Annotated in this window: 46 protein-coding genes and 2 pseudogenes (1 of these 48 running past the window's edge); 25 read left to right on the top strand and 23 right to left on the bottom strand. The window is 68.2% G+C overall.

Going from position 1 to position 57,671, the window contains the following annotated elements; genetic code table 11:
- The 5 genes from ACZY0Y_RS07530 to ACZY0Y_RS07510 form a co-directional block, all read left to right on the top strand.
- Nucleotides 1-180: the 3' portion of a PhoX family protein gene (locus tag ACZY0Y_RS07530; protein WP_463957278.1), read on the top strand. It extends 1,902 nt beyond the left edge of the window; the window shows 180 of its 2,082 coding nt (coding positions 1,903-2,082); its start codon lies beyond the left edge, outside the window; it ends in the stop codon at nt 178-180.
- A 311-nt stretch (nt 181-491) separates the two neighbouring features.
- A complete protein-coding gene (locus ACZY0Y_RS07525; protein WP_463957277.1) occupies nt 492-2,846 on the top strand; it encodes a heavy metal translocating P-type ATPase in 2,355 nt (784 codons plus the stop codon).
- A 143-nt stretch (nt 2,847-2,989) separates the two neighbouring features.
- A complete protein-coding gene (argS, locus tag ACZY0Y_RS07520) occupies nt 2,990-4,807 on the top strand; it encodes an arginine--tRNA ligase (RefSeq protein WP_463957276.1) in 1,818 nt (605 codons plus the stop codon).
- A complete protein-coding gene (menD, locus tag ACZY0Y_RS07515; RefSeq protein WP_463957275.1) occupies nt 4,804-6,522 on the top strand; it encodes a 2-succinyl-5-enolpyruvyl-6-hydroxy-3-cyclohexene-1-carboxylic-acid synthase in 1,719 nt (572 codons plus the stop codon). The genes argS and menD overlap by 4 nt, the downstream gene beginning before the upstream one ends.
- Before the next feature lie 151 nt (nt 6,523-6,673).
- Nucleotides 6,674-7,651 carry a type IV toxin-antitoxin system AbiEi family antitoxin domain-containing protein gene (locus ACZY0Y_RS07510; RefSeq protein ID WP_463957274.1) on the top strand — a complete coding sequence of 326 codons (978 nt, stop codon included), beginning with the start codon at nt 6,674-6,676 and terminating at the stop codon, nt 7,649-7,651.
- A gap of 32 nt (nt 7,652-7,683) precedes the next feature.
- Here ACZY0Y_RS07510 and ACZY0Y_RS07505 read toward each other — a convergent pair whose 3' ends face one another.
- The 4 genes from ACZY0Y_RS07505 to ACZY0Y_RS07490 form a co-directional block, all read right to left on the bottom strand.
- Nucleotides 7,684-8,460, bottom strand: coding sequence for an amino acid ABC transporter ATP-binding protein (locus tag ACZY0Y_RS07505; protein WP_463884879.1), 777 nt, complete (start codon nt 8,458-8,460; stop codon nt 7,684-7,686).
- Complete coding sequence (locus tag ACZY0Y_RS07500) at nt 8,457-9,422, bottom strand: amino acid ABC transporter permease (RefSeq protein ID WP_463957273.1); 966 nt, start codon at nt 9,420-9,422, stop codon at nt 8,457-8,459. Before ACZY0Y_RS07500 ends, ACZY0Y_RS07505 begins: the two co-directional genes overlap by 4 nt.
- 35 nt (nt 9,423-9,457) lie before the next feature.
- On the bottom strand, nt 9,458-10,414 hold the full coding sequence (locus ACZY0Y_RS07495; RefSeq protein ID WP_463957272.1) for an ABC transporter substrate-binding protein: 957 nt from the start codon (nt 10,412-10,414) through the stop codon (nt 9,458-9,460).
- A gap of 203 nt (nt 10,415-10,617) precedes the next feature.
- Nucleotides 10,618-11,940, bottom strand: coding sequence for an isochorismate synthase (locus ACZY0Y_RS07490; RefSeq protein ID WP_463884873.1), 1,323 nt, complete (start codon nt 11,938-11,940; stop codon nt 10,618-10,620).
- Nucleotides 11,941-12,038: 98 nt separating this feature from the next.
- Here ACZY0Y_RS07490 and ACZY0Y_RS07485 point away from each other — a divergent pair, with 98 nt between their 5' ends.
- The 4 genes from ACZY0Y_RS07485 (at nt 12,039) to ACZY0Y_RS07470 (ending at nt 16,542) form a co-directional block, all read left to right on the top strand.
- Nucleotides 12,039-12,836, top strand: a complete 798-nt coding sequence (locus ACZY0Y_RS07485; protein WP_463957271.1) for a demethylmenaquinone methyltransferase — start codon at nt 12,039-12,041, stop codon at nt 12,834-12,836.
- A 12-nt stretch (nt 12,837-12,848) separates the two neighbouring features.
- Nucleotides 12,849-14,213 carry a geranylgeranyl reductase family protein gene (locus ACZY0Y_RS07480; RefSeq protein WP_463957270.1) on the top strand — a complete coding sequence of 455 codons (1,365 nt, stop codon included), beginning with the start codon at nt 12,849-12,851 and terminating at the stop codon, nt 14,211-14,213.
- Entirely contained in the window at nt 14,210-15,310 is a 1,101-nt protein-coding gene (locus ACZY0Y_RS07475; protein WP_160664021.1) for a polyprenyl synthetase family protein, read from the top strand. Before ACZY0Y_RS07480 ends, ACZY0Y_RS07475 begins: the two co-directional genes overlap by 4 nt.
- A gap of 395 nt (nt 15,311-15,705) precedes the next feature.
- Complete coding sequence (locus ACZY0Y_RS07470; protein WP_463957269.1) at nt 15,706-16,542, top strand: DUF559 domain-containing protein; 837 nt, start codon at nt 15,706-15,708, stop codon at nt 16,540-16,542.
- Nucleotides 16,543-16,705: 163 nt separating this feature from the next.
- Here ACZY0Y_RS07470 and ACZY0Y_RS07465 read toward each other — a convergent pair whose 3' ends face one another.
- Nucleotides 16,706-17,134, bottom strand: coding sequence for a hypothetical protein (locus ACZY0Y_RS07465; RefSeq protein WP_024366280.1), 429 nt, complete (start codon nt 17,132-17,134; stop codon nt 16,706-16,708).
- Between the two features lie 14 nt (nt 17,135-17,148).
- Nucleotides 17,149-17,820: a trimeric intracellular cation channel family protein gene (locus ACZY0Y_RS07460; RefSeq protein WP_463884863.1), complete on the bottom strand. Its 672-nt coding sequence runs from the start codon at nt 17,818-17,820 to the stop codon at nt 17,149-17,151.
- 63 nt (nt 17,821-17,883) lie between these two features.
- Here ACZY0Y_RS07460 and ACZY0Y_RS07455 point away from each other — a divergent pair, with 63 nt between their 5' ends.
- The 12 genes and pseudogenes from ACZY0Y_RS07455 (at nt 17,884) to ACZY0Y_RS07400 (ending at nt 32,646) form a co-directional block, all read left to right on the top strand.
- Entirely contained in the window at nt 17,884-18,594 is a 711-nt protein-coding gene (locus ACZY0Y_RS07455) for a sirohydrochlorin chelatase (RefSeq protein ID WP_463884861.1), read from the top strand.
- 132 nt (nt 18,595-18,726) lie between these two features.
- A complete protein-coding gene (locus tag ACZY0Y_RS07450; protein WP_463957268.1) occupies nt 18,727-20,475 on the top strand; it encodes a nitrite/sulfite reductase in 1,749 nt (582 codons plus the stop codon).
- Complete coding sequence (locus tag ACZY0Y_RS07445) at nt 20,472-21,182, top strand: phosphoadenylyl-sulfate reductase (RefSeq protein ID WP_463957267.1); 711 nt, start codon at nt 20,472-20,474, stop codon at nt 21,180-21,182. The genes ACZY0Y_RS07450 and ACZY0Y_RS07445 overlap by 4 nt, the downstream gene beginning before the upstream one ends.
- Nucleotides 21,179-22,249, top strand: a complete 1,071-nt coding sequence (cysD, locus tag ACZY0Y_RS07440; protein ID WP_463957266.1) for a sulfate adenylyltransferase subunit CysD — start codon at nt 21,179-21,181, stop codon at nt 22,247-22,249. Before ACZY0Y_RS07445 ends, cysD begins: the two co-directional genes overlap by 4 nt.
- Entirely contained in the window at nt 22,249-23,721 is a 1,473-nt protein-coding gene (locus tag ACZY0Y_RS07435; protein WP_463957265.1) for a sulfate adenylyltransferase subunit 1, read from the top strand. Before cysD ends, ACZY0Y_RS07435 begins: the two co-directional genes overlap by 1 nt.
- A 53-nt stretch (nt 23,722-23,774) precedes the next feature.
- Nucleotides 23,775-24,812: pseudogene (locus tag ACZY0Y_RS07430) on the top strand (RtcB family protein).
- Between the two features lie 224 nt (nt 24,813-25,036).
- Nucleotides 25,037-26,230 carry an ABC transporter substrate-binding protein gene (locus ACZY0Y_RS07425; RefSeq protein ID WP_463957264.1) on the top strand — a complete coding sequence of 398 codons (1,194 nt, stop codon included), beginning with the start codon at nt 25,037-25,039 and terminating at the stop codon, nt 26,228-26,230.
- Between the two features lie 45 nt (nt 26,231-26,275).
- A complete protein-coding gene (locus tag ACZY0Y_RS07420; protein ID WP_160664035.1) occupies nt 26,276-27,001 on the top strand; it encodes an ABC transporter ATP-binding protein in 726 nt (241 codons plus the stop codon).
- Entirely contained in the window at nt 26,991-27,926 is a 936-nt protein-coding gene (locus tag ACZY0Y_RS07415) for an ABC transporter permease (protein WP_463957263.1), read from the top strand. The genes ACZY0Y_RS07420 and ACZY0Y_RS07415 overlap by 11 nt, the downstream gene beginning before the upstream one ends.
- A gap of 712 nt (nt 27,927-28,638) precedes the next feature.
- Entirely contained in the window at nt 28,639-29,928 is a 1,290-nt protein-coding gene (gene cobA / locus ACZY0Y_RS07410; RefSeq protein ID WP_463957262.1) for a uroporphyrinogen-III C-methyltransferase, read from the top strand.
- Nucleotides 29,929-30,017: 89 nt separating this feature from the next.
- The gene (locus tag ACZY0Y_RS07405; protein WP_463957261.1) at nt 30,018-31,481 is read left to right on the top strand and encodes an FAD-dependent oxidoreductase; all 1,464 of its coding nucleotides are present in this window, start codon (nt 30,018-30,020) and stop codon (nt 31,479-31,481) included.
- A 175-nt stretch (nt 31,482-31,656) separates the two neighbouring features.
- Nucleotides 31,657-32,646: a DNA topoisomerase IB gene (locus tag ACZY0Y_RS07400; RefSeq protein WP_463957310.1), complete on the top strand. Its 990-nt coding sequence runs from the start codon at nt 31,657-31,659 to the stop codon at nt 32,644-32,646.
- 14 nt (nt 32,647-32,660) lie between these two features.
- Here ACZY0Y_RS07400 and ACZY0Y_RS07395 read toward each other — a convergent pair whose 3' ends face one another.
- Nucleotides 32,661-33,539, bottom strand: a complete 879-nt coding sequence (locus ACZY0Y_RS07395) for a DUF1206 domain-containing protein (RefSeq protein WP_463957260.1) — start codon at nt 33,537-33,539, stop codon at nt 32,661-32,663.
- Nucleotides 33,540-33,678: 139 nt separating this feature from the next.
- Between ACZY0Y_RS07395 and ACZY0Y_RS07390 the strand changes: the two genes are divergently transcribed.
- Nucleotides 33,679-34,215 (top strand): hypothetical protein, encoded by a 537-nt coding sequence (locus ACZY0Y_RS07390; RefSeq protein ID WP_463885735.1) that lies wholly within the window; start codon nt 33,679-33,681, stop codon nt 34,213-34,215.
- Nucleotides 34,216-34,300: 85 nt separating this feature from the next.
- On the opposite strand, the gene ACZY0Y_RS07385 is transcribed toward ACZY0Y_RS07390, so the two are convergent.
- The 6 genes and pseudogenes from ACZY0Y_RS07385 to ACZY0Y_RS07360 all read right to left on the bottom strand — a co-directional run bounded on the left by ACZY0Y_RS07385 (nt 34,301) and on the right by ACZY0Y_RS07360 (nt 41,462).
- Nucleotides 34,301-34,981 (bottom strand): FadR/GntR family transcriptional regulator, encoded by a 681-nt coding sequence (locus tag ACZY0Y_RS07385; RefSeq protein WP_463957259.1) that lies wholly within the window; start codon nt 34,979-34,981, stop codon nt 34,301-34,303.
- A complete protein-coding gene (locus ACZY0Y_RS07380) occupies nt 34,978-36,294 on the bottom strand; it encodes an MFS transporter (RefSeq protein WP_463957258.1) in 1,317 nt (438 codons plus the stop codon). The genes ACZY0Y_RS07385 and ACZY0Y_RS07380 overlap by 4 nt, the downstream gene beginning before the upstream one ends.
- Before the next feature lie 99 nt (nt 36,295-36,393).
- On the bottom strand, nt 36,394-37,314 hold the full coding sequence (locus tag ACZY0Y_RS07375) for an HAD-IC family P-type ATPase (RefSeq protein WP_463957257.1): 921 nt from the start codon (nt 37,312-37,314) through the stop codon (nt 36,394-36,396).
- Nucleotides 37,315-37,411: 97 nt separating this feature from the next.
- Nucleotides 37,412-38,794 (bottom strand): annotated as a pseudogene (locus ACZY0Y_RS07370) (cation-translocating P-type ATPase); the annotation flags it as partial.
- A gap of 120 nt (nt 38,795-38,914) precedes the next feature.
- Nucleotides 38,915-39,736 carry a polyphosphate kinase 2 gene (ppk2, locus tag ACZY0Y_RS07365; protein WP_463957256.1) on the bottom strand — a complete coding sequence of 274 codons (822 nt, stop codon included), beginning with the start codon at nt 39,734-39,736 and terminating at the stop codon, nt 38,915-38,917.
- Nucleotides 39,737-40,019: 283 nt separating this feature from the next.
- A complete protein-coding gene (locus tag ACZY0Y_RS07360) occupies nt 40,020-41,462 on the bottom strand; it encodes a PucR family transcriptional regulator (RefSeq protein ID WP_463883973.1) in 1,443 nt (480 codons plus the stop codon).
- 145 nt (nt 41,463-41,607) lie between these two features.
- Here ACZY0Y_RS07360 and ACZY0Y_RS07355 point away from each other — a divergent pair, with 145 nt between their 5' ends.
- Together ACZY0Y_RS07355 and gabT are read left to right on the top strand one after the other, a co-directional pair.
- The gene (locus tag ACZY0Y_RS07355) at nt 41,608-43,038 is read left to right on the top strand and encodes a gamma-aminobutyraldehyde dehydrogenase (protein ID WP_463957255.1); all 1,431 of its coding nucleotides are present in this window, start codon (nt 41,608-41,610) and stop codon (nt 43,036-43,038) included.
- A 95-nt stretch (nt 43,039-43,133) separates the two neighbouring features.
- Nucleotides 43,134-44,489, top strand: coding sequence for a 4-aminobutyrate--2-oxoglutarate transaminase (gabT, locus tag ACZY0Y_RS07350; protein ID WP_463957254.1), 1,356 nt, complete (start codon nt 43,134-43,136; stop codon nt 44,487-44,489).
- Nucleotides 44,490-44,595: 106 nt separating this feature from the next.
- Here the strand turns inward: gabT and ACZY0Y_RS07345 are convergent, their stop codons facing one another.
- The gene (locus tag ACZY0Y_RS07345) at nt 44,596-45,399 is read right to left on the bottom strand and encodes an AMIN-like domain-containing (lipo)protein (protein WP_463957253.1); all 804 of its coding nucleotides are present in this window, start codon (nt 45,397-45,399) and stop codon (nt 44,596-44,598) included.
- Nucleotides 45,400-45,600: 201 nt separating this feature from the next.
- On the opposite strand from ACZY0Y_RS07345, the gene ACZY0Y_RS07340 reads away from it, so the two are divergent.
- Nucleotides 45,601-46,473 carry a universal stress protein gene (locus ACZY0Y_RS07340; RefSeq protein WP_463883965.1) on the top strand — a complete coding sequence of 291 codons (873 nt, stop codon included), beginning with the start codon at nt 45,601-45,603 and terminating at the stop codon, nt 46,471-46,473.
- Between the two features lie 34 nt (nt 46,474-46,507).
- Here the strand turns inward: ACZY0Y_RS07340 and rarD are convergent, their stop codons facing one another.
- The 9 genes from rarD to ACZY0Y_RS07295 form a co-directional block, all read right to left on the bottom strand.
- Nucleotides 46,508-47,545, bottom strand: coding sequence for an EamA family transporter RarD (gene rarD, locus ACZY0Y_RS07335; RefSeq protein WP_463957252.1), 1,038 nt, complete (start codon nt 47,543-47,545; stop codon nt 46,508-46,510).
- Between the two features lie 59 nt (nt 47,546-47,604).
- Nucleotides 47,605-48,405, bottom strand: coding sequence for a class F sortase (locus ACZY0Y_RS07330; RefSeq protein WP_463957251.1), 801 nt, complete (start codon nt 48,403-48,405; stop codon nt 47,605-47,607).
- On the bottom strand, nt 48,406-49,269 hold the full coding sequence (locus ACZY0Y_RS07325) for a phosphate ABC transporter ATP-binding protein (RefSeq protein ID WP_463957250.1): 864 nt from the start codon (nt 49,267-49,269) through the stop codon (nt 48,406-48,408). It lies immediately after the preceding gene.
- 28 nt (nt 49,270-49,297) lie between these two features.
- The gene (locus ACZY0Y_RS07320; protein WP_463957249.1) at nt 49,298-50,266 is read right to left on the bottom strand and encodes a sortase; all 969 of its coding nucleotides are present in this window, start codon (nt 50,264-50,266) and stop codon (nt 49,298-49,300) included.
- Entirely contained in the window at nt 50,263-51,957 is a 1,695-nt protein-coding gene (locus ACZY0Y_RS07315) for a substrate-binding domain-containing protein (RefSeq protein WP_463957248.1), read from the bottom strand. Before ACZY0Y_RS07315 ends, ACZY0Y_RS07320 begins: the two co-directional genes overlap by 4 nt.
- Nucleotides 51,954-53,234 carry a PstA family ABC transporter permease gene (locus tag ACZY0Y_RS07310; RefSeq protein WP_463957247.1) on the bottom strand — a complete coding sequence of 427 codons (1,281 nt, stop codon included), beginning with the start codon at nt 53,232-53,234 and terminating at the stop codon, nt 51,954-51,956. The genes ACZY0Y_RS07315 and ACZY0Y_RS07310 overlap by 4 nt, the downstream gene beginning before the upstream one ends.
- A gap of 2 nt (nt 53,235-53,236) precedes the next feature.
- The gene (gene pstC, locus ACZY0Y_RS07305; RefSeq protein ID WP_463957246.1) at nt 53,237-54,256 is read right to left on the bottom strand and encodes a phosphate ABC transporter permease subunit PstC; all 1,020 of its coding nucleotides are present in this window, start codon (nt 54,254-54,256) and stop codon (nt 53,237-53,239) included.
- Nucleotides 54,253-57,030, bottom strand: coding sequence for a hypothetical protein (locus tag ACZY0Y_RS07300; protein WP_463957245.1), 2,778 nt, complete (start codon nt 57,028-57,030; stop codon nt 54,253-54,255). Before ACZY0Y_RS07300 ends, pstC begins: the two co-directional genes overlap by 4 nt.
- A 237-nt stretch (nt 57,031-57,267) precedes the next feature.
- Entirely contained in the window at nt 57,268-57,525 is a 258-nt protein-coding gene (locus tag ACZY0Y_RS07295) for a hypothetical protein (protein WP_463957244.1), read from the bottom strand.
- Nucleotides 57,526-57,671 lie beyond the last annotated feature (146 nt).

Here is a 57,671-nt window from a genome sequence, read left to right as displayed (position 1 = left end):
ATCATCCACGACGAGGAACGCACTGTGTTCGTCGCCGTGCAGCACCCGGGCGAGGACGGCACCTTCGATGCGCAGCTGTCCTTCTTCCCGGATTACGTCCCGGCCGGGTCGACGCCGGCCCGCGGCCAGGTGCGCGCCCCGCGTCCGTCAGTGGTCCAGGTCTTCCGCACCGACGCCTAACCCACCACCACAGCAACGCGGGGTCAGATCCGGCCCATGTTGGGGCCCGGGACGGGCGATACCTGACCCCGCGTTGCTTCTGGGAGCGTTGGCTGGGGCGTATGACCGCACAAGTCGGCCGGGCTTGACTGATACCCCCTAGGGGTATAGCTTCAGGTTTACCGGAAAAGTCGTCACGGCCCCCATCCCAGGGCAGGCCCGAACGCATTGAAGGTCTTCCTCCGCGGTTCAGCGGAGCGCCATCTCAAGTGACTTGACGCTTCCGGACTCCACGGAAAACCGCAATCCGTGTTGAGGAGACCAGCGTAATCATGACCGAGCATGCACACCACGACCACAACCACGACCACGGTGCCGTAACGGCCGAGCAGGTCAAGGATCCCGTCTGCGGGATGACCGTCGACCCGAACACCACCGAACACCACGCCGAACACCAGGGACAGCAGTACTACTTTTGTTCGGCCGGATGCCAAGGCAAGTTCGTGGCGGATCCGGCCCGCTATCTCCCTGGCGCCGGTGAGTCAGACGCCGTCGCGCCGGCGGAGGGCGGGGAGCTCGAGTTCACCTGCCCGATGCACCCGGAGATCCGGCAGGCGGGGCCAGGTTCGTGCCCGATCTGCGGGATGGCACTGGAGCCGGTGCTCATCACGGCCGACAGCGGACCCAACCCCGAACTGGCCTACATGAGCCGGCGCTTCTGGGTCGGCCTGGCCCTGACCATCCCGGTCTTCATCCTCGAAATGGGCGTCCACCTTTTCCCCGCGCTGCACGAAGTGGTACCGCCGCGGGTCTCCGCCTGGATCCAGTTCTTCCTGGCCACTCCGGTGGTCCTGTGGGCCGGCTGGCCCTTCTTCGTCCGGGGCTGGGCCTCGCTCCGGACCATGCAACTGAACATGTTCACGCTGATCGCGATCGGCACCGGCGTCGCCTGGCTCTACAGTGTGGCCGCCGTCTTCGTGCCCAACGCGTTTCCCGAGGCGTTCCGGGGCATGGACGGCAGTGTCGATGTCTACTTCGAGGCCGCTGCGGTCATTGTGGTCCTGGTCCTGCTCGGCCAGGTGCTCGAGCTGCGCGCCCGGGAGCAGACCTCCGGTGCCATCAAGGCCCTGCTGGATCTGACGCCCAAGACCGCGCGGCGGATCGGGAGCGACGGCGTCGAGCTGGAAGTCCCGCTCGGCGAGCTGCAGGTGGGCGACCGGGTCCGGGTCCGGCCCGGGGAGAAGGTCCCGGTCGACGGCGAAGTCGTGGACGGGCGCTCCACGCTCGATGAATCCCTCGTCACCGGCGAATCGATGCCCGTGACCAAACAAGCCGGGGACCACGTCGTCGGCGGCACGCTCAACCAGACCGGGGCGCTCGTCATCAGCGCACAGAAGCTGGGCAGCGACTCCATGCTGGCCCGCATCGTCGCCATGGTCGCCGCCGCCCAGCGCTCCCGGGCCCCGATCCAGGGCCTGGCCGACAAGGTGGCCTCCTGGTTCGTTCCCATCGTCATCGCCATCGCCGTGGCCGCCTTCATCATCTGGGCGCTCGTGGGACCCGAACCCCGGATGGCGCACGGCCTGATCGTGGCCGTTTCCGTGCTGATCATTGCCTGCCCGTGTGCCCTCGGCCTGGCCACACCGATGTCCATCATGGTCGGCGTCGGGCGCGGCGCAGGACTGGGCGTGCTCATCAAGAATGCCGAAGCCCTCGAACGGATGGAAAAGGTCGACACGCTCGTCGTCGACAAGACCGGGACCCTGACCGAGGGACGTCCCTCCGTCACCGGGATCGTCACGGCCGACGGCTTCGCGGAACAGGACGTGCTTCGCCTGGCCGCCGCCGTCGAGCAGGCCTCCGAGCACCCGCTCGGCCTGGCCATCATCGAAGCCGCCCAGGGCGCCGGCATCACCATTCCGCCGGTGGAGGACTTCGACTCACCGCTGGGCAAGGGTGTCTCCGGAACAGTTGAGGGACGGCGCGTGCTGCTGGGCAGTGCGAAATTCCTGGCCTCCGAGGGCGTGCGGACCGATGCCCTCGCCGCGCGTGCCGAGGAGCTGCGGGCCGACGGCGCGACCGCCATCTTCGCCGCCATCGACGGACTCCCGGCCGCGGTTCTCGCCATCGCGGACCCGATCAAGGAAAGCACACCCGCCGCGCTGGCCGCCCTGCGGCAGGAAGGCGTCCGCGTCGTTATGCTCACGGGCGACAACCGCACCACCGCCGAAGCGGTCGCCCGGCGGCTGGGGATCACCGAGATCGAGGCGGAGGTGCTGCCCGATCACAAGAGCGCCGTCGTCGAGCGGCTGCGCGCAGAAGGCCGGATTGTGGCCATGGCCGGCGACGGCGTCAACGATGCCCCCGCCCTGGCCGCGGCCGACGTCGGCATCGCCATGGGTTCCGGGACCGACGTGGCGATCGAAAGCGCCGGCATCACGCTCCTGAAGGGTGACCTGAACGGAATCGTGAAGGCCCGGAAACTCTCCGAAGCCACCATGGCCAACATCCGGCAGAACCTCGTGTTCGCGTTCATCTACAACGCCGCCGGGATCCCGCTCGCCGCAGGCATTCTCTACCCCGCCTTCGGCCTGCTGCTCTCGCCCATCATCGCGGCCGCCGCGATGGCACTGTCCTCCGTCAGCGTCATCAGCAACGCCCTGCGCCTGCGGGCCACGAAGATCTGACCGCACCGGACACCAACGCGGGGTCAGATCCGGCCCATGTTGGGGCCCGGGACCGGCGATATCTGACCCCGCGTTGCTTCTGCGGGCGGGCGCCGGGGTGTGGCGGAACTGATAATTTGAACAGTGTGAATAATCCGGCCGAAATGGTTGTCCCCAGAGTCCAGGCAGCAATTGCCAGCGCGTTCGGCGAAGAGTACCGCGGCACGGATCCCGTGGTGCGGCCCTCGCAGTTCGCGGACATCCAGATCAACGCCGCCATGGCGCTGGCCAAAAAGGTCGGAATGCCGCCGCGGGACGCCGCCGCCAGGATCGTCGACGCCCTCGACCTGGACGGGATCTGCACCGCGGTCGAGATCTCCGGCCCCGGCTTCATCAACCTCACCTTCGACGGGACCTGGATCGAGGAGCTGCTCAACGCCGAGTCTCCCGGCGCCCCGGCCGTGCCGGCAGCGGAAGCCCAGCGCGTCGTCGTCGACTACTCCTCCCCGAACGTCGCGAAGGAAATGCACGTCGGCCACCTGCGCACCACGGTGGTGGGGGACAGCCTCGTGAAGGTCTTCGAGGCACTCGGGGACACCGTCATCCGGCAGAACCACATCGGCGACTGGGGCACCCCGTTCGGCATGCTGATTGAGCACTGGCTGGAGATCGGCGAGGACTCCCCGGAGGCGGCGCTGCTGGTGGATGACCCCAGCGCCTTCTACCAGGCCGCCCGCGCCAAGTTCGACGCCTCCGCCACCGGGGACGACGGCTTCGCCACCCGCGCGCGCCTCCGGGTAGTGGCGCTGCAGGGCGGCGACGAGGAAACCTTCGCCGTCTGGCAGCGCCTCGTGGCCCAGTCCAAGCGCTACTTCAACGCCATCTACTCGGTGCTGGGCATCAGCCTCACCGACGCCCACATCGCGGGCGAAAGCTCCTACGACGCCCATTTGGCACAGCTGTGCCAGGAACTCGAGGACCGCGGCCTCGCCCGGATCAGCGACGGCGCCCTGTGCACCTTCCCGGCCGGCTTCACCGGCCGTGACGGCGAGCCCATGCCGCTGATCATCCGCAAGTCCGACGGTGGCTACGGTTACGGCACCACGGACCTCGCCACCATCCGGTACCGGGTCCGCGAGCTCGAGGCCAACCGCGTCCTCTACGTTGTGGGCGCGCCGCAGAACATGCACCTGCGCATGGTCATGGCCACGGCCCGCGACGCCGGCTGGCTGCCGGACACGGTCGAGGCCGTGCACGTGCAGATCGGCAACGTGCTGGGGGAGGACGGGAAGATCCTGAAGTCCCGCTCCGGCGCCCCGGTCAAGCTGATGGCCCTGCTGGAGGAAGCCGTGGACCGCGCCCGCGCCGTCATCGACGCCAGCCGGCCCGAGCTCACCGAGGCCGAACGCGCCGTGACCGCCCGGCAGGTGGGCATCGGCGCGGTCAAGTACGCGGACCTCTCCGTGGGGCACGACACCGAATACGTCTTCGACTTCGACCGGATGCTGGCCCTGAGCGGCAACACCGGACCCTACGTGCAGTACGCCGCCGCCCGGATCCGTTCGATCCTGCGGAAGGCCGGTGTGCTCGAGCGGTACACCGCGCTGGAGGCTGCCGTCGCCGCTGCTCCCGGAACCGACACAGCCGGCAGCGCCGGTACCGATGCTGCCGCAACCGACAGCGACGGCGGCACCCCGGCGACGCCGATCGCCGTCGTCGAACCCGCCGAACGCGCGCTGGCCCTGCACCTCCTCGAATACGGCGCCACCCTGCACAAGGTGCGCGAGGTGCTGGAACCGCACCGGCTGTGCACGTACCTGTTCGAACTCGCCCAGCTCTTCACGTCCTTCTATGACCAGTGCCCCGTGCTGAAGTCCGAGGACTCGGTGCGGGAGTCGCGGTTTGTCCTGTGCGCGCTGGTCCTGCGCCGGCTGTCCGAGGGCCTGGACCTGCTCGGCATCGAGACCCCGGAGAACATGTGAGCTCGGAGGAGCTGAGCGCGCTGGATGCCGCGCGGATCGCCGTCGCGGCCCTGCTGCTCGAAGGGGTCCGCTACGTGGTGGTGGCACCGGGTTCGCGTTCCGCGCCGATGGCCTACGCCCTGGCCGAGGCTGACGCCATGGGACGGGTCGAGCTGCTGGTGCGGATCGATGAGCGCGACGCCGGATTCACCGCCCTGGGCCTGGCCCTCGCCACAGGGGCGCCCGCGGCCGTCCTCACCACCTCCGGGACCGCCGTCGGAAACCTCCTGCCGGCGGTGATGGAGGCCAACCATGCCGCCGTCCCCCTCGTGGTGATCTCGGCCGACCGCCCTGTGGAACTCCGGGGGACCGGCGCCAACCAGACCACGGCGCAGCTGGACTTGTTCGGTGAGCATGTCCGCTTCGCCGCCGATGTACCCGCCGGCAGCGATCCGCGCCGCGCCGTCGAGACCGCGCTCAGCGCCGCCACCGGGGCCTTCGAGGACACCCCGCCCGGGCCGGTGCAGCTCAACCTGGCCTTCCGCGACCCCCTCGTTCCCGCCCCCGGCGACCGGCTGCCGCCCGAGTCCGACCGCCGGGTGTACCGCGCGCCCCACGGCCCGCTGGCCCTCGATTTCCCTCCGGCCGCCGCGGGCCTGCCGGAACGGCGCACCGTGGTGCTGGCCGGGCACGACGCCGGACCGGTCGCCGAGGCGTTCGCCCGCGCCCACGGCCTGCCGCTGCTGGCCGAGCCGTCCTCCAATGCGCGGTTCGGGCCGAACGCGGTGGGGCCGTACCGGCTTCTGCTGGAAGCCTTCGGTAGGGAGTCCGCGCAGCCGATCGAGCGTGTGGTGCTCTTTGGCCGGCCCACGCTCTCCCGGCCCGTGAGCGCCCTGCTGGCCCGCGCCGATGTCCCTTCCGCCCTGTACCAGCCGGTTCCCGCGGCCTGGTATCAGCCCGGCCGCCGCACCGAACTCCCGCTCGACAACCTGGGCGACCTCGCCGAGTTTGCCGGCCGCGGCTCCGCGGCCTGGCTGGACGCCTGGCTCCTGGCCGGGGCCGCCGCGCAGCACGCCGTCGACCTCGTCCTGGCCGGTTCCACCGCGGCTGGGCCCGCCGTCACCGGGCCCGCCGTCGGGGCCCTGGTCTGGGAGCACTCGCGCGGACAGCTGGTGCTCGGTTCCTCCAACGGCATCCGCGACGTCGACCTCGCCGGCGCACCCGCCCCGGAGCCGGCCGCCACGGTCTTCGCCAACCGCGGCCTGTCCGGGATCGACGGGACCATCGCCACGGCCACCGGCATCGCACTGGGCGGACGGCAGGAAACCACGGCGCTGCTGGGCGATGTCACCTTCCTGCACGACGCCGGCGGGCTGCTGCTCGGCGCCGGCGAAGAGGAGCCCGCACTGCGGATCGTGGTCCTCAACGACGCCGGCGGGGCCATCTTCGGGCTGCTGGAACACGGCGCCGTCGAGGCCGCGGGCCGCTACGGAACCGCCGTCGAACGCCTCTTCGGCACGCCGCACAGCGTAAACATCGCGGGACTCGCGGCGGCCTACGGCGTCGCGCACCGCAGGGTCAGCACGACGGCGGAACTCGCCGGGGCGCTGGCGGAGCCGTGGGAGGGCCGCAGCATCATCGAAGTCCGGACGGAGCGGCACGGGCTGCGTGAGCTGCACGCACGCATCAGGTCTGCCGTCGGCGCCGCGGTGGCAGGGGTGCTCGCCGCCGAGTAGGCCTTTTGCGCGTTCCGCTACGGTTTCGGACGAGGGCGGTGCGGATCCGCGGCGCCCTCGTCCGAAACCGTAGCGGATGCTGTGCCGGTGTTTTCCACATTCGGGCCCTGGGCTGTTGTTGTGCTGCTGAGGCCCGGGCCAGTATCGGTGTATGGACCTGCCTGCCCTGATTCTCACCAGCGATCTGGCGCGTCTCGGCCGCGATTCGCGTGCGCTCGCGCGGCGAGCCGAGGCTGGGGAACTCAGGCGTCTCCGCCAAGGTGTGTATGTCCGGGCCGAGGCATGGGATGCACTGCAGCCCTGGGAACGGTACCCGCTGCTGATCCATGCCGCGGCATCCACGCTGCGAAGCCGGACTGTTTTTTGCCGCCAGTCAGCAGCCGCACTGTCGGACATCCCAGTGCTCGGAACGAGGCACCCTGTTCACGCGTGCACGTCCGACCCTGGCGGGGGCCGTTCGAGGGCGGGGGTGCGGCGGCACTTCGTCGATCCGGAATCACTCCAGGTCGAGGAACGCCGCGGGCTGCTGGTCACGTCACGGGTCCGGACAGTGCTGGACCTGGCCGCCTTCGAGTCCTTTGAGCAGGCCGTGACAGCCGTCGACCACGTCCTGCGGCCCGCCAGGAACGGGCCGCCGGTGCCGAACCTGGAGTTGCTCGAAGCTGGCATCGCCGGAATCTACAGGGCCGCAGCAGCTCGCAGGATCATCACAGCCCTTGAGTTTGGCAACCCCGCGTCGGGCTCTCCGGGAGAGTCGGTGAGCCGGGCGATGATGCACCGGCTGGGATTCAAGGCGCCCGTGCTCCAGTACGAGATTCGGGATGCCCGGGGACTCGTCGGCTTCACGGACTTTGAGTGGCCGGAGGACGGCCTGTCCGGGGAATTCGATGGTCTGGTGAAATACCGGGACGCGGCCTACCTTAAGGGGCGGACGCCCTCCGATGTTGTGATCGAGGAGAAGAGCCGTGAGGATCGGATCCGGGCCACCGGGCGGCGGGTCATCCGGTGGACCTGGTCAGAGCTGGCCAGCCCGGAGAGATTCGCTGCCTTCCTCGATGCGCAGGGCGTGCCGCGGCGGCCACCGGGAATTCGCTGCGGAAACGGACAGCCGCCACGTGGATTCACGTAGCGGCTGTCCGAAATCGGTGCGGATTACCGGAACTACAGCACCCGGCTAAGGAACTCCTTGGTGCGGGGATGCTGCGGGTTGGCCAGGACCTCCTGGGGATCCCCGGATTCCACCACCACACCGCCGTCCATGAAGGTCAGGCGGTCGCCCACTTCGCGGGCGAAGCCGATCTCGTGGGTCACCACAATCATGGTCATGCCGGACTGGGCAAGGTCCTTCATGACGTTCAGGACGTCGCCCACCAGTTCCGGGTCCAGCGCGGAGGTGGGCTCATCGAAGAGCATGAGCTCCGGATCCATGGCCAGGGCGCGGGCAATTGCCACCCGCTGCTGCTGACCGCCGGAAAGCTGCGACGGGTAGTGGCCGGCGTGGTCCGACAGCCCCACGCGGTCCAGCAGTTCCATGGCCCGCTTCCGTGCAGCATCGCGGGACTGGCCCTTGACCTGGACCGGCGCCTCCATGACGTTGTAGAGGGCCGTCTTGTGCGGGAACAGGTTGAAGCGCTGGAACACCATGCCGATCTGGCGGCGCTGGGCGGCGATCTCCTTGGTTTTCAGGTCATGGAGCCGGCCTTTGACTTCGCGGTAGCCGATCAGCTTCCCACCGACGGAGATACGGCCCGCGCTGATGGTCTCCAGGAGGTTCACGCACCGCAACATGGTGGACTTGCCCGAACCGGACGGCCCGATCACCACGGACACCTCGCCCCGGTTGACCTCGAGGTCGATGCCGCGCAGCACATGGTGCTGGCCGTAGAACTTGTGGAGGCCCTCGATCCGCACCAGCGGATTCTCAGTGGTGATCGTCATTTTGCCTCCTCCTCGGGATGGTCCATCTTCAGCGCCGGCTCCGCGGCAGCGCTCGGCGTCATGGCTGCGGCGGCCTTCGCTGCGGCCGGGTTGATCGCGGCCGGAGCAAGGTTGTCCACTCCCTTGCCGTAGTAGGCCTCGATGAAGTGCTGGCCCACCATCAGCAGGCTGGTGATCACGAGGTACCAGATCGCCGCCACGATCAGCAGGGGTACCGGCAGATAGGTCCGGTTGGCCAGGGTGTTCGTGGCAAACGTCAGGTCCAGGGTGAACGGCACGGCCAGGACGAGGGAGGTGGTTTTCAGCATGCCGATGGTTTCGTTGCCGGTTGGCGGCACGATCACCCGCATGGCCTGCGGCAGGATGATCCGCCACATGATCTTGGTCTTGCCCATGCCCAGGGCCGCGGCGGCTTCCTCCTGGCCGCGGTCCACTGACTTGAGGCCGGCCCGGAAAATTTCCGCCAGGTAGGCTGACTCGTTCAGGCCCAGGCCCAGGATGGCCGCAGCCGTGGTTGTGATGACGGCGCTCGTATCCACGGCGAACCACTCCGGTCCGAACGGGATGCCGGCGGTGATCTTGGGGTACAGGACTGAGATCAGGCCCCAGAAGACCAGCTGCGTGTACACCGGAGTGCCACGGAAGAACCAGACCCAGGCCCAGCTGGACCACCGGAACACCGGGTTCTCCGACTGGCGCATGAACGCCAGCAGGATGGCGAGGACAATGGCCAGGACCATGGCCGCCGCGGTCAGCAGCAGCGTCCAGCCGACGCCCTGCACCACCTTGGTATCGAGGATGTAGGTCCCCACAATGTCCCAGCGGAAGTTGGGGTTGGTGACCAGGCTCTGCAGGAACAGGGCGAGGGCGCCGAGGATGATGATGGCGCTGATCCAGCGGCCCGGATGCCGGACGGGCACCGGATGGTTCAGGACTACTGGAGCTTCAGGCTGACTGGCCATCTGTGTACCTGATTGGTGGCCGGTTGCGGGAAGACTCAAGATCCGACCGCCGGGTTGACCTCAGACTTGGTGATGGCGCCATCGGCGTTGCCCCAGCCTTCCAGGATCTTCTTGTAGGAGCCGTTCTCCATGAGCTTGGCGACGGTCTTCTGGACGACCTCGGCCAGGGCCATGTCCGACTTGGCTACGGCGATCCCCTGCGGTGCGGAATCGTAGACGTCGCCGAGCTTTTCGATCTGGCCGTTGGTCTGGGTGACGGCGTAGCCAGTGATGGGGGAGTCGGCGGCCATCGCATCGACGCTGCCGTTGACCAGGCGGGTGGTGATGTCCGTCTGGTTCTTGAGGGTCACGACGTTGATGACCGGCTTGCCGTCGGCCACGCACTTCTTGCTGCGGTCCGAGAGGTCCGGGTCTTCCTGGACGGTACCGGTCTGCACGCCGACGGACTTGCCGCAGAGGTCATCCAGGGAAACCTTCTTCGGGTTGCCCTTCTGGACGGCCCAGGCGGTGCCGGCGTTGAAGTAGCTGACCATGTTCACCGCGCCGAGCCGCTCCGGGTTGATCGTGAACGAGGAGATGCCGAGGTCGTACTTCGGGCCCAGTGCCGGGAGGATGCCGGTGAATTCGGACGTCTGCACCTGGACCTTCAGGCCGAGGGTGGCGCCGATCGCCTTGGCGATGTCGACGTCGTAGCCCACGGGGGTCTGGCCGTCGGTGCCGAGGAATTCCGCGGGGGCGTAGGTGGTGTCCGAGCCCACGGTCAGGGTGCCTTTGGACTTGATGGCCTCGGGAACCATGGCCGCCAGGGCATCATCCTTCTGGACGGTGCTGGGGTCGAAGCTGGCCGCGGCGCTGCCGGACACGGACGGTGCCGCGCCGGAGGGTGCCTTTTCGGAGGCATTGGTGCAGGCGGAGAGCGTCAGGGCGCCGATGGCCAGCACGGTGGCTGCCTTAAGCGTGGAGGTGCTCAGGAGCGAACGGGAGATCTGCATGTTCTTACCTTTTGTTGCAGGAGGGATGTGTAACCAAGTCGGTTTATAGTGTATCGCCGAAGAAGAGATGTGCGTCACAGAAAACTAAGTTTCACTATTGGATAACTATTTCGGGTTCAAATACAAGACTTCCACACGCTGGAGTGTCTGGAATCCCGGATTCAACGACGCACCGGACGGGCAAGGCCCAAACGTCCCGGACTCTAGCTGCTGATGCCCAGCGACTCCAGCATCGGCCGGAACTTCGCCCAGGTCTCGGCCAGTTCGGCTTCCGGCACGGAGCCCTCGACGACGCCGCAGCCTGCGTACAGCCGGACGGTCTGCGGGGATTCGATGACGGCGCCGCGCAGCGCGATGCCCCACTCCCCGTTGCCGGCGGCGTCGAGCCAGCCGACCGGTCCGGCGTAGGGGCCGCGGTCCAGGTGCTCGAGCTTGCGGATCAGGGCGCCCGCCACGGTGGTCGGCATGCCGCAGACCGCCGCTGTCGGGTGCAGCGCGTTGATCAGGGCGAGGCTGGTGGGCACATGGCCCTCCACCTCGGCCAGCTCCGCTTTCACATCCGAGGCCAGGTGCCAGACGTTCGGCAGTTCCAGGATGAACGGCTCGCTGTGCGCGTTCATGGCCTCGGAGAAGGGGGCCAGCTGGGTGGTGAGCGACTGGATGGCGATGTCGTGTTCGTGCCGCTGTTTCTCGGATCCGGCCAGCACCCGCTCGGCGAACTCCAGCGGCGAGCCGGCCATCCCGTCGGCGTCGCGGCGGTCCAGGGTGCCCGCCAGGACGCGGGCCTGCGCGGTGCGGCCCTCCACCTGGATCAGCATTTCGGGGGTGGCGCCCACCAGTCCGTCGACGCCGTAGGTCCAGCATTCGCGGTAGCGGACGGCGAGCTGGCGGAGGATCTCGGCGGCGTTTACTCCGGCGGGGACGGTGGCGACGATGTCGCGCGCCAGCACCAGCTTCTCCAGCGCCCCGGTGCGGATCTCCGCCACACCGGCGGCCACGGCCGCCATCCAGTCCGCCTCGCTCAGCGAACCGGTGGTCAGCGTCGCCTCAACCGGCGCGGCGTCTGTTCCGGCGTCCGTTGACGGCACGACGCCGGGCGTCCCCAGCCAGCGGTCCAGCGCGGCGCGCGCGCCCGCCTCGGTGAGGTCGCCGTCGTCGAACGTCAACTGGGTCAGCCACGCCTTGCCGTCACGCAGTCCCACGACGATTTCGGGCACGATCAGCCGCGACTCATGGGCGGAGGCTTTGGAGAAAGCGAAGGAGCCGAAAGCGACCGGGCCGGTGCCGGGCCATTCCACGGTGTCCTGGATCCCGGCCTCGAGGACCAGGTGCCGCCACCAGATGTCCGCCTCGAGGAAACGGTCGGGTCCGGTGGCGGTGAACCGGGCCACCTCGCCGAAGCCGACGAGGCCGGCTTCACGGCGGGTCCAGCAGAGGACGTCGTCCCGGACCAGAAACGACGGCAGCCCCCCGGGGAATGTTTCTGCATCGAGGGGGACTGTCAGGGTTCGGAACGCGCTCGTCATAGTGAGACCACACTACTCCCGCGTCCGCCGGAGGCACTGCTCAGGGCGTGGTCAGGGCGTGGTTAGGGTGTGTGCTGATCATTTGAGACAATGTCAGGGTGAACCGAGCATCCTTGGATAAGCGTCCGGACGAAGTAGCCACGATGTTTGACGACGTCGCCCCCAAATACGACGTCGTCAACGACGTTCTGTCGATGGGGCAGACACGCCGTTGGCGCAAGGTTGTGGTCGAAGCCATGGATGTGAAGTCCGGCCAGCGGGTGCTTGATCTCGCCGCCGGCACCGGAACCTCGAGCGAACCGTATGCCGACGCCGGCATCGACGTGATCGCCTGCGACTTCTCGTTGGGCATGCTCAAGGTTGGCAAGCGCCGCCGCCCCGACATCGACTTCATCGCCGGTGACGCCACCCGCCTCCCCTTCGCGGACAATACCTTTGATGCCAGCACCATCTCCTTCGGCCTGCGCAACGTCAACGAGCCGAAGAAGGCCCTGGCGGAGATGCTGCGCGTTACCAAGCCCGGCGGCAAGCTGGTCATCGCCGAGTTCTCCCAGCCCGTCGTGCCGCTCTGGCGCACCATGTACACCGAATACCTGATGCGTGCCCTGCCCGCGATCGCCGTCAAGGTCTCCTCCAACCCGGACGCCTACGTCTACCTCGCCGAGTCCATCCGCGCCTGGCCGGACCAGGACCACTTGGCGGCCTGGCTGCAGGAGGCCGGCTGGGACGGCGTCACTTACCGCAACCTCAGCGGCGGCATCGTCGCCGTGCACCGCGCCGTCAAACCGGGACCGGAGACCGGCGCTGAAACCGGTCCGGCAACCGCCGCGGCAGCCCTGGCCGCCCACACCGGACCGGTGGCGAAGCTGCGCCGCAACACCCGGCCCGGGCGTTAGTTTGTCGCTGCCGTGAAAGTACTGATCGTCGGAGCCGGTCCGGCCGGGTCCACTGCCGCCTACTATCTGGCGCAGGCAGGCATCGACGTCACGGTGCTGGAGAAGACCAGTTTCCCGCGTGAAAAAGTCTGCGGCGACGGGCTCACCCCCCGCGCCGTCCGCGAGATCCAGAAGCTCGGCCTGCCGCACCCCGAGGCCGACGGCTGGCGCCGCAACAAGGGCCTGCGCCTGCTCGCCGGTGGCCGCAGCATCGAACTTCCCTGGCCCGAGGTCTCCGACTTCCCGCAGTACGGACTGATCCGCACCCGCCTGGGCTTCGACGAGGAGCTGGCCCGGCACGCCCAGTCCGCGGGCGCCGTCGTGCTGGAACGCCACAGTGTCACCGAGGCGCTGCGTTCCGACGACGGCCGCGTCACCGGCGTCCGTGCCGCGCTGCTGGACGAGTCCGGCCGCAAGACGGGGGAGACCCGCGACTTCACCGCCGACGTCGTCCTCGCCGCGGACGGAAACTCCAGCCGCACCGCCGTGTCGCTGGGCATCCGGAAGCGCGACGACCGGCCGCTCGGCGTCGCCGTCCGCACCTACTTCACGAGCCCGCGGCACGACGACGACTGGATGGAAGGCTGGCTCGAACTTCCCGGCCGCGACGGCAAGCTGCTCCCCGGCTACGGCTGGGTGTTCGGCGTCGGCGACGGTACCTCCAACGTGGGCCTCGGCATCCTGAACTCGTCCAAGGAATTCGGGAAGCTGGACTACAAGCAGGTCCTGCGCGAATGGACCGCCGGCATGCCCGCGGACTGGGGATTCACCCCCGAGAACCAGGTCGGCGAGATCCGCGGCGCCGCGCTGCCAATGGGCTTCAACCGCACCCCGCACTATTCGCCCGGCTTGCTGCTGCTGGGCGACGCCGGCGGCATGGTCTCCCCGTTCAACGGCGAGGGCATCTCCTACGCCATGGAGTCCGCACGTTTCGCGGCCGAATTCATCATCGACGGCGCCGCCCGCTCGGCGTCAGCCGGCTGGGGCTCCGGGACGGAAGCTAACAGAGCCGCCGATGCCCACCTTGCACGGTACGCGGACTACGTGCGGGACCAGTGGGGTTCGCACTTCACCCTGGGCCGTGCCTTCGCGGCCCTCATCGGCAAGCCGGCCGTGATGAAACTGGCCCTCCGGACGGGCATGCCCATCCCTGTCCTCATGCGGTTCGTGGTCAGGCTGCTGGCCAACCTGACGGATCCCGCGGCCAGGGGCTTCGAGGACCGCGTCATCAGGGTCCTGGAATCGCTGGTCCCGGCGACGTCCAACCAGGGCCCTTCCAGCTCGCACACCAGCGCCAACTCCGCGGATTCCGCAACAAAAGTTAGGGTTAACCCGTGACCAACTCTGCAGACCAAAGCTGGACGCACGCCGGACACGGCCTGCCGAGCTCTGAGCCCGACCTTAACACCACCGCCATCGCCACCGGATTGCAGCTGCCGGCCGGCTTTGCCGCGATCGCAGGGGACCCCGAACTCGGGCCTGCCATCACCACCAACCTGGCCCGGGTGGAGAAGAAGCTCCGCGAAGCCATTGCCAACTCGGATCCGCTGGCCGACGCGACGTCGCGCCACCTTGTGGAAGCCGGCGGCAAGCGCATCCGCCCTCTCCTGACATTGCTTTGCGCCCACCTGGGCGACGCCTCCCGGCCCGCCGTGGTGCAGGCCGCCGTCGTCGTTGAACTGACCCACCTCGCGACGCTCTACCACGACGACGTGATGGACTCCGCACCGTTCCGCCGCGGCGCCCCCACGGCGCACGAGGTCTGGGGCAACTCCGTGGCTGTCCTGACCGGCGACCTGATTTTTGCCCGGGCCTCCATCCTGGTCTCCGAACTCGGGTCCCGCGCCCTCGGCATCCAGGCGCGGACCTTTGAACGGCTGTGCCTGGGCCAGCTGCATGAAACCGTGGGTCCGCGCCCGGACGAAGACCCGGTGGAGCACTACCTCTCCGTCATCGCCGACAAGACCGGCTCGCTCGTGGCGGCCTCGGGCCAGCTCGGCGCGATCTTCTCCGGCGCCGACGAAGCCTACGAGCCGATGCTGGTCGAGTACGGCGAAAAGGTGGGCGTCGCCTTCCAACTGGCGGACGACGTCATCGACGTGACCGGCGTCAAGGTCAAGTCCGGCAAGTCCCCGGGCACCGACCTGCGCGAAGGGGTGCCTACGCTGCCCGTCCTGCTGCTCCGCAAGAAGGCCGACGGCGGCGACCAGTCCGCCGTCGAACTCCTGAAGCTCATCGACGGCGACCTCAGCTCCGACGAGGCCCTCGCGGCCGCCGTCGCCGGCCTGCGGGAACACCCTGTCACGGCGGAATCCTGGGTGGTGGCACGCGCCTGGGCCGATGAGGCGATTGCTGCGCTCGCGCCGCTGCCCGAGGGGGTCGTGAAGACCTCGCTGACCAACTTTGCGCTGGCCGTGGTGGACCGCGCCAGCTGATTCCGGGTCCGGGCTTCCGGCCGGGCTTGCTGCCGCCGGCGGCTGTTTCGGCTTAAACGGAATGGCCCCGGTTCCTCACAACGTTTCGAGTCATCCGTTGTGTCGAACCGGGGCCATTTCTCCGTTCGCATCAGATCCACCGGAGGCATTTGGTGAACCCATGAATGAGCCTATGACAGAAATGTCATGCTGTCTAGGCTTTCTGTAAATTCATTGTCATAGGTTTTTTGCGGGTTTCCTGGGCCGTGCGGGGGCACTTTGAAGCCTCAAATGGGGGATCCCAGGGCCGGGCTGCGGCGTGTCCGTGTCGAAGTGCCCCTTGGCCGCGGAAGGAGTTGTCCACATGGCACGTCCCGGGTGGACTCTGCCGACCGCTGGCAGGGCACATTGGCGGAATGAACATCGTCAATTTCCTGGGCTCGCGGGGCGGACCGGCCAGCACGGCTGACCTCGGGCGGGCCGGATTCAACCGGTATCGGATTGGCCTGGCTGTGGCCGAGGGCACCATCGTGAGGATCCGCCGCGGATACTATGCGCTGCCCCGGGAAACCTCTGCCGTGCGTGCTGCCCGCGAGGCCGGAGGGCTCCTGACCTGTCTCTCCGCCGCTCCGGGCTACGGATTGTGGACACTGGTCCCGGCGTCGAAGTTGCACCTCTGCGTCGGCCACCGGGCAGCGCCGCCCGGTTCGGTGGCACACGGCCGCTGCCGGCATCCCCGGCACCCCTGGCTACCTCTGGCGGGACTGGCCGACGTCCTGATTCACGCGCTGCGCTGCCTGCCGGAACTGCAAGCCCTTGTCATGGTCCAGTGTGCTGTGGGCCGCGGGGACATCAGCCTGGCATTCCTCCGCGGCAAACTCGGGGGCAACCGCAACGCCCGCGCCAGGTCGGTGCTGGATCTGGTCATTCCCCGGGCCGACTCTCTGCTCGAAGTTCTCGCCAACACCACGTTCGTGCGGGCCGGGCTCCGGGTACGCCGGCACGTCCAGATCCCCGGTGTGGGGGAGGTGGACTTCCTCGTTGAGGACTGCGTCATTGTGGAGACCGATGGCGAATCGCATCTGGAGCCGCGGCAGGTGAAAAAGGATCGGGGGCGGAACAACGCGAGCCTCGTCGGAGGCTATCTGGTGCTCAGATTCGGCTACGACGTCGTCGTCCACCACCCCGAGCAGATGCTCGCCCAGGTCCTCGAGTTGCTGGCGCAGCGCCGCCGGGGTGCGTTCCAGCCTTAAGCGCTGGCCGCATCGGCCGTCCGGGGCTACTTTGAGGCCTCAAAAGGGTATTCCCGGGCTGGACGCCGGCGTGTCCGTGTCAAAGTGACCCCGGACCGCCGATATACCAGGGCGCGGCGGTGGTTGCGGGGAGAACAGGCGGGCGGGAAGCCGACGAGGGAGGCTAGTCCTCGTCTTCGTCGTTGAACGCCCACTCGAACATGTCGAAGACGAACTCGGAGAACGTTCCTTCCTCGCTCTTCCACTGGCCGCGGGCGTTGTTGCGGCGGTACACGATCGGGTCCGGAACGCTGAGGTCGCCGACGCGGAAGCCCCAGGTGAACTGCTCTTCCTCGTCCTCCAGGAACATCAGGAAGCCTTCGTCATCGACTTCGAGCTCTTCGGGGTCCCAGAAGTAGTGGTACGCCTCCATGATGTCCTCGCAGCCGCCGACCGCGAGGTAGAACTCCCGCAACACCAGCGGGACCTGGAACTGGTGCTCGGCGAGGGCCGCATCCAGCTCGTCGGCCGGGAGGCCATCCTCTTCCTGCCATTCGTCTTCGAGATACTTCGGAACAAGCGCGCGGAACTTCTCGAGGAACATGTCAGTCATGGTTCTTATCCTAGCTAATCCTTACGCCCGCCATCCGCCGTGTCCAAGCCGAGCCGGTGCCAGCCGCGGACCGCCAGCGGAACGTGCCACTGGCGCCGCCAGGCCGTGACGCGGAAGGCGAAAACGACGGCCGCCACTACACCCGCGGTGACCGCGTTGAACGTGCCGGTGATGGACAGGACCATGGTCATCGCCGCCCCCGCAAACGCCGGCAGCGCGTAGAGATCCTTCGGATCGAAGAGCTGCGGCACCTCATTGGCGGTGATGTCGCGCAGCAGGCCGCCACCCACCGCCGTCGTGACCCCGAGCAGCACCGCCGCAACCGGGTTCATCCCGGCGGACAGCGCCTTGAGGGTTCCGGTGATGCAGAAGAGCGCGAGGCCGCCGGCGTCGAACAGGATGAGCAACGAGGTGTAGCGCTGGACGCTGGAAAACAGGAAGTACACCAGCACCGTTGCCAGAAGCGGGGGCACGAGATAGGCCGGGTTCGTGAAGGCCGCGGGCGGGCCGGCGTTGATGATGATGTCGCGGATGACGCCGCCGCCCAGGCTCACCACCGAGGCCAGCAGGAGGGAGCCGATGATGTCGAACTGCTTCCGGGCCGCGAGCAGTGACCCGGAGACCGCGAAGAAGAAGACGCCGGCCAGGTCCAGCCAGACCAGGACAAGGCTGAAGTAAGAAGTCATGGAGTGTCCCGGTCGAATCTCAAAGGGGGCGGATGGGGCGGCTCCAAGGTTACGCTAACGGCTATGAATAGCCCCATCCTGATTGCCTGCGCCCACGGCACCTCCAGCACCGAGGGTGCCGCCGAAGTCAACGCCCTCCGGGCCGGGATCGCCGCGCTGCGGCCGGGGCTCGACGTCCGCGAAGCCTACGTCGACGTCCAGGACCCCGAGCTGCCGGCCGTTGTCGCGGGCCTGCCGGTGGGGGAGGCCGCCGTCGTTGTCCCCCTGCTGCTCAGCGTCGGCTACCACGTCAAGGTGGACATCGCCCGCGCCGTCAAGAGCCGGCCCGGCACCCGCGCCGCCGCCCCGCTGGGCCCCGATCCGCGGCTCGCGGCGCTGCTGGACGTCCGGCTGAGGGAAGCCGGCGTGACCGACAACGACGCCGTGATCCTCGCCGCTGCCGGGTCCTCCGACCCCACCGCGGCGCAGAACGTCGAGGAGCTTGCAGGACAGCTGCGGGCGCTGCGGCCCAACCGGATCATTGCAGCGTACGGCGCTTCGGCCAAGCCTTCGGTGCAGGACGCCGTGCACGCAGTGCGCGAGGAGGGCGCTCTGGTGGCCGCAGGGCCGCAGGGGAGGGTGGTGATCGCTGCCTACCTGCTGGCACCTGGCTTCTTCCACGACCAGCTCGCCAAGGCCGGCGCGGACCTCGTCACCGCGGCACTGCTGCCCTCCCCGGTGCTCGCCGAGATCGCGCTGGAACGCTACGACGCGGCGCTCGCGTCAGGGTCCTGAAGGCCCCCGGACCATGCACAGCAGCCGCGCCACTTCAAGGCCCGCCGACGCTTCGTGACGATTTGTTGCCCTAGGTGACCCCGCGTTTCTGACCCTTTGTGACGGCATTACGGGCCACCCTACAGTCGATCCATGACTGATACAGCTCTAGCCGGAGCGTCTGCGGACCAGGCTGCCCCAGGCCGTACCAAGCGCCCCACCAACCGCCCCGCCGCAAAGCCGCACGGGCAGTGGAAAGTGGACGGCACCGCGCCGCTGAACGCCAACGAAACCTGGAAGCAGGAAGACAACGGCCTCAACGTCCGCGAGCGTATCGAGTCCGTCTACTCCAAGCACGGCTTCGACTCAATCGACGGCACGGATTTGCACGGCCGTTTCCGCTGGTGGGGCCTCTACACCCAGCGCAAGCCCGGGATCGACGGCGGCAAGACCGCCACGCTCGAGCCGCACGAGCTCGAGGACAAGTACTTCATGCTGCGCGTCAGGATCGACGGCGGCGCCCTCACCACCGAGCAGCTCCGGGTCATCGGCCAGATCTCCGTCGACTTCGCCCGCGGCTCCGCCGACCTCACCGACCGCCAGAACATCCAGCTGCACTGGATCCGGGTCGAGGACGTGCCGGAAATCTGGCGCCGCCTCGAGTCGGTGGACCTGTCCACCACGGAGGCCTGCGGCGACGTCCCCCGCGTCATCCTCGGCTCGCCCGTCGCCGGCATCGCCAAGGACGAGATCATCGACCCGACCCCGCTGATCCACGAGCTCGCCGAACGCTTCATCGGCGACCCGGAACTGGCCAACCTGCCGCGAAAATTCAAGACCGCCATCACCGGCCACCCCAGCCAGGACGTGGTGCACGAGATCAACGACGTCGCACTGGTGGGTCTGGTCCACCCCGAACTCGGCATCGGCTACGACCTCTGGGTGGGCGGCGCGCTGTCCACCAACCCCATGCTGGGCAAGCGCCTGGGCGCCTTCGTCCGGCCGGACCAGGCCGCCGACGTCTGGCTCGGCGTCACCAGCATCTTCCGCGACTACGGCTACCGGCGGATGCGCACCAAGGCCCGGCTGAAGTTCCTGCTGGCCGACTGGGGACCGGTGAAGTTCCGCCAGGTTCTCGAGGACGAATACCTCGGCTACAAACTCGACGACGGCCCGGCCGCGCCCAAGCCCTCCACCCCCGGCGACCACATCGGCGTCCATGAGCAGAAGGACGGCAAGTTCTTCATCGGCGCCACCCCGCTGGCCGGCCGGCTCTCCGGCAGCCAGCTCGTAAAGCTCGCGGACACCCTGGAAGCACGCGGCTCGCAGCGGCTGCGGACCACCCCGCACCAGAAGCTCGTGGTCCTCGACGTGCCCAAGGACCAGGTGGAACCGCTGGTGGCCGAACTCGACGCCCTGGGCCTCTCCGCCCGGCCGTCCGTGTTCCGCCGCGGCACCATCGCCTGCACCGGCATCGAATACTGCAAGCTCGCCATCGTCGAAACCAAGCTCACGGCCGCCACCGCCGTCGCCGAGCTGGAACGCCGCCTCGCCGACCTGGTCGAGACCGCGCAGCTGCCGCAGGCCCTCTCGCTGCACATCAACGGCTGCCCCAACTCCTGCGCCCGGATCCAGACCGCGGACATCGGACTCAAGGGCATGATGCTCCCCACGCCCGACGGCGACCCCACCCCGGGTTTCCAGGTCCACCTCGGTGGCGGGCTGGCTTCCGACAGCCGCGAGGAAGCCGGGCTAGGACGCACCGTCCGCGGCCTCAAGGTCACGGCCGACGACCTGCCCGACTACGTCGAACGCGTGGTCCGGAAGTTCGTGGCCGACCATACCGAGGGCCAGACCTTCGCCGAGTGGGCCTTCGCCGCCGACGAAGGTGATCTGCAGTGAGCACCGTCCTCCGCACCCACGACGAGCTCAAGGTGATCGCCGAGTCCGGCGCCGCCGAGCTCGGCTGGGACGCCCCGGCCCGCGATGTCATCGCCTGGGTGGCCCGGAACTTCGAACTGCCCGCCGTCGCCGTCGCCTGCTCCATGGTCGACGCCGTCCTCCCCGCGCTCGTCGCGGACCAGCTTCCCGGCGTCGACGTCCTCTTCCTGGAGACGGGCTACCACTTCCCGGAAACCCACACGACCCGCGACGAGGTGGCAGCCAGCCTGCACATCAACGTCGTCGATGTGCTCCCCGAGAACACCGTGGAGCAGCAGGACCGGCTCCTCGGCAAGGACCTCTTCGCCCGCGACCCCGCGCAGTGCTGCGCGCTGCGCAAGGTGGCCCCGCTGCGCCGCACCCTCGCCGGCTACGAGCTCTGGTTCACCGGGGTCCGCCGCGACGAGGCCCCCACCCGCACCAACACCCCGCTGGTCACCTGGGACGAGACCAACGGCCTGGTCAAGGTCAACCCCGTCGCGGCCTGGAGCTTCGACCAGCTGGTGCAGTACTCGATCGACTTCCTCCTCCCCGTCAACCCGCTGCTTTCACAGGGCTACCCGTCCATTGGCTGCCAGCCCTGCACCCGCAAGGTAGCGCCCGGCGATGACCCCCGCGCCGGCCGCTGGGCAGGAACAGACAAGACAGAATGCGGGCTACACGTATGAGCAACTTGAGCACGACGACGGCCGGCTACGCCTCCGCAGCAGATGCCGCCCCCGCCCCTTCGCTGGACGGCGATGCTGCAAGCAGCATCGCGTCCAGCTACGGAAGGCCCGATGCCACTCCCGGGGCGGCATCTGCCGCTCCGGCTCTGCGGTCGGGTCGCCTGAGTTCCCCGGCCCGCCTGTCGTCTTTGGACACGTTGGAATCCGAGGCGATCCACATCATCCGCGAGGTGGTGGCCGAGTTCGAGAAGCCGGCGCTGCTGTTTTCCGGCGGCAAGGACTCCGTGGTCATGCTGCACCTGGCCACCAAGGCGTTCTGGCCCGGGAAGGTACCGTTCCCGGTCCTGCATGTGGACACCGGGCACAACTTTCCCGAGGTCATCGAGTTCCGCGACCGGACCGTGGAGCGGCTGGGGCTCAAGCTCGTTGTCGGCTCCGTGCAGGAGTTCATCGATTCCGGGGAGCTGGCCGAGCGTGCCGACGGCACCCGCAATCCGCTGCAGACCGTCCCCCTGCTGGACGCGATCCAGCGCAACAAGTTCGACGCCGTCTTCGGCGGCGGCCGCCGGGACGAGGACAAGGCCCGGGCGAAGGAGCGCATCCTGAGCCTGCGCGACGAGTTCGGCCAGTGGGATCCGCGCAACCAGCGGCCCGAGCTGTGGAACCTGTACAACGGCCGCCACACGGTGGGCCAGCACGTCCGCGCGTTCCCGATCAGCAACTGGACCGAGCTGGACGTCTGGCGCTACATCGAGCGCGAAAACATCGACCTTCCGGGCCTTTACTACGCCCACGACCGCGAGGTCTTCGCCCGCGACGGCATGTGGCGCGCGGTCGGCGAGGTCTCCCAGCCCCGCGACAACGAAGAGGTCATCACCAAGACTGTCCGCTACCGGACCGTCGGCGACATGTCCTGCACCGGCGCCGTCGAATCGGCCGCCGCCACCGTGCGCGACGTCGTGATCGAAGTTGCAGCCTCCACCATCACCGAACGTGGCGCCACCCGGGCGGACGACCGCATCTCCGAGGCCGCCATGGAAGACCGCAAGAAGGACGGCTATTTCTAATGAGCACCGACACCGACACCGCCCGCGCGGCTGCCCCTCTGGACGAGGCCCCGCTCGCGCACCGGGCTCTGTCTTCGACCCTGTTCCGTTTCGCGACCGCCGGATCGGTCGACGACGGCAAGTCCACCCTGGTGGGCCGGCTCCTGCACGACTCCAAGGCGATCCTCGCCGACCAGCTCGACGCCGTCGCCCGCACCTCCGCGGACCGCGGGTTCGGCGGCTCAGGCGCCACCGGCACGCAGGCGATTGACCTCGCGCTGCTGACCGACGGCCTGCGCGCCGAGCGGGAACAGGGCATCACCATCGACGTCGCCTACCGCTACTTCGCCACGGACCGCCGCAGCTTCATCCTCGCGGACTGCCCCGGCCACGTGCAGTACACCAAGAACACGGTGACCGGCGCGTCCACTGCGGATGCCGTCGTCGTGCTCATTGACGCCCGCAAGGGTGTCCTGGAGCAGACCCGCCGGCATCTCTCCGTGCTGCAGCTGCTGCGGGTGGCGCACGTGATTGTCGCCGTGAACAAGATCGACCTGGTGGACTTCAGCGAGGCCGTGTTCCGCGGGATCGAGGCCGACGTGCAGAAGGTCGGCCGGGAGCTCGGGCTGGGCCGTGACGATTCAAATACAGGCGGCATCGCTGATCTTTTCGTCATCCCGGTGTCCGCGCTCGACGGCGACAACGTGGTGGACCGCTCGGAGCGCACGCCCTGGTATGGCGGGCCGGCCCTGCTCGAGGTCCTGGAGACGCTGCCGGCCGCGGATGAACTCGAGAGCCACCTGGAAAGCTTCCGGTTCCCTGTGCAGCTGGTCATCCGGCCGCAGGGGGCGCTGGCTCCCGACGCCGTCGCCGGCGGACTCGACGTCGAAGGCTTCCGCGACTACCGGGCCTACGCCGGGCAGATCACCGAGGGCTCGGTGAAACTGGGGGACAAGGTCAGCGTACTGACTCCCGGCCAGGCGCCGCGCACCACCACAGTGAGCGGCATCGACTTCGCCGGACTGGAACTGACCGAGGCCGTGGCCCCGCAGTCCGTGGCGCTGCGCCTCGCGGATGAGTTCGACGTCGCCCGCGGGGACACGATCGCGGCGGCGGGACCCGCCGGTGGCAAAATACCGGAGGCCTCGGCGGACCTGTATGCCGCACTGTGCTGGCTCTCGCCCAAGCCGCTCCGCGAGGGCGCCAAGGTGCTGGTCAAGCACGGCACCCGCACGGTCCAGGCCCTGGTCCGGAACGTGACGGGCAAGCTGGACCTCGCCAACTTCCAGCTGGAGCCCACTTCCACCCTGGAGCTCAACGACATTGGACATGCCCAGCTGCGTCTCGCCGCGCCGCTGCCGCTCGAGAACTACCTGCACCACCGCCGCACCGGGGCGTTCCTCGTGATCGATCCGCTGGACGGAAACACCCTCGCCGCGGGCCTCGTCAACGACCACCCCGGCGACCACGAGGACGAGCGCTACTCGATCTAAGGCCTTGCCACCCGGCTGCCCTCCCGCGATCATCGTCATGGGAGGGCAGATCCTTGGAGATCATCAACAGCCGGCTCATCAGCTGGGCTTCGATCCTGGATGACGCGACGCGCGCGCAGGCCCTGGCCACGGCACAGCTGCCCATCATCTATCCGCACACAGTATGCCCTCAAGGACCTGCCCGCGGACCGGAAACTGCTGCGGGAGGGCATTGAGCACGCCATTCCGCTGTCCGCCGGCCACTTCAACCACGGGATCAGCGCCACCGCCGCACCCCGCATTGCCCAACTGCGGCGGATGGCAGCCCACGCGCGCTTCGACCCTGCCCAGTACGCCGCGAACTGGACACTCCAGCTGGGATCGCTGGGCTCGGGCAACCACTTCATCGAGGTGTGCGTGGATGAGGCGGACGCCGTCTGGCTCTTCCTGCATTCCGGCTCCCGCGGCGTCGGCAACAAACTCGCGCAGCGGCACATCGGCGAGGCCCGGAGCATGGTCGCACGCCGGCACATCGCCCTGCCGCACCCGGACCTGGCCTACCTCGAGGAAGGCACCCCTGAATTCGACCGTTACATCAGGGAGCTCCGGTGGGCCCAGCACTTCGCCCTGCTGAACCGGGAGGAGATGATGGACCGGGTGGTCCGGCAGTTTGAAACCTGGATCGGCGGCTCCGTCCGCGAGGCCGAACGGATCAACTGCCACCACAACTTCACGGCGAAGGAATGGCATACGGCAAGTCCGTCTGGGTCTCGCGCAAAGGAGCCATCAGGGCCGAAGCGGGCGACCCCGGGCTGATTCCCGGCTCCATGGGCACCGCGTCCTACGTCGTCGTCGGGCTGGGAAACCGCGCGTCGCTGAACTCATCGCCGCACGGCGCCGGCAGGGAGTACTCGCGGAACTCCGCGAAGAAGACCTTTACCCTGGCCGAGCTGAAGGCCGCCATGCGGGGCATCGAATTCCGTCCCAGCGAGGCATTCATCGACGAGATCCCGGCGGCCTACAAGCCCATTGACCAGGTAATGCGCGACTCCGCGGACCTCGTCAAGATACGGCACAAGCTCCGGCAGCTCGTCAACGTTAAAGGCGACTAATCCGCTGAAGAGCCGGATGGCGGCTCCGCATGTGACGCTGCATGAACTCACGTGACCCCGGGTTTCCGGGCCGTTGAACCGGGTTCCTGCCAGTCCCTATGGTGAACCAATGACAACCATGGATCGGCTCTCCCACGGCCCCCGCGGCGAGTTCCGGGGGCGATGTCGCCGGCGCTGACCACCCGCCCGGCCCCGCACACCCCCCCACGAACAGGACCTCCCGCATGTCATCCCCCTCGAACAACCCCACCCCCGGCCAGACCCCCGGAACCACTGGAACAACAGGAACCACCCGGATCGTCGCCGGCGAAACCACCAAACCCAGGCGCAAGCGCACCCTGGAGATCAGCCTGGCTGTCGGCCTCGTGCTGCTGATCGGTGCCGGTGCCGCCGTCGCGTCCACGGTGTCCCGCACCACGGAAGCCGCGCCCGCAGCGGCGGTTTCCGACGCCCCGGCTGCCGAACTCAAACTCGGCTACTTCGGCAACATCACCCACGCCCCGGCCCTCGTCGGGGTCAGCCAGGGCCTGCTCGCCAAGAGCCTCGGCGAGACCAAGCTCAGCACCCAGGTCTTCAACGCCGGCCCCGCCGCGATCGAGGCCCTCAACGCCGGCGCCATCGACGCCACCTACATCGGCCCCAACCCCGCCATCAACTCCTACGTCAAGAGCAAGGGCGAATCAATCAGCATCATCGCCGGTGCAGCGTCCGGCGGGGCGCAGCTGGTGGTCAAACCCGAGATCGCCTCGGCCGCGGACCTCAAAGGCAAGAAGCTCGCGACCCCGCAGCTCGGCGGCACGCAGGACGTGGCACTGCGCGCCTGGCTGGGCAAGCAGGGCTACAAGACCAACACAGACGGCAGCGGCGACGTCGCCATCAACCCCACCGAGAACGCCCAGACCCTGAAGCTGTTCCAGGACGGCAAGCTCGACGGAGCGTGGCTGCCGGAGCCCTGGGCCTCCCGCCTGGTCCTCCAGGCCGGAGCGAAAGTCCTCGTCGACGAAAAGGACCTCTGGGACAAAGGCGAATTCATCACCACCGTCCTGATCGTCAACAAAAAATTCGCCGCCGAGCACCCCGCCACGGTCAAGGCGCTGCTGAAGGGCCACGTCGAATCCGTGGACTGGCTCAACGCCGCGCCCGCCGCGGAGAAATCCACGGTCCTCAACGCCGCCCTCAAGGAATCCGCCGGCGCCGCCCTGCCGGCCGACGTGATCGACCGTTCGCTCAAGAACATCGTCTTCACCGTCGACCCGCTCGCCGGAACGTACAAAAAGCTGCTCCAGGACGGGGTCGACGCCGGCACCACCACCCAGGCCGACATCACCGGCATCTTCGACCTCACTGCCCTGAACAGCGTCCTGAGCGGCAGCCCCGCCGGGAAGAAGATCTCCGCGCAGGGACTGGGCAAGGACTAGCCAGTTCCCGCCGCCAGCTCCGCCACCATTAGTTAGGACGTGACCATGCCAGTCGTACTGGAAAACCTGGGCAAGCGCTTCGGCGACGGCGCCCCGGTGCTGGACGACGTCAACGCCAGCATCGGGCAGGGCGAGTTCGTCGCCCTGCTCGGTGCGTCCGGCTGCGGCAAGTCCACCCTGCTGAACATTATGGCGGGACTGGAGGCCCCGACGTCGGGCGCCCTCGAGGTCCCCAGCGATGGCGCCGCGTTTATGTTCCAGGACGCGGCGCTGTTTCCCTGGTTGACTGCGCGGGAAAACATTGAGCTGGCCCTGAAGCTGCGTGGAGTCGGGAAGGCCGAGCGCCGGGTGAAAGCCGACGAGCTCCTGGACCTCGTGCATCTGGGCGGCGCGGGGGACAAGCGCCCGCACGAGCTCTCCGGCGGGATGCGCCAGCGTGTAGCCCTGGCCCGGTCGCTCGCCCAGGACCGGCAGCTGCTCCTGATGGACGAGCCGTTCGCCGCCCTCGACGCGATCACCCGCGACCTGCTGCACGATGAGCTGGAGCGGATCTGGAAGGAAACCGGCCGCACCATCGTATTTGTCACGCACAACGTCCGCGAGGCGGTCCGGCTGGGCCAGCGCGTGCTGCTGCTTTCCTCCCGGCCCGGCCGCGTGGTGCGGGAGTGGCACGTCAGCGAAGAACACCGCACCGACGCCGGACTGGCCGGCCAGCTCACCGGCGAAATCACCGCCCGGCTACGCGAGGAGATCCGCCGCCATGCCAAGTAAACAAACGTCGCTGGTAGAGCCCGGCGAGACGCGCCACATCACCGCGGCCCTGACCCGGTCCTCCACGGGCTCGGCCGACCTCCGCGAACTCGAGGCCGGCCTGGACTCGCTCCAGTCCGACGCCGTGCGCAAGGCCCGGATCGACTGGAGCCGGATCCTGCTGCCTGTGGCCGCCGTCGCGGTCCTCATCCTTGCCTGGCAGCTGTACGTGTCGATGGGCTTCAAACGGCAGGACCTCGTGCCCGGCCCGCTCGACGTCGTGGCCCAGTTCGGCCGCCTCTGGGCCGAGGGCAAACTGCAGGAAGCGGTTTGGACCTCGCTGCAGCGCGGACTCGCGGGATTCGTGATCAGCGTGGCCATCGCCACCCCGATCGGACTCGTGCTGGCCCAGGTGGCCCCGCTCCGCCGCGCCTTCGGCCCGCTGATCTCCGGGCTGCAGGTACTGCCGTCCGTGGCGTGGGTACCCGCCGCCATCATCTGGTTCGGCCTCACCGACGCCACCGTGTACTTCGTGGTGTTCATGGGCGCCATCCCCTCGATCATCAACGGGTTGATTTCGGGCGTGGACCAGATCCCGCCGCAGTACCGCAGCGTGGGGAAGGTCCTGGGCGCCTCCCGGGTCCAGCTGGCGCTCCAGATCATCCTCCCCGCGGCGTTGCCCGGCTATCTGAGCGGACTCAAACAGGGCTGGGCCTTCTCCTGGCGTTCCCTCATGGCCGCGGAAATCATCGCCGTCGGCGGCTCCATCGGGTTCGGCTTGGGATCTATGCTGAACCAGGGCCGCGACCTGTCCGACATGACCATCGTGATGTCCGCGATCCTGCTGATCCTCGCCGTCGGCATCCTGATTGAACTGCTCGTTTTCGCCCCAATCGAAAAGCGGTTGCTTCGCCGTCGTGGTCTCCTCGCCGGCAGCACCCGCTAACCCCCGGCACCCCAACGCGTAAGCAGGGCCCGACGGCGACTTCCGCCGTCGGGCCCTGCTGTGTCCGCGGGGTCCTCCTCGCGACTCCTTGTCCGGACCCCGGGACCGGCCTACGCTCGCGGCTATAGGCCGGTATGCGGCCGACCCATCCCAATTCCTAGGAGACAGCCGTGGCGCCACAATACGGAGTGCTGGCACTGGTCGAAGCCAAGCCGGGGAAGGAACAGGACGTCTGGGACTTCCTCAACGGGGGCCGGGACATCGTCTGACGGAGCCCGGCACCCGGACTTGGTATGCCTTCCGGGTCAACGGGAACACCTTCGGCATCTTCGACACGTTCGACACCGAGGAGGACCGGCAAGCCCATCTCAACGGAGCCATCCCCGCGGCCCTCGGCCAGCACGGGCCCGAGCTGCTGGCCAAGGACCCCGACATCAAACTGATCGAGCTCATCGCGGTGAAATAGGTTGATGGCTGCCCGCCCGCCTGCCGAACGGGGGCACATTGACACGGACACGCCGTGATGTGAGCCCGAAGTGGCTGTTCTGGCCGTCAAAGTGCCCCCGGACGGCGACAGGGTGACCCGGACCGCAGCCGGACCGCAGCCGGACCGCAGCCTGACCGCGCCAACTGTGTGACGTGGCGTTACCCCGCGTGAACTGGTGTTTCCCTACCGTTGTTCCGCCATATGACGCCGCCCTATCGTCGATGCATGGCAATTCAGGACATTTACCCCACGGCGCTGCGCCTCCTCGGCCGCCCCGTGCTGGTCGTCGGCGGCGGCCCGGTCGCCGCGCGCCGCGCCAAGGGCCTGCTCGACGCCGGAGCCCAAGTCACCGTCGTCGCGCCCCTTGCCTGCCCCGCCCTGCATGACCTGGCCGACGCCGGCCTCCTCACCTGGGAACCACGCGAGTACCGCAGCCCCGACGTCGACGGGGCCTGGTTCGTCCAGACCGCGACCGGCGACGCCGCCGTGGACGCCCGGGTATCGGCCGACGCCGAGGCGCAGCGCATCTGGTGCGTGAACGCCTCCGACCACGAAGCCTCCGCCGCCTGGACGCCCGCCGTCGCCGTCGTGGATGACGTCAAGATCGCCGTCAACGCCGGGGGAGACCCGCGTCGTGCCATGGCCCTGCGCGACGCCGTTGCCACCGCCCTGGAAACCGGGGACCTGCCGCTCCGCCGGCGGCGGGCGACCGCCGGATCCGTTGCCCTCGTGGGCGGCGGACCCGGCGACAGCGGGCTGATCACCGTCCGCGGCCGGCGGCTCCTGGGCCAGGCCGACGTCGTCGTCGCGGACCGCCTAGGCCCCCGCGAACTCCTGGCCGAACTGGCCCCCGACGTCCGTGTCATCGAGGTTGGCAAAACCCCCGGCCACCACCCGGTCCCGCAGGCAGAGATCAACCGCATCCTCGTCGACGAAGCCCTGCAGGGCCACCGCGTGGTCCGGCTCAAGGGCGGTGACCCCTACGTCCTGGGCCGCGGCGGCGAGGAAGCCGAGTTCTGCCGGCAGCACGGCGTCGAGGTCGAAGTGGTCTCCGGCGTCACATCCGCCATCTCGGTCCCGGCCGCTGCCGGCATCCCGGTCACGCACCGCGGGCTGGCCAAGGGCTTCAGTGTGGTGACCGGCCACGAGGAGCTGTCCGAAGTCCCGGCCCGCGCGGACCACACCGTGATCCTGCTCATGGGCGTGGGCCAGCTGCGCGATTCCGCGGCCTCGCTGGCACGCGCCGGTTTGCCTCCGGAGACGCCTGTTGGCATCGTAGAGAATGGTTACTTGCCGAACCAGCGGGTGACCATCGGAACGCTCGGGACCATCGCGGACCAGGCGGAGGCCGCAGGAGTCGCGAACCCCGCCGTGATCGTGATCGGTGACGTGGTCCGCGTCAGCCCGTTCGCGCCGTCGCACTTCAAGACCGCGGACTACAGCACCACCACCCCGAACGCACCCCGCACACCCCGCACACCCCGCACCACCAAGACCCGCGTACTGACCCCCTAAAACCCGTCGATTGCTCCATAACTGCCGTTATCAGGCCTCAAAAGGGCCGTTATGGAGCAACGGATGCAGAAGAACAAAGGAACACAGCCGTGTCAACGAACACCCCTGCAGGAACTGCTGCCCGCCCGCTGCGCATCGCCGTCGTCGGCTCCGGACCCGCCGGTGTGTACGCCGCGGACATCCTGACCAAGAGCGAAGCCGTGAAAAGCGGCGAACTCACGGTCAGCATCGACCTCTTCGACCGCTACCCGGCACCCTACGGACTGATCCGCTACGGCGTCGCCCCGGACCACCCGCGCATCAAGGGCATCGTCAACGCCCTGCACAAGGTCCTGGACCGCGGCGACATCCGCTTCTTCGGCAACGTCGACTACGGCACGGACCTCACCCTCGAGGACCTCCGCACCCACTACGACGCCGTCATCTTCGCCACCGGGGCCATCAAGGACGCGGACCTGAACATCCCCGGCATCGAGCTCGAGGGCTCCTACGGCGGCGCCGACTTCGTTTCCTGGTACGACGGCCACCCGGACGTGTCCCGCGAGTGGCCCCTGGAGGCCAAGGAAGTCGCCGTGATCGGCAACGGCAACGTGGCCCTGGACGTGGCCCGGATGCTCTCCAAGCACGCCGATGACCTCCTGGTCTCCGAAATCCCGGATAACGTGTACCGCGGCCTGAAGGATTCCCCGGTCACGGACGTGCACGTCTTCGGCCGCCGCGGGCCCGCCCAGGTCAAGTTCACCCCGCTGGAGCTGCGCGAGCTCTCTCATTCCAAGGACGTGGACATCATCCTCTACGCCGAGGACTTCGAGTTCGACGCCGAATCGGACCGGCAGATCCAGAGCAACAACCAGACCAAAACCATGGTCGGAACGCTCACCAACTGGATCGCGGAGCAGCCCGAGGACCTCTCCGAGCTCACGGCCTCCCGCCGCCTGCACCTGCACTTCCTGCACAGCCCGGTCGAGATCTATGGAACAACAGGCGACGCCGATGCCCCCGGCCGCGTCGCCGGCATCAAGTTCGAGCGCACCGAGCTGGACGGCACGGGCAACGCCCGCGGCACCGGCGAGTTCGTCGACTACCCGGTCCAGGCCGTGTACCGCGCCATCGGCTACTTCGGCTCGTCGCTGCCCGAGGTCGAGTTCGACCACAGCAAGGGTGTTGTCCCGAACGACGGCGGCCGCGTCCTGGATGCCTCAGGCACCCACGTGCCGGGCATCTACGCCACGGGCTGGATCAAGCGCGGGCCCGTCGGGCTCATCGGCCACACCAAGGGCGACGCCCTCGAAACCGTCACCTACCTGCTGGAGGACCGCGACAACCTGCCGCCCGCGGCGGCACCCGCACCGGGCGCGGTCGTCGAACTGCTGGAAAACCGCCGCGTGCAGTACACCAGCTGGGAAGGCTGGCTGGCCCTGGACGCGCACGAGCGGTCCCTCGGCGAAAAGGCGCGTGCCGGTGCGGATGGCTTCCAGCGCGAGCGCATCAAGGTGGTCCCGCGCGAGGCCATGGTCCAGATCTCCCGCGACGGGGTGGCTGCGGAGGTCTGATCCCCCGAACCAACACACAACGCGGGGTCACTCCGCGCCCGTCCCGGAGGGAATCATGGGCCGGACGTGACCCCGCGTTGATTGGTGGGTGGAGGGAAATCCGGGTTGTAGTCAGTAGGCTTACCGTCATGGATGAGCAGTGCAGGCAACAGGCCCCGGCACCGGGAACGCGCCGATGAGGCTCCGTCGCAGCAACGCGTCCGGGCGAGGCTACCGGCGCGTCGCGGCCGGGACCGGGTTCAGCTACAAGGACCTCGACGGCTCCACCCTGCCGCCCGGGCCGGTGCGCGAGAGGCTCGAGAGCATTGGCATCCCGCCGGCCTGGACGGACGTCTGGATCGCGCCGTACGACAACGGGCACATCCAGGCCACGGGACTCGACGCCGTCGGCCGGCGCCAGTACATCTACCACCCGGGCTGGCGCGAGAAAAAGGACCGGCTCAAGTTCGACCGTTCGCTCCAGCTCGCGGAAACCCTGCCGGCCGCGCGCCGGCTCGTCACGATGGACCTGCGCTCCGAGGGCCTCACCCGGGAGCGGGTGCTGGCCGCCGCCTTCAGGATGCTGGACAGCGGCTCGCTGCGGGTCGGCTCGGAGCGGTACACGAACGAAAACGGCAGCCACGGCCTCGCCACCCTGCTCTGCGCCCACGTGAAGCTGCGCAAGGACGAACTCCGGCTCAGCTTCCCCGCCAAAAGCGGCAAGAACTGGGAGTCGCGGATTCACGACGCCGACCTCGCCACCGTCGTCCGCCAGCTCAAGCGCCGCGGCGGCAGCGCCCGCCTGCTCGCGTACAAGGACGGCCGGAGCTGGCACCCGGTGTCCAGCCAGGACATCAACCAGTACGTCAAGGAGCGCACCGGGCAGGACTTCACCGCCAAGGACTTCCGCACCCTGCGCGGGACGGTTGCCGCAGCCGCGAGCCTGGCGCAGAGCGGTCCGCAGCCCAAGGTGTCAGCCCGGAAGCGCGCGGTGAGCCGCGCCATGCTGGACGCGTCCGCCGTCCTGGGGAACACGCCGTCGATCGCCCGGAAGAGCTATGTGGATCCGCGGCTGCTGGACCACTTCGCCGCGGGGGAGACCATTGACCCGAAGCGGCCGGACTCCGCCGAATCCGAGGTCCGCGCCCTGCTGTACCGCGAGGGCGACGTGGTCGAACTGCGCTAGGGGACCGGCGGGCGCTACATCCGTCCGAAGCGTGCCCGGAGCAGGGCGAACACCCCGTAGGCCATGAAGCCGGCGCCGATCGCCAGGAGCAGGATGGGTCCGAACGGATGGTCCCGCAGGGCCTTGAGGCTGCCGTCCAGGCCCGTGGACGAGCCGGGATCATTCGTGGCCGCGGCGATGGCAAACAGCAGGCCCGTCAGGATCAGCGCCACCCCCTTGGCGATATGGCCGGCAACACCCAGTCCGCTGACCAGGCGGCCGCGGCGTGTCCCCTCAAAGTGCCCCAGCTCCTCCTTGAACGTCTTCCCCACACCCTTGACGATGAAGTACACGCCGATCCCGATGATCGTCAGGCCCAGGCCGATGAGCGCCGGCACCCCAAACGGGCTGCGCACCAAGGCGGTGCTGAAGTCCCGGGTCGAGTCGCCCGAATCGCCCCGGCTGCCCAGCGCGAAGCCGGCGAAGCTGAGCCCCACGCTCCCGTAGGCGATGCTGAGGAAGCCGGAGGAAACGAGCTTCCCGAGCCGTTGCCGCCGCGGGAGGTGCCGGGCCCGCAGGGTGGCCTCGCTCAGCTGCCACACGGCGAGCCCGGCGCACGCGATGAACCCGGCCCACATGACCGCCGGGCCCCACGGGTTGGCGGCGAGCTGTTCGATCGCTCCGGTGGGCTCGGCCTGGCCCGGGGCCCCGAGGACCAGGGCCACGGCAATCGCGCCGATCACGACGTGCAGCAACGCCATTACGGCAAAGCCGGACCGGGCGACGACGTCGAGCGCCGCGCTGTTGGAGGCGGCCTCCGCGGCATCGGCCGCGTCGCCGGCAGCCGCCCCGACGGCCTCGCCGAGGCTCCCGCCGGCGGGGGAGGGCTGGTCCTTTGGCCCCGGTGCTTCCATGCTGCCGAGTCTACGCAGTGCGGGCGCCGTCCCCCGAACTATCAACTTTTTCATAAGTGTGCTTACCATAGCCCGAACGTGGCCCTTCTTTGGTGCCACGGCAGTTCCGCATCCGACCTCAGACGATAGGAATCTCACCATGGCAGGTAATCTTGTTGCCCGATCCATCCACGACCTGACGGCGGGCGCCTGGTTCGGCGGCTCGCTGATGGGCGCCATCGGGCTGAACGGGGCGACGGCGGAAGCCAAGGATCCGGCCGAACGCACCCGGCTCTCGAGCCTGGGCTGGAAGAAGTGGGCCCCGTTCCAGACGGCGGCGTTCGGCGCGCACTTCCTCTCCGGCCTCGCCATCATGTGGGAAAACAAGGGCCGGATGGCCAAGCAGGACGGCGTCACCCGCCTCACCGTCTACAAGTCCATCGTCACCCTCGCCGGTGCCGCCGTGAGCCTGTACGCCGGGCTCCAGGGCGCCAAGGTGGACAAGCTGGCCAGCGAAGGCGCCGAAGGCGCCACCGAGCCCAGGCCCGGCGCCTCCGAGGAACTTCGCTCCGCGCAGCAGCAGCTGAAGATCCTGCAGTGGGCCATCCCCGTCTTCGCCGGCTGGGTGATCGTCCTGGGCGCCAAGCACGGAGAAATGCAGCGGCCCAAGAACGTGTTCAAGGGCCTCGCGCGCTAAGCACACCCGCCGTCGCCCGCACCACACGGGCCTCCGCACCGGAACGGGATTCCGGCGCGGAGGCCTTTTGCGTCGGGCGGGGCGGCTACTGCTGGATCCACTCCGCGCAGGAGTTCAGGTTCCGGTGCACGCTGTCGACGGCGGCCGCTTCGTCGTGTGCGGCGATGGCGTCCACGAGCTCGTCGTGACCTTCGTGGGGGAGGCCGTTGAAGCCGCCGCGGCGCTGCTGGCGGAGAAGATCGGCGTGGAAGACTGCGCCGAAGCTGGCGTACAGCTCGTGCAGCAGCGGATTGCCCGACGCCTGGGCCACCAGCACATGGAAGTCCCAGTCCGCCTGGGCCCAGCCGGCGTAGTCCTCCGCACGCCAGGCGTCACGGCGCGACTCCAGCAGGCCGCGCATGGCGTCGACGTCTCCGGGCGTGGCGTGGCGGGCGGCGAGCCGGGCCGCCTGCGTATCCAGGCCCACCCGGACCTCCAGGATGTGAACCTGCGAGTGGTCCCGGTACATGCGCTGGGCGGCACCGGCGATCTCGCTCGTGGCGCGGACGTAGGTGCCGTCCCCGCGCCGGACGTCCAGCATGCCGCTGTGAGCCAGGGCCTTGACCGCCTCGCGCAGGGTGCCCCGGGAGACTCCGAGCATGGCCATGAGCTCGGGTTCGGCCGGGATCCGCTGCTGCAGCGGCCATTCGCCGGAATGGATCAGCTCACGCAGCTTGGCAGTGATCTCCTCGACCAGTGGCGGCCGGTGGGACGTGGTGAGTGTCATGACCGGTTCTCCCCGCGGGATGCAGCGACGGGCGGCAAGGTGGACGTGCCGCCGGGCGGCACGTCCGGGGCGCGAAGTTCCGTGCGCTGGGAAACCTTGGGCAGGGCGGTCAGCAGATGCCCGACGGCGATCTGGCCCAGGGCCACGGCCAGCAGCAGGATCAATGGCAGCGTCCAGGCCCCGGTGGCGCTGTGCAGCAGCCCCATCCCGAACGGGCCCAGCGTTGCCAGCAGGTAGCCCGCGGACTGCGCGACCGTGGACAAGGCGGTGGTTTCGGCGGTGCTGCGGCCGCTGCGGCTGATCATCACCATCACGAGCGGGAAGATGCCGAGCCCGAAGCCGAGCAGCACTGCCGTCAGCGGCGCCCAGGAGACCGGCAGGACCAGCATGGACAGGACGCCCGCAGCCATCGTGACCGTGGCCAGGTAGAAGGCGGTGCGCTGCATCCGGGGGCGTGAGCCGATCGCGACCAGTACCATGCCGGCCGGGACGGAGACGAGCTGCATCAGGCCGAACATCAGCCCGCCCTCGGAAGCCGAGAGGCCCAGCGTGACCAGCATGTAGGGGAACCAGCTGAGCACGGCGTAGGCCAGCAGGGCCTGGACGGTGAAGCCGAGAGTAATCAGCGCGCCGGTGCGGGTCCGCAGCAGCGGCCAGGGGGACACCCGGCCGGCTTTGACGGCGGGCGCGTTGCGGTGGGCGTGCAGGGCGATCGGCAGGAAGCCGAGGCAGGCGCCCAGTGCGAGGAAGCCGATCGCTCCGACCCCGGCGGAGGGCGAGCCGAGCTGCTGCGCCACCGGGACGATCAGCACGGCAACCACGGTGGCGCCGGTCGTCATGGTGACGGTGTAGAGCGCCGTCATCAGCGACGTGCGGTGCGCGAAGTGGACCCGGATGAAGAACGGCATGGCCACGTTGCAGATCGCCAGCCCGGACATCCCGACGACGGTGCCCGCCAGCAGCATGCCGGTCGACGGGATGCCGCGGACCAACAGCCCGGCCGCGAGCAGGACGAGGGAGAGCAGGATGGCCTTCTCAAGCCCCAGGATCCGGGTGAGCCACGAGGTCGCGGCGCCGGCCACGGCGAAGCACAGCGTCGGGATCGAGGGGATGATGGCGGCGATCAGCGGCCCGTAGCCCAGCACTGCCTGAAGGTCATGCAGGAGCGCGGCGGCTCCGGTGATGCCGGCGCGCAGGTTCAGGCCGATCAGCACGATCGCCACGACGCCGGCGATGATCACGCCGCGGGGTGTGCGCACGACGGCGGACGGTGCTGTCTCGGGGAGGGCGGACGTCGCCGTGCTGCTAGCCATTCCTAAAGGTTAGACGTTTGATGTTTGAGGATTAACCTTTAGTGGCGAATATCTCGGCAAGTGACACGGCTGCCGTCGCCTTCCATCAGCAACGCGGGTTTAGTGGGCGTGCCGGGCCTGCAGGACCACTTTGAAGAGTTCGCCGAGGACCAGCAGCAACACGGCCGGAACCAGGCAGGCCAGCCACTGTTGGCCGGTGAGCGGGACGGTACCAAAGAAGTCCTGCAGCACGCGTATCTGGGTGATCAGCATCGAGCCGACGAAGGCCCAAGCGAACGCCCAGAGCAGATTCGGGTTGGATAACGTCGAGGGCCCGAAGGCGCTCTCCGTGGGGTAGCGCAGGTTGAGGGCGACGGTGATGTTCATCAGCCCGAGGCCCACAACGGCCATCCTCTGGCCGACCTCAAGTGAGCCGTAGTTTGTCTTGCCGAGCTGCACGAGGACCAGCGTCGCGGCCGCCATGAACAGCCCGAAGACGAGCAGGCGCACCATCATCGACCGGACGATGATCGGCTGGTTGAAGGGCCGTGGCTTGCGGTCCAGGATGCCCGGCGTCGCGAGGTCCAGGCCCATCACGGCGCCAATGGGGGCGACGATCGCCATATGGATCCACAGGACCTGGGCCGGGCTGAGCAGCGCCGTGCCGGCGATCGCGAACGCGGACGAGCCGATGAACGCCAGAATGAACATAAACAGGTTGGCGACCTGGATGCGGATGAATTTCTGCAGGTTGTCGTACACCAGCCGGCCCTCTTCAACGGCCGCCACGATGGTGGCGAAGTTGTCGTCGGCCAGGATCATCTTGGCCGCGCCCTTGGCGACGTCAGTACCCGTGATGCCCATGGCGATCCCGATGTCGGCCGCGGCGATCGCCGGCGCATCGTTCACGCCGTCGCCGGTCATGGCCACGACGTGGCCCTTGCGCTTGAGCACCTCGACCAGCCGGACCTTGTGTTCCGGCGCCACGCGGGCGATCACGCCGATCCCGTCCACCTGGCTGTCGGCCTCGGCGTCGGTCATCGCCGCGAACTCGGCGCCGGTGACTGAAAAACGGCCACCGGCCCTGGCTGGCGATGCGATCGTTCGCGGCGAGGACTTTGGCACGCGATTCCTCGGTGAGGGCCTCGGAGCGGCCGCCCGGCATCCGCCCGGACGAGGACCTGCCGAGGACGACGTCGGGCGCGCCCTTCACGTACGCCCGGATCACGGGCCTGCCGTCGGCGCCGGGCATCCGGTGGAAGGTGGCCATGAATTTGTAGTCGGAGTCGAATGGTACCGATGCCACCCGCGGGTTGTTCCTGCGGAACTCCGTGACGTCCACGCCGCCCTTCTGCGCGAGGACGTACAGCGCCGCCTCGGTGGGGTCTCCGATGACCTCGCCGTCCTGGATGTCGGAGTCGTTGCACAGTGCGCACGGGAACATCACGTAGTCCAGGTCCCGTTCGGCGTCGCCGGTGGTCCGGTTGACCTGCCCCTCGAACCTGTAGCCCTCACCGCTGACGGTGTAATGGTGCTGCACGGTCACGATCTCCCGCACCGTCATCTGGTTCAGGGTCAGGGTGCCTGTCTTGTCGGAGTTGATGGCCGAAGTGGAGCCCAGCGTCTCGACGGCGGGCAGGACCTTCATGATGGCGTTCTTCCTGGCCATGTTGACCGAGCCGACGGACAGGATCGTGGTGACGACGGCGGGCAGCGCGTCCGGGATCGAGCCGACCGCCAGCGCCACGCCGATCCCGAAGAGCACCGCGAAGGATTCGCCCTGGGCCAGGCCCATCACCACGATGGCGATGAAAGCGAAGAGGGCCGCGACGATGATGAAGATGGTGAGCCGGTCCACCTGCTTGGTGAGCGGGGTCTTCTCCGCTTTCTGTCCGGACAGCATGTGGGCGATGTGGCCGACCTCCGACCCCATGCCCGTGGTGGTGACGAGGATTTCTCCGTGGCCGCGGGTCACGTTGGTGTTCATGAACGCCATGTTCAAGCGGTCCCCGATTCCGACGTCGTGCCGGCTGATGGAGGCGGTGTCCTTCTCGACCGCGAGGCTCTCGCCGGTCAGGGCACCCTCCTCGATCTGCAGGGTCGCCGCCAGGATGATCCGGCCGTCGGCGGGGACGCGGTCACCAGCATCGACCACCACGATATCGCCCGGCACATTTTTCTCTGCGGTGACCTCCGCCATGACACCGTCGCGGCGCACTTTGGCCATCGCTTTCATCATCTTCCCCAGGGAAGCGGCTGCCTCTTCGGCCTTACCTTCCTGGTGATATCCCAACCACGCGTTGAACAGGGTCAGGACGGCGAGCCCGATGGCGGTCCCGTATTCCGCGATCAACAGGCTGACCAGTGCGGCGACCACGAGCACGATCTGCATGTAGTCGCCGTAGTGCTTGAAGAACCGCTTCCAGACCGGCTCTTGCTTTGCGGCGGCCAGTGCGTTCGGGCCGTACTCCTGCAGCCGTTGCTGCGCCTCGGCCGCGCTCAGGCCGCGGACCGGGTCCACCCTCAGCTCGGCCGCCACCTCCGCGGGTGCCAGCGCGTACCAGGCGGCGCCTCGGCCGGGACCACCCCTGCTGCTGCTTCGGACTTGCCGTTCATGACCTACTCCTCATCGCGGCGCAGCTTAGAACGTGGTGGGAATTTGCCGCGGGGTGAGGGTCGGCTCGCTGTAGTCGCCGGCCTTCTGCCGCTTCGGCAGTTCGACGTCGAGTCCCGGGAACGGCTCGTAAGGCACCTGGCTCAGCAGGTGGCTGATGATGTTGAGCCGGCCGCGCTTCTTGACGTCGTTGTTCGCGACGAACCCAGGCGCCCATGCTGTGTCGGTGGCCTCGAACATGGCGTCCCTTGCCCGGGAGTAGTCGTACCACCGGCTGTAGGACTTCAAATCCATCGGCGACAGCTTCCACGTCTTGCGCGGCTCGTCCATGCGGCTCTTGAGCCGCCGGGTCTGCTCGTCCGCGCTGACCTCGAGCCAGAACTTGAGGAGGATGATTCCGGAGTCGACCATCGCCTTCTCCACCTGCGGGGTCATGTTGAGGAACTTCTCGGTCTGCTCCGGGGTGCAGAAGCCCATCACGCGCTCCACGCCGGCACGGCTGTACCAGCTGCGGTCGAAGATGACCACCTCTCCGGCCGCCGGAAAATGCGACATGTAGCGCTGGAGGTACATCTGGGATTTCTCCCGGTCCGTCGGTGTGGGGAGTGCCACCACCCGGAAGACGCGGGGGCTCACCCGCTCGACGATGCGCTTGATCGTGCCGCCCTTGCCGGCCGTGTCACGGCCCTCGAACACGATGCAGATTTTAGCTCCGGTGGACTTCACCCACTCCTGCAGGGCAACCAGCTCGCCCTGCAGGATGGCCATCTCCGCCTCGTACTCCTTGCGGCCCATCGTTGTCCGGAGCTCGCTGTCGGCGCTCTTCTTGTTTTTCTTCTTCTTGCCCATGATCGGCCTCCTAGTCGAGTACTTCCTAGGGCGAATCAGGCAGCCGCGCTGCGGCGTCCGAGGGAACCGGCGCGTTCGTCCGTGGAACGGGGGCGGACAGTAGTAGGCATCTGTCACGCGCACTCCCGTGCAGCGACCTGCCTCTCCCAGTGTTGCCCTTGGCCGGAACCGGGTCTACGGCCCTAGGACCCTAAAAAACAACGCGGGGTCACATCGCGCCCATGTTGGGGCCCGGGATGGGCCGGATGTGACCCCGCGTTGCCCTGGGGGCGGGGAGGTCGGGTCAGCGCGGGTGCCGGGCGCCGAGCCGCTGCACGGCCAGCGCGAGCCAGAGCTGCACCCGGTCCGAGGTCTGGGCGGGGTCGTAGCCGGTGAGTTCGGTGATCTGCGCGAGCCGGTAGCGGACCGTGTTCCGGTGCAGGGTGAGCTCTTCGGCGACGGCCGCCACGGAGCCGTTGTTGTTCAGGTAGCTCTCCAGGGTGGCCAGCAGCTCGGCCCCGTGGGTGGCATCAAAGGTCCGCAGCGGATTGAGTGACTCGTTCGCCATGTCTGCCAGGGGAACGTCCTCGCTGGCCAGCAGCAGCGAGGTCAGGCTCAGCCGCTCGGGTTCGTTGACGGGCAGGCCGTGGCTTGCCGCGTCCCGGGCCTCGAAATAGCTCCAGCGCAGCCCGTTCGGCTTCGTGTAGGCGCCGCCGATCCCGATCGTGGCGTGGATCCCGGCCTCGGCCAGGTGGTCGCTGAGGCTCCGGGCCAGCGCGCTGGCGCCGCTGCCGTCGTCGGCGATCACGGCCACCAGGTCCTTGCCGACGACGGCGCTCACCGACTTTTCGAGCGGCTGCGGCAAGGAGGAAGTCCCGAGCTGCTTGAAGTGGGCGGCGGACTCGGCCAGCAGCACGACGTTCCGGCGGGTGCTGTTGACGCCGATGCCGGCGAGCCGCCGGGTCGCCTCGCTGGGATCCAGGGTCCCGTGGATCACGTCCTCCAGGACCTGCCCCGCCAGGGCCCGCTGGGACTGGCGCTGCTTGACCATGTTGTTGAGCTCGACGCTGATCAGGTTCTGCGCGTAGCCCACAATCCCCGAGTCCTCGAAGGGCTGCCTCACCCATAGGGTGCACGCGTCGCGGCGTCCGGTGGGAATCGGGAAGGACGCCCAGCCCTCGGCGCTGGGCGCCGGATGGCCGGGCATGCTGTTGTACAGCTGGGCGGTGAACTGGCTCAGTACGATTTCGGTCCGCAGCATGGATCCGAGGTGCTTGAGGAGTTCGGCCAGCCCGCCGCCGGTGAGGAGCGCGCGGGCCAGGATCTGGTGCCCCGCGATGAGCCGTTCCAGCTTGGTGAAGTGGTCCGCAGACTGGGCGTCGGCGACGAGCTTGCCGATCGCGATGAACGGGGTCTCATACGGGACCTCCACCACCGGCAGTCCCCAGCGGTTGGCCTCGGCAATCAGGGCCGGCGGAACGGCGTCGTGGGTCAGCCCGATCCCGAAACCGATTCCCACCGCCCCCGCGCGCTGGACCTGGCGGACGAAGCGGCGCTGTTCCGGCGCGCTCTTGAGCCGCATGCCGGTGGTGAGGACCAGTTCGCCGCCGTTCAGGAACCGCTGCGGGTCCTCCTGCTCGGTGACGGCCACCCAGGCGATGTCCTGGTGCCAGGTGGTTTCGGCGAGGCCGGCCTTGGCGAGTTTGAGGGACGGAACCCCCAGCAGGGCAGCGAGTGAAATGGCCATGGATTCAGGATAACCGGGGGCTGGTCAAGCGCACTAAACCATGGCGTAAACGGTGTGCAGGTGACTATTCCCCGGGGTTGACCGGCTGGCATAGGCTCGGAGCAGTCTCATTGGGTCCTTTTCAGCGCGAAAGAGGTTGTACACCGTGGTTCAAACCTTGCAAAACTTCATCAACGGCGAGTTTGTCACTCCGGCCGGAACCGGGGTCCTGGACATCGTCAACCCCACCAACGGCGACGTCGTGGCGAAGTCGCCGGTCTCGGTGCACGCCGACGTCGACGCCGCGATGACCGCCGCGAAAGAGGCGTTCAAGAGCTGGAAGCACACGACGCCGGGGCAGCGCCAGCTCATGCTGCTCAAGCTCGCCGACGCCGTCGAGGCCAACAGCGACGAACTCGTCGAAGCCCAGCACCGGAACACCGGCCAGGTCCGGTCCCTGATCGCGTCCGAGGAAGTTGCCGCCGGGGCAGACCAGCTGCGTTTCTTCGCTGGTGCCGCGCGCATCATGGAGGGCAAGTCCGCCGGAGAATACTTCGAGGGACACACCTCCTACGTCCGGCGCGAACCGATCGGCGTCGTCGCCCAGGTCGCCCCCTGGAACTACCCGTTCCTGATGGCCATCTGGAAGATCGGTCCCGCCCTGGCCGCGGGCAACACCGTGGTCCTCAAGCCCTCGGACACCACCCCGGAATCCACCCTCGTCCTGGCCCGCCTCGCCGGGGAGATCTTCCCGGCCGGCGTGCTCAACGTGGTCCTGGGCACCGGCGAGACCGGCGCCCTGATGGTGGAGCACAAGGTCCCGGGCCTGGTCTCCATCACCGGCTCCGTCCGGGCCGGCATCGCCGTCGCCTCCGGTGCCGCAAAGGGACTCAAGCGCGCCCACCTGGAGCTCGGCGGCAAGGCCCCCGCGGTCGTGTTCGCCGACGCCGACATCAAGAAGAGCGCCGCGGCCATCGCCGAGTTCGCCTTCTTCAACGCCGGCCAGGACTGCACCGCCATCGCCCGCGTGCTGGTCCAGGACACCGCCTACGACGATCTCGTGGCGGCCCTCGTGGAGCACACCAGGACCCTGCGCACCGGCTCGCAGAACGACGAGGACAACTACTTCGGCCCGCTGAACAACGTCAACCACTTCAACACGGTCAAAGCCCTGGTCGAGTCCCTGCCGGAGAACTGCAGGATCGAGACCGGCGGGCACCAGGCCGGGGAGAAGGGCTTCTTCTTCGAGCCCACCATCGTTACGGGCGCCAAGCAGAGCGACGACATCGTGCAGAAGGAAGCCTTCGGCCCGGTCATCACGGTGCAGAAGTTCAGCACCGAGGAAGAAGCCGTCGAGTTGGCGAACGACGTCGACTACGCCCTGGCCTCCAGCGTCTGGACCTCGAACCACGGCACCGCGATGCGCCTGAGCCGGGACCTCGACTTCGGCGCCGTCTGGATCAACACGCACATCCTCCTCACCGCCGAAATGCCGCACGGAGGCTTCAAGCAGTCCGGCTACGGCAAGGACCTGTCCATGTACGGCGTGGAGGACTACACGCGCATCAAGCACGTTATGAGCGCGCTCGATGCTTAACGCCGCCGCATAACGCCGTCGCATAACGCCGCTGCACAGACTCAACCTGACGCATAACCCGCGTGCATCAACCGCTCGCTTAGAAAGGCTTTCCCATGACCACCACCGCCCATGACATCACCTACCGTCTCGAGCAGAAGCGCCGCGTCCAGGCCGATTTCCCGGGACCGAAGTCCGTTGCCCTGACCCAGCGCCGCAAGGCCGTCGTCGCGGCCGGTGTCGCGTCCAGCGTTCCCGTGTTCGTCGCCGACGCCGATGGCGGCATCATCCACGACGTTGACGGCAACTCCTTCATCGACCTTGGCTCCGGCATTGCCGTGACGAGCGTCGGCGCCTCCGACCCCGCCGTCGTCGGCGCGGTCAAGGAAGCCGTGGAGCACTTCACCCACACCTGCTTTATGGTCACGCCCTACGAAGGCTATGTCGCCGTCGCCGAGCAGTTGAACCGACTCACGCCGGGCGACCACGAGAAGCGCACCGTGCTGTTCAACTCCGGCGCCGAGGCTGTCGAAAACGCCGTCAAGGTGGCCCGCCTCGCGACCGGCCGCGACGCCGTCGTCGCCTTCGACCACGCTTACCACGGACGCACCAACCTGACCATGGCGCTGACCGCGAAGGCCATGCCGTACAAGACCAACTTCGGCCCGTTCGCGCCCGAGGTCTACCGCATGCCGATGAGCTACCCGTTCCGCGAGGAAAACCCGGAGATCACCGGAGCCGAGGCCGCCCAGCGGGCCATCACCATGATCGAAAAGCAGATCGGCGGCGAGCAGGTGGCCGCGATCATCATCGAGCCCATCCAGGGCGAGGGCGGCTTCATCGTCCCCGCGGCCGGATTCCTGCCGGCGCTGGCTGCCTGGGCCAAGGACAAGGGCATCGTGTTCATCGCCGACGAGGTCCAGTCCGGGTTCTGCCGCACCGGCGAATGGTTCGCCGTGAACCACGAGGGCGTTGTCCCGGACATCATCACGATGGCCAAGGGCATCGCCGGCGGCATGCCGCTCTCCGCCATCACCGGCCGCGCCGAGCTGCTCGACGCCGTCCACCCGGGCGGCCTCGGCGGCACCTACGGCGGCAACCCGGTGGCCTGCGCCGCGGCCCTCGCGTCCATCGGTTCGATGGAGCAGTACGACCTCAACGCCCGTGCCCGCCACATCGAGGAGATCGCCCTCGGCAAGCTGCGCGAACTCGCCGCGGAACAGTCCGTGATCGGTGACGTCCGCGGACGCGGCGCCATGCTCGCGATCGAACTCGTCCAGGCCGGCACCAGGGAACCGAACCCGGAGCTGACCAAGGCCGTCGCCGCAGCCTGCCTCAAGGAAGGCGTTATCATCCTCACCTGCGGCACCTACGGCAACGTCATCCGCCTGCTGCCGCCGCTGGTCATCAGCGACGAGCTCCTGCTGGACGGCCTCCAGGTCCTGGCCGTGGCCATCAAGGCGAACGCTTAGCGGGCCCGGAAGTAGGACACCCGAAGAACAGGAGAGTCACGAGAGGGTCCCCCGTTCCTCTCCTGTGTTAATTAGCGTGCAATTTTCGCGGCGCGTCCTCCGGCGGCTACTTCCAGAAAGTGGTGTCAAGCTGGACCGCGACGACGTACAGGTGCTGGCCGCGCTCGATCTTCTCGACCTCGTAGACGCGCACCTTCGTCTCCGGAACCGCTGCCAGCGGCCGGCCGACGCCGATCCCGTAGCTCACCACCCCTTCAAAGTCCCCGGCCGGGGCGTAGCTGGCAAGGGCCGGGTATCCGATGGCCGGGGCGGGCGCGCTGGTGATGGTGCTTGCCGTTCCGTCCGCCGTGTGTGCCTGGGCCCCGCGGAACACCACCTTGAGGATGGCGCCGGTGCCGGGCATCGGCACGGGCAGGCCGCTGCCATCGGCGATCAGTTCGGGCACAAACTCGAGGTCGTAGGCCGGGAACCCGCCCTGGAACCGGAAGCTCAACTGGTCATAGGGCGGCGTCTCCCCGGGGTGCCGCCCGGCTCCGATGGCATACAGCGCGGGCAGGGGAGGCGCCGGCGGCGGGGCAACCGGTACCGGGTTCTCATGCGTGGCTGTGAACGGCCGGCCCGGGCCGGGCCAGGTCCAGTCGAGGGCGACGGTGGAGGAGATCACATGGTCGCCCGATTGCGGCGGGGCCGTCTCGTCCGAGTCCGCCGGGACGGTGGCGGACGCTGAAGGAGCCGCCGTCGTGGTGGCAGGGGTGTCCGAAGGAGCGGCGGACGAGGCAGCGGGCTGGCTGGTTCCGCCGGGTTGTGGTGCGGACGGCGTACAGGCGGTGAGTGCCAGCAGCAGGGCCAGTATCCCCACCCGGCCGTTCCGTGCGCTGACGTGGATCTTCCGGGTCCTGATCGCTCCCATGGTGTGTTCCCCTCGACCCTGCCAGCCTAGGGGCGGATGATTGCCCTGCTCAGGGCCGAAAGTCACGGCCCATCGCGGCAAATTCCGGGTTCCGCTGGGCTAGAGTCGTTCCTACCACTGCAGGAACGCAGACCGGCCGACGTCGCCCGGAACCCCCGGAGCAAAGCTGGCTTCTGCCACAGACCCATAAGGGGTTCATACATGCGATACGTAGTTGGCTACACCCCCAGCGAACGCGGCGCCGACGCCGTCGCCCTGGCCTCCGCGATGGCCCGCGCCCAGGGCGCGCACCTTGACCTGGTCTACGTTGTGGACCGGCGTACCCCCTACGTCGCGATGAACCCGGAGGGAAGCCGTGTCAGCGCCGCAGAGCAGGAAGTACTCAGTGCGGAACGGGAGGGCCTGTCCCTCGTCCCCCAGGACATCGAGGCCCGGTTCCATGTCCGCCAGGCCGAGTCGCACGCCGCCGGCCTCATTGATGCGGCCCTGGAATACAAGGCTGGACTGATCGTCGTGGGTGCCGCCAGCGCCGGGCTGTTCAAGCGGTACACCATTGGCAGCGCGGCCAACGCCCTGCTTCATGCCTCGCCCGTTCCAGTGGCGCTCGCCCCCCGGGGTTACCGCCGCACGGAGCCGATTGCGAGGCTGACCCTCGCGGTGGGCCAGCGCACCGGCGCGGAGGCGGCGATCGACGTCGCCATCGAGTCCGCCGAACGCCGCGGCCTCCCGCTGCGGCTGGTCTCCCTCGTGGAACTCGACGCCGAAGAGGACCGCGGCGCGAACATCAACGCGGCGCACGTCCACGCCAATACCGTCCTCACTGCCGCCGCCCACCGGCTCCCGGCCGGGCACCATGTCAGCGTCGAAGTTGCCCACGGGCGCACGATCGAAGAAGCGATCGATGATCTCGAATGGGACGAGGGCGAGATCCTGATCATGGGTTCGTCCCGCCTGGCGGAGAAGAACAAACTGTTCATCGGCAGCACCGCCCACAAGGTGCTCCTTGCCCTGCCGGTACCCATGGTGGTGGTCCCGCGCGACTATGAGCGGATCAACACCAGCCCCGAGGACTGACAGCGCCGGCGTGCACCGGCCGCCTGGGCCAGTCTCAGGCGGCCGCGCGGGCCAGTTTCCGGTTCACGGAATTCTTTCGTGTGGCCAGCAGCATGTCCATGGTCAGCACCAGCAGCGCCAGCCAGACGACGCCGAACCCGATCCAGCGGTCGGTCGTCATGGGTTCGTGGAACACGGCGAGCGCCACGATGAACTGCAGCACGGGGGCGAAGTACTGCAGCAGCCCGATCGTGGTCATCGGCAGGCGCCGGGCGGAGGCGCCGAAGAACAGCAACGGCACCGCGGTGATGATGCCCGACGCCGCCAGGAGCCAGAAGTGCCCGGGGCCGTGGGCTGCCAGCGTTGCGGCGCCCGTGAGCGCCAGGACCGTCATCGCAGCCGCGGCCACCGGCGCCAGCACGATCGTCTCGACCGTGAGGCTGGTGATCGCATCAGCGCGCGGGCCGACGCGCTTCTTGACGAAGCCATAGAGGCCGAAGCTCAGCGCCAGGGTCAGGGCAATCCACGGCGGTTTGCCGTAGGAAACCGTCAGGACGCCCACGGCGATGAAGCCGATTCCGACGGCGGCCCACTGCAGCGGCCGCAGTTTCTCCTTCAGCACCACCACACCCAGCAGAACGGAGACGAGCGGGTTGATGAAGTACCCCAATGAGGCTTCGACAGCCTGTCCGGTGGTCACGCCGTACACATAGGTCAGCCAGTTCACCGCGATCAGGACAGCGGCGATGATCAGCGGGAAGATCAGCCTGCGGTTCCGGAACGCTGCGCCCAGGACACGCCAGGAACGGGTGACGGTGATCAGCAGGGCGCAGAAAATGAGCGACCACAGCACCCGGTTGGCCACAATCTCCACTGCCCCCGCCGGTTGCAGCAGGATGAAGTAGAGGGGCATCAGCCCCCACAGGCCGTAGGCGCCGATCCCGAAGACGATTCCGGCCGTCGTGTCCGTGTCCACTGCCTTGAGGGCGGGCGCCTTGCCGGTCTTCAGCGGCCCCTGAGTCCCGGACTTAAGGGCCGCCGCGGCGGCGTTCGGCGGGGAGACGGGTCCGGTGGGAGTAGGCACGTAGCCCATAACACCATGCTGCGGGCGGGTATTCCATCAAATGGTCCGTACCGGTCCCCGGCGCCGGTTCAGCCTTCCCGCTCCGCGTAGACAACGTAGTTCTGCTGGGCTCCCGCGTCGTTGAGCTGGAAGCACGTCAGCAGCACCAGCCGGCCGGGTACGGCGGCCCAGAGGTCATCGTGTTCCTCGAGTGTCGACTTCACATAGCCGGCCGTCGCGGTGACCCGATAGGTGGTGGTGCGCTCGGGTGTGGCGACCAGTACGGCATCGCCCGGCTGTACTCGACCCGCACCGGCCTGGATGTCCATCAGTCCGTTGAACGCCGCGTAGCCCAGGTTCCAGGAATGGGCGGCCAGATACGTAGTGTTGGTGGCCCCGGCGCCGGACGGGCCGTAGTCGCTGATCCAGTAGGCGAAACCGTTCGACGGCGGGTTCACGCGGCGATCCGCGGGCAGTGGCATGGGCAGCACCGGGATGTCCATCCCCAGACGCGGCAACCGGACCCGCACGGGCTGGCCGGCCCTGGCCGGCGTGTGCTCCAGTTCCCGGGTGGCGAGCGTTTCTGCCTCCTCCGGCGTGTTGACCAGCAGCGTGTCCGCCGTGTTCCCGGTGGCGGCGCGGGTCGGTTGCGGTGCCGGTCCGGCCGTCTGCCCGGGGACGGCCAGCAGCGGCCGGGCACCGGTCAGCAGGGGGATTCCGTACAGCAGCACCAGGGTCAGGCCGAGCTCGGCCAGCAGCGGCCGGGCACCGGTCAGCAGGGGGATTCCGTACAGCAGCACCAGGGTCAGGCCGAGCTCGGCCAGGCCGAGGGCGGCAAGATCCCGGGTGCGGCGGCGTCCGCGCCCGGCGGAACCGGTGGATCGTCGCATTTACCCGAAGCGTCCGTTCACGTAGTCGCTGGTGCGCTCGTCCTGGGGATAGTTGAACATGGCGTCGGTGGGCCCGTACTCAACGATCGCTCCGGGGTCGTTCTGCGCGGCCAGGAAGAAGGCACAGGTGTCCGAGATGCGGGCGGCCTGCTGCATGTTGTGGGTGACAATGACAACGGTGACCTGGCCCCGCAGCGAGGCGATGGTTTCCTCGACGCGCCGGGTGGAGGTGGGGTCCAGCGCCGAGCACGGCTCATCCATGAGCAGCACACGCGGGGAGACCGCCAGGGACCGGGCGATACACAGCCGCTGCTGCTGGCCGCCGGACAGTCCGCCGCCGGGCTGGTGGAGCCGGTCCTTGACCTCCTCCCACAGGGATGCCTTGCGCAGTGAATCCTCTACCACGAAGTCCTTTTCGGCCCGGCCGGCCTTGATGCCGGCGAGCTTGAGGCCTGCGATGGTGTTCTCGTAAATGGACATGGCAGGGAACGGGTTGGCCTTCTGGAAGACCATGCCAATGTGGCGGCGGGCCATTGTCACCCGTCGGCCGGGATCGTAGATATCCGAGCCATCCAGCAGCACCTGCCCGGCCAGGGAGGCCGTGGGCACCATTTCGTGCATCCGGTTGAGGATCCGAAGGAAAGTCGACTTGCCGCAGCCCGAGGGACCGATCAGGGCGGTCACCTGTCCCGCAGCCATGTTCAGGGAGACCCGGTCCAGGACCTTGCGCTCGCCGAACCAGGCGCTGACTGCGTGGGCGTCGAGCTCGGCCGCTTCGCTGCCCGCGAACGGGTCAGGCACGGCCTCGCCGTCGGGCGGATCGAACAGGGCCAGGGCGTGGCCGGAGCTTGATTGCATCGTCATGAAGGTTTGTTCCTTTGGCGTTTGTGACTTAGAGGAGGTTGGGGAGCAGGAGACTGACCTGGGTGCCGGTCAGCACGGACAGCGCCCCGAGGGTCGGCAGGAAGACCAACCAGGTTTCCCGTTGGCCCCAGCGGTACCAGGACCAGACAGCGGCCAGGGAAACCAGGATCAGCAATTCAAGGCAGACCAGGAGCCCCACCAGGTCCGAGGTGTCGGAGCCCATGGGGAGCTCAGCGGCAGTCAGGGACGCGGGATAGAGGACCGGCGCTGCTTTGGGGACGGGCTTGGACACCAGCTTGGCATCCACCCGCAGGGCACCGTCGGGGAGGAACACCGGGCCGGCCGCCGTGGTCAGCGTCAGACGGCCCTCGTCGCTTGTGGGTATCGGCGGGCCCGGATCACCGGCGCGGCGCTGGCCGGTTACCTCGAACTCGGCCACTCCCAGTCCGGTGGTGACCGTGAACCGTTCTCCCGGTTCCAGACCGGCCAGCCGGCCAAAGACTCCGCCGTAGGCGGCGGCCCTGCCCATGAGGACGCTGGTCCCGCTCTGCCCCGGCAGGGGAGTGTCCCGCCGGTGGCCGACGCCGTCCATCAGTTCCCGGGACGACGTTCCCTCCAGCACCGTCTCCTGCAGGTTCAGGGCGGGAATCGAGAGCAGGGCCACTGGCGTCCCGGGGGCCACCAGCGTCCCGTCATGGGTGGTCTGTCCCAGGGGGGCCGAGCCTTCCGCCAGTCCCGTCCTCAGCTCTTCAAAAAGCCGGGTCTGGGCGGTGGCGTGCTGCACCTGCGAGACCACCACAATGTTGATGATCTGTCCGAAAAGGATCACCGACACCATCGCCAGTCCCAGCGAAAATGCCTTGTGGACGGGCGACGGCGGCAGCCTGGCCGGGGCGGGTCGGCGGGTGTTCCGGACGGCACGCCGCAGCCTGGGGAGCAGGCCGCGGCGCAGGGAACGGGTGCCGCTTTGGCGGCGGCTGGTCAGTGTGTCCGTCATGCGTTCGTGCCGCCCTTGCTGCGCACACGCCTTGCCAGGGCGCCGACGGCCAGCGGCGGAACGAGCACCAGCAGGCCCACCAGGCCACCGATGATCAGCAGGAGGTTCTGCGGTTGTCCCCATCCGCGGCTGGACGCCAGCGTGGTGGTGACCGGCGTCAACTGCTGGGCGGCGCTGGCGGTACCGGCTCCGGCGTCGGTGCAGGTGCCGCTGTCCGGGTCACACGTCGCCGGGCCGGCGGCGGGACCTGCCTCTGCCTGGGCGTCGGTTCCGGCGGCCTGCTCCGCGGCCTGGGCCGTGGTGGCGGCCGCTTCGGGCCCGGCGGCCGTCGTGGCCCCTGCCGGTCCCTGGTTGACGGCCGCGTCAGCACCCCGCCATGGCGCCTGGCAGGCAGCATCACAGGCTTTGTCGAACGGTGCCGTCCGCACCAGCTGGTTGGCTGAGGGCGAGTCGCCGGGTTTGAACGTGGGGTTGTTGCAGGCAGGTGCCGAGCCGCCGGAGACGCTGTCCCGGGTCTGGTCCATCTTGCGCATGGTCTCCTGGTCCACGCCCGGAATCTTGCGGATCTGTTCCATCCCGGCCAGGACCAGGTTCATGGGCAGCGGCGAGTAGCCGAGCTGGCCCATCGGCCGCTGCCCCTCGCACAAGGCGTAGTTCGCGAAGAACCCGAGGGTGGCGCCCTGGGCCGGGTTCAAGGCGTTGGTCGCCTGCGTGGGGACAACCATGTAGGAGTAGGCGGACATCGGGTAGCTGCGGGGGTCCTGGTAGCCGTACACGGCGGAGAGGTCCTGCGACAGGTAATTCGGTGAGCCCTTGTCCTGGTTGATTTTCGCCTTCGTCAGGGCCACGGCTACGGCGTGCTCGGTGGGCAGCGTGTAGAAGCCCGCCGCGTTCTTGACCTGCGCCGCCGGGAAGCCGATGCCCTGGGCGTAGGAGTACTCGTCATAGTTGATCGTGTACTGGTTGTTCGCCGTGTAGGTGGTGACGCCCTGGGATCCGTTCTGCGCCACGAAGTTCTTCAGTCCCGGGTTTGTGGGGAAGAAGGACGTGGCGTGCAGTGGATCGCAGCCGGTGACGGCGCACAGCTTCGCGTAGTCGGCAGGGAACTGGCGCAGCAGCCAGAGGGTGAATTGGGCCGTTGCGCCGGAGCCGTCCGAGCGGACCACCACGTTGATGGTGGCGTCAGGCAGCGCCACGCCCGGGTTGTCAGCGGCGATGATGGGATCGTTCCAGCGGGTGGCCTGGCCCGTGAAGATCTTGGCGATGGCCGGCTGGGAAAGTTTGAGGCTGGTCATCCGGGAACTGCCGGTCTTGAGGTTGTACATGAAGGCGGTGCCGCCGGCCACCACGGGCAGCATGCCGTAAGAGAACCCCGGCATGCTGTTGTCACGCGGATCCGCGGTGTCCCCGGTGTAAGGGATTTCCGACACGGCGAACTGCTTCATCTGGTCCGCGAATTCCTTGCGGCCGGTGGAGGATCCCTTGTTCTCGTAGTCCACGGTCACCCCTTGGGCGCCGACCCGTGCGATCCAGTCCTGCAGCGCGTTGCCCGCCCACGAGGATCCGGAACCGCCAATGCGCAGGTAGTTGGCGGCCTGGGCCGGCGCAAGACCAGCAAACACCATGCCCACCGAGAGCAGAATTCCCAGGACCGCCGGGACGGCCCGGCGCTTGGACAGGGGGCGGATCATTTGTTCTCCTGCGGGTTGTCGGAAGGGTTCGTGCCCAGGCCCGCCAGGAGCTGGGCGTGGTTGCGTTCAATGCGGGGCAGATCCCGGCGGGACCGGGCGGCCGTGCGGCGCGCCTGGCTCTGTGTTTGCTTGCCGGCGTCCTGGCCGCCGATGATTCGGGCCAGGATGAACAGCACCAGCACCACAAACAGCAGGAACGCGGCCGTGGCGAACCCGCGGGCAACCATGTCCGGCACCGGGGAACGCACGTAGTCAAGGGCGGCCAGGGGCAGCGGTGTCTGCGGCCCGGAAAACGGGTTGACGTTCATGACTCCGGTAAAGCCCGAGGTCAGCATGACCGGAGCGGTCTCGCCGATGCCGTGGGCCGTGGCCAGGATGACGCCGGTGGTCAGGCCGGAGCGGACCGTGGGCAACACGATGTGCCACACCACACGCCACTGGCCCGCGCCCAGAGCCAGGCCGGCTTCGCGCAGGTTGCCGGGCACCAGGCGGAGAACGACGTCGGCCGAGCGGATCATGATCGGCAGCATCAGCACGGTGATGGCCAGCGAAGCGGCAAAACCGTTGGTCTGGTGGGTGATGGACATCACCACGGCGGCATAGATGAACAGGCCCGCAACGACCGAGGGCAGCGCCGTCATCGCCTCCACGACCGTGCGCACGATGCGTGCCATCCGTCCGCCCACCTCGTTGAGGAAGACCGCCGTCGTCAGTCCCAGGGGAATGGTGATGGCGAGGGCGATGGCGATCTGTTCCAACGTTCCCACCAGGGCATGCAGGACGCCGCCCTGGTCCAAGCCGGACAGGGGGCCGGCGCCCGTCATGTCCGTGGTGAAAAAGTTCAGGTGGAACAGCGCGTCCTGGCCACGGGCAAACGTGAACATGACCACCAGGCCCAGCGTGCCGGCGACGGCGGCGCCGGCCGAGCTGAGCAGCACCGTCACCAGGCTGTTGCGTACCGCCGGCGCCCGTTGCCGCAAGTGCACCAGTGCGGTGTACAACAGCAGGAACCACAAGTAGGAAACAATGAACAGCCAGCCCAGGGGGATCAGCCCGAGCGCCACGGTGAGCAGGAGGCCCATGCCCAATCCGCCCGCGGCTGCGCCGGCGAGTGAAAAGACGTGGTCCCGGCCTGCCCCCAGCCGGACCCGGACTTCTTCCGGGGCACCGGCCCGTTTGGCCAACAGCGGGAGCTCGGTGGCCGGGCGAACGGGCCCGGCTGCCGGCAGCGGGGTCGCCTGCAGGGTGTCAGTCGCGTCGTCAGTTGTTGCAGTCATGGTCAGCCCTCACTCTCTGCACCGGACCGGGACCTCGCCATGATGGCCGAGGCCGTGATGTTGACCAGCATGGTGATCACGAAGAGCGTCAATCCTGCGGCCATGAGCGCGCCCATGGCCGATTCGTTGGACTCCGAGTACTTCAGCGCAATCATGGCGGCGATCGAATTGGCGCCCTTTTCCAGCACGTGGAAGTTGACCGCATAGACAGGGCTGATGATGAGGTAGATGGCGATAGTCTCGCCCAGCGCCCGGCCGAGCCCGAGCATGGTGCCGCCGATGATCCCGCCCCGGCCGAAGGGCAGCACCACCGTCAGGATCATGCCCAACCGCGTGGCTCCCAGGGCATAGGCGCCCTCGCGTTCCCCGGTAGGCGCCCGCCGGAACGACTCGGTCATGATCGAGGTCTGGATCGGAACAATCATCATGGCCACCACCAACCCGGCGATGAAGGCGGAGGCGGTGTACGGCACGGTGTCCCGCAGCGGGCTGCCGGGATCCACGCCGTCGACCCGCAGGAAAGGTATCCAGCCGAACCAGGTGGAGAGCCATTTGCTGAAATCCACCACACTGGGCTGCAGCATGTAGGCGCCCCACAGGCCGAAGACCACCGACGGCACGGCGGCCAGGAGGTCGATCAGGCTGGTCAGTGCCTTCTGCAGCCACCCGGTGGCGACTTCGGTGATGAACAGCGCAGTCCCCAGGGCCAGCGGCATCGCGACGGCCAAGGCAACCGTGGCGATCTGCACCGTGCCCCACAGGACCGCGGCGATGCCGAAGTCATTGGTTTCCGGCGCCCAGTTCTGGGTGGTCAAGAAGGTGCCCAGCCCCACTTCGCCGATGGCGCCGATGCCGTTGCCGGCCAGGAAGAGGCCCACCAGGGCCATGATGGCCAGGACGACGCCGCCGCCGACCCGCGTGACGGCCCGGAAGAGATAGTCCTGCTGTTCCAACAGTTGCTGCAGGGGGCGGGGGACGTCCTGCGCTTCACCGGAGCGGGTCCCGGGCAATACCGTGCTCATTTGCGCCGTCCCCGGGCCAGCAACGGCGCTGCCGCGGCGCTGGCCAAAGCTGCGGCCAGTCCGATCACGAGCGCGTACTGCGGCCAGGCGCTGCTGGTAGCCGCGGTCCGGCCGGGCACTGGCGCGGCCGCGACGGGGGCGGCCGCCGGGGCCGCTGCCGGGACGGCATTTGCTGCGGCCGCGGCCGGTGGTGCCGGCACGAGAGCGGCGACGGCGGGCACGTTCGCGCCGGAGCCGGACTCCATCGGCAGCACCTGGGTGGTGACGGCCTCGGGCTGCTGCGGCCCGGGGACGCCCTGCAATGCCTGGATGCCCGCCGCGGCCAGCTTCAGCAGGGGCGCCGTCAGGGGCGCATAGCCGGGGGGCAGCATCCCGCTGCCGAACCCGGTCTTCTGGCCCTCAATGCTGACATAGGAGAACAGCTGGGCGTAGGTGGCGGCCTGGGACTGGCTGATCGAGGCCAGGTTCACCGCACCGTAAACGGGCAGGGTGAGCGGATAGGCGGAGGTGTAATCCGGAACCGTAGCGGCCCGCAAAACTCCGGGGATTCCGGTGGGTTCGAACTGGGCGGCGGCGGCCTGCAGGCTGCTGCTGCTGGCCCCCACACACTGCGAGCCTTCGCCGTTGCACAGCTGGGCGGTGGGCAGCTGGAACTTTGCCGCCGAGGCGGCGTCCGTGATGGACAACACGCTGCGGCTGCCATAGCCCTGGCGGGGCACAGCCTTGTAGGCCGGCGGGCTGCAGTCAGCGCACCAGGACGTGGTGGATGCGGGCTGGGCGCGGACGGTGTTCTGGGCCGCGGCGGCCATGTCCTGGACCCGTGCGTACTGATCGCCCACGGTCAACGCCGGCTGGTCAATGGAACCATCGCTGTTGCGGGTGGCCGGCCTCTGGGCCCAGTAGACCTGGGGATAGGACGCTCCCTCGGAGGGGTAGGACTGGCGGGCGTAGCTGAAACCGTCCGGCAGCTTCGTCTCGGCGATCTTCTGACCGGCCAGCTTGTCCAGTTCAACGGCCTGTTCCGGGCATTCGCCGTAGGTCCGGGTGGAGTAGAAGGGATTGATGCTCATGCCGGAAGGATCCGGGCAGCCGTTCAGGAAGGCCCTGGCGTCCTTGTCATTGAGCAGCCACTCCCAGACGGCGGCGGCGGCATCCGAGCGCAGGCCTTCCACAACGGGCGGGTTGAGGTTGCCTGACGAGCCGAGGCCCTTCGGGTTTAGTTTCCGGAACTCCGGATCATTCTGGATCGAGTATGTCATCGGCTGCCCGTAGGCCTTGTTGCCGGGCTTGGTGAAAGGGGCGTCCACCGCAGAGGCTGGAGCGGTGTGCTGTACGTAGCTCTGCGTCAGCAGCTTGGCCAGGAGCCGGGCGTTCAGTTTCAGCTCGCGCACCAGACCCGCGCTGCGCACCTTGTCTGCCTCCCATTCCGCCTTGTCCTGGTAGCCGCAATCGGCCAGGGTGTAGGGCGTGAACGCTGCCGTACAGGCATTATCAATCGTCATGGCGATGACGACGCCGGCCAGTGCCGCGGGCACGTAGAGCGCGCCGATGTCAGCCGATGCCGGTCGGGTGGTGAAGGCCAGGCTGCCCGGCTGCTGCAACTGCGTGCGGGCCTGCAGGTCCGCCAACGGAGAGAATCCCAGCGTGAATTTCCTGGTCTCGCAGATGGCCGGAATCCATGACTTCATGGCGACTGCCAGGGCCTCGGAGCCGACGCTCAGGGTGGCCGCCTGGTCGGTGGGGCAGACGGCCGCGACATCCTGGAAATTGAGCGGGACCTGCACGCGCATCGCCCACAGGCTGGGCGTGAGCGGCCCGGCGGGCAGGATGGCGTCGATCGCGGCTGTGCGGGGCACGGCCACCAGCCAGCATTTGGCCACGCTGGGTGCATCGGGGCGGTAGCCGCAGCCCAGGCCCGAGGCTTCTGCACCGCTCTGCACCTCGAAGGTGCGGGAACCGGCGCCCTGTTCGGAGGACAGGAAGCGGGAGAACTCGTTGGTACTGGTCCGGCCAAAGTACGGGTTGCGGTATTCGCTGAGGTTGAAGCCGTCCCTGATCCGGGTTTCTTTCCCGTCGACGGCCACGAACGGGGCCGGAAGGTTCATCGTGGGCGACGCCGGATCGGCCGCTTCCCAGTCGCCGCCGCGAACCAGCGGATCGTTCAGCAGCGAACGCTGGTGCGCCGTGTTGGAGATGTCGCCGTCCAGGCCCGTCGCCCCGAATTGGCATGTGGACGGATCTGGTTCGGTGGCCGCAGGATCCGGCAGTTTGTCCGCTCCCGGCCGTCCCCAGCACTGGAACACCTGCAGATAGGAGGTGCTGGCGCCGTTGCTGCCGGCGGCCGGATCCATGCCGGTGAAGCTGACCGTCACTGACTGGTTCTGGAGGTTCTTGGTCTGGGACACCGCCAGTGAGAGACCGCCCAGTCCGTTGCCGGCCCCGAAGGCGCGGCTGGCTGCGTCGCGCAGCCGCTGATCGACGTCGTTGTAGGTCTTGCCGGCGGTATGCCGCAGCTGTTGCTGTGCGTCGCGCGGCACCCGGCTTTCGAGCGCATTGTTGGTGTTGTCCCAGCTGACAGTTGCCGAGCTGTCGCTGACCATGGACCCCTGGGCCCCCCAGTCGCTTCCCGGAACGGGAGGAGCGGCGGCCACAGGGGTCAGCGAGCCCAGCAGCAGCGCGGCGACGGCGCCGGTGGCAGCCAGCGCGGGCGCCCAGACCGCGGCGCGCCGCCGGGTGCCGGGCAGCGTGCGGCGGGTATTCCGTGGAATCGACATGAATTTATTCTTTCCAATATTTCGGGGAGGGCAGCCAGCGATGTGATCAGCCATTTCGCAACACAGCGAAATACCCGGCTGGGATTCTGCACAAACCGCCAAACCATTATTTCGCGTTACCCCTTTGGGGCGGCCCTGGCTTGACTAAGGAAGGATTTCCGCAAGGTGAACAGAAAGAAGTAGTTTCTGAAAAAGGAATTGCCCGGACCCCGCGGGGTCCGGGCAATTCGTCGTAAATCAGGCCTGGCTGGCCTTGCGGCGCCGGGACAGGTATACCCCGCCACCCAAGCCCATGAGCGTCAGGCCGCCCACGACCATGGCGGCCAGCCCCGCCGTACCGGCAGGGGTGGCGGTGACGGTGCTCATCCAGTTGGTGTCGGCCAGGAAGGGCGCGTTGGCCTGGCCTGCAACGTTCAGGCCGGTGACCTGGAATGTCGCGCCCGATGCTCCGGTCAGGACCAGGGTGTGAGTGCCGGCAGGCAGGCCGGCCGGCACCGTGAAGGTGTAGCTGACCGAACCGTCGGCGTTTGCCGGCTCTTCAGAATTGAGAGTGTAGACATCGCTGCCGTGTGAGGAGTTCGGGCGGGGAGTTGTTCAGCTGAGGTGAGGGCCTTGGGAGAGAATCAAGGTATCTACTCCGC

Source organism: Pseudarthrobacter kochi, assembly GCF_055412805.1.
The sequence above is the reverse complement of the archived record's forward strand: the minus strand, read 5'-3'. Positions and strand labels throughout refer to the sequence as shown.

Coding starts and splice junctions, on each gene's coding strand:
- ACZY0Y_RS07345 (WP_463957253.1), bottom strand. CDS start 45,399: ATGGGAGCGATCAGGACCCGGAAGATCCACGTCAGCGCACGGAACGGC.
- ppk2 (WP_463957256.1), bottom strand. CDS start 39,736: ATGGGCAAGAAGAAGAAAAACAAGAAGAGCGCCGACAGCGAGCTCCGG.
- ACZY0Y_RS07425 (WP_463957264.1), top strand. CDS start 25,037: ATGTCATCCCCCTCGAACAACCCCACCCCCGGCCAGACCCCCGGAACC.
- ACZY0Y_RS07320 (WP_463957249.1), bottom strand. CDS start 50,266: ATGACGGACACACTGACCAGCCGCCGCCAAAGCGGCACCCGTTCCCTG.
- ACZY0Y_RS07310 (WP_463957247.1), bottom strand. CDS start 53,234: ATGACTGCAACAACTGACGACGCGACTGACACCCTGCAGGCGACCCCG.
- ACZY0Y_RS07505 (WP_463884879.1), bottom strand. CDS start 8,460: ATGACGATCACCACTGAGAATCCGCTGGTGCGGATCGAGGGCCTCCAC.
- cobA (WP_463957262.1), top strand. CDS start 28,639: ATGGCAATTCAGGACATTTACCCCACGGCGCTGCGCCTCCTCGGCCGC.
- ACZY0Y_RS07360 (WP_463883973.1), bottom strand. CDS start 41,462: ATGGCCATTTCACTCGCTGCCCTGCTGGGGGTTCCGTCCCTCAAACTC.
- ACZY0Y_RS07395 (WP_463957260.1), bottom strand. CDS start 33,539: ATGGAAGCACCGGGGCCAAAGGACCAGCCCTCCCCCGCCGGCGGGAGC.
- ACZY0Y_RS07380 (WP_463957258.1), bottom strand. CDS start 36,294: ATGGCTAGCAGCACGGCGACGTCCGCCCTCCCCGAGACAGCACCGTCC.
- ACZY0Y_RS07500 (WP_463957273.1), bottom strand. CDS start 9,422: ATGGCCAGTCAGCCTGAAGCTCCAGTAGTCCTGAACCATCCGGTGCCC.
- ACZY0Y_RS07525 (WP_463957277.1), top strand. CDS start 492: ATGACCGAGCATGCACACCACGACCACAACCACGACCACGGTGCCGTA.
- ACZY0Y_RS07490 (WP_463884873.1), bottom strand. CDS start 11,940: ATGACGAGCGCGTTCCGAACCCTGACAGTCCCCCTCGATGCAGAAACA.
- ACZY0Y_RS07300 (WP_463957245.1), bottom strand. CDS start 57,030: ATGTCGATTCCACGGAATACCCGCCGCACGCTGCCCGGCACCCGGCGG.
- rarD (WP_463957252.1), bottom strand. CDS start 47,545: ATGGGCTACGTGCCTACTCCCACCGGACCCGTCTCCCCGCCGAACGCC.
- ACZY0Y_RS07390 (WP_463885735.1), top strand. CDS start 33,679: ATGGCAGGTAATCTTGTTGCCCGATCCATCCACGACCTGACGGCGGGC.
- ACZY0Y_RS07460 (WP_463884863.1), bottom strand. CDS start 17,820: ATGACTTCTTACTTCAGCCTTGTCCTGGTCTGGCTGGACCTGGCCGGC.
- ACZY0Y_RS07400 (WP_463957310.1), top strand. CDS start 31,657: ATGAGGCTCCGTCGCAGCAACGCGTCCGGGCGAGGCTACCGGCGCGTC.
- ACZY0Y_RS07435 (WP_463957265.1), top strand. CDS start 22,249: ATGAGCACCGACACCGACACCGCCCGCGCGGCTGCCCCTCTGGACGAG.
- ACZY0Y_RS07510 (WP_463957274.1), top strand. CDS start 6,674: ATGGACCTGCCTGCCCTGATTCTCACCAGCGATCTGGCGCGTCTCGGC.
- ACZY0Y_RS07375 (WP_463957257.1), bottom strand. CDS start 37,314: ATGACCGACGCCGAGGCCGACAGCCAGGTGGACGGGATCGGCGTGATC.
- ACZY0Y_RS07455 (WP_463884861.1), top strand. CDS start 17,884: ATGAATAGCCCCATCCTGATTGCCTGCGCCCACGGCACCTCCAGCACC.
- ACZY0Y_RS07415 (WP_463957263.1), top strand. CDS start 26,991: ATGCCAAGTAAACAAACGTCGCTGGTAGAGCCCGGCGAGACGCGCCAC.
- ACZY0Y_RS07495 (WP_463957272.1), bottom strand. CDS start 10,414: ATGCAGATCTCCCGTTCGCTCCTGAGCACCTCCACGCTTAAGGCAGCC.
- pstC (WP_463957246.1), bottom strand. CDS start 54,256: ATGAGCACGGTATTGCCCGGGACCCGCTCCGGTGAAGCGCAGGACGTC.
- ACZY0Y_RS07315 (WP_463957248.1), bottom strand. CDS start 51,957: ATGATCCGCCCCCTGTCCAAGCGCCGGGCCGTCCCGGCGGTCCTGGGA.
- gabT (WP_463957254.1), top strand. CDS start 43,134: ATGACCACCACCGCCCATGACATCACCTACCGTCTCGAGCAGAAGCGC.
- ACZY0Y_RS07465 (WP_024366280.1), bottom strand. CDS start 17,134: ATGACTGACATGTTCCTCGAGAAGTTCCGCGCGCTTGTTCCGAAGTAT.
- ACZY0Y_RS07450 (WP_463957268.1), top strand. CDS start 18,727: ATGACTGATACAGCTCTAGCCGGAGCGTCTGCGGACCAGGCTGCCCCA.
- ACZY0Y_RS07325 (WP_463957250.1), bottom strand. CDS start 49,269: ATGACGATGCAATCAAGCTCCGGCCACGCCCTGGCCCTGTTCGATCCG.
- ACZY0Y_RS07340 (WP_463883965.1), top strand. CDS start 45,601: ATGCGATACGTAGTTGGCTACACCCCCAGCGAACGCGGCGCCGACGCC.
- cysD (WP_463957266.1), top strand. CDS start 21,179: ATGAGCAACTTGAGCACGACGACGGCCGGCTACGCCTCCGCAGCAGAT.
- ACZY0Y_RS07385 (WP_463957259.1), bottom strand. CDS start 34,981: ATGACACTCACCACGTCCCACCGGCCGCCACTGGTCGAGGAGATCACT.
- ACZY0Y_RS07420 (WP_160664035.1), top strand. CDS start 26,276: ATGCCAGTCGTACTGGAAAACCTGGGCAAGCGCTTCGGCGACGGCGCC.
- ACZY0Y_RS07330 (WP_463957251.1), bottom strand. CDS start 48,405: ATGCGACGATCCACCGGTTCCGCCGGGCGCGGACGCCGCCGCACCCGG.
- argS (WP_463957276.1), top strand. CDS start 2,990: ATGGTTGTCCCCAGAGTCCAGGCAGCAATTGCCAGCGCGTTCGGCGAA.
- ACZY0Y_RS07470 (WP_463957269.1), top strand. CDS start 15,706: ATGAACATCGTCAATTTCCTGGGCTCGCGGGGCGGACCGGCCAGCACG.